Below are 57,671 nucleotides of genomic sequence, written 5' to 3' on the forward strand. Positions count from 1 at the left end.
GTAGAAAGTCTACAGCTTGGTCTAAGTCACCATCAGTTTCTTGAAGTGCTTTTTTACAATCCATCATGCCTGCACCAGTTTTTTCACGTAATTCTTTTACCATTTGTGCTGTAATAGCCATATAAATCCTCCTTAATTTCATCTACTTAATCATCATTATGAGAATAAATAGCTTTGTGAACTACTTGCTTTATGTTTGTATACAATGTTAAAAAAAGGTGATAAAAGGCATCCCCTCTTATCACCTTCACCTTTTACTCTTGCACAGTTTCTGTTTCTTCTTTTTCAGAAGCTTCTTCAGGTGCATCTTCAGTGTCTTGAGTTGTTTCACCTTGTTTAACTTCTAAGATTGCATCTGCCATTTTGGCTGCAATTAGTTTTACGGCACGAATTGCATCATCGTTAGCTGGAATGACATAATCAACTTCATCTGGGTCACAGTTTGTGTCAACCATTGCTACGATCGGAATATTTAATTTATGTGCCTCAGCAACAGCAATGCGTTCTTTACGAGGGTCAACGATGAATAATGCATCAGGTAGTTCATCCATATTTTTAACCCCGCCTAGGAACTTCTCTAAACGTTCTTTTTCTTTAAGAATCATGACAACTTCTTTTTTAGGAAGTACGTCGAAAGTACCGTCTTCTTCCATACGTTCAATATCTTTAAGGCGATTAACGCGTTTTTGAATGGTTTTAAAGTTCGTTAAAGTACCGCCTAACCAACGTTGGTTAACGTAATACATTCCTGAACGGATAGCTTCTTCTTTAACCGTGTCTTGTGCTTGTTTTTTCGTACCAACGAATAACACGCTTCCGCCATCCTCAGCAAGATCTCTAATAAACTTATAAGCTTCATCAACCTTCTTAACAGTTTTTTGTAGGTCGATGATGTAAATGCCGTTACGCTCAGTGAAAATGTATTTTTTCATTTTCGGGTTCCAACGGCGTGTTTGGTGTCCAAAATGAACACCTGCTTCAAGTAGCTGTTTCATTGAAATAACAGACATAACTTAATTCCTCCTATTTTGGTTTTTATCCTCCGCTCGTTTCATAAATGGATCAAAACTTATATTAAATAAGCACCATTGATCAATTTCCACGAACGTGTGTATTCACACCAAAAGTTAATATATCATAACCTTTCTCGACAAGCAAGAACTAATGGTGCATTTTTTGATTAAATTTTACAATCAATTCAACTTCGGTCTTTCCTTTATTTAATTTTTTCGCAATATCTTCAGTTGTATACCCATTTTCATAAAGGTGCATAATTTTGGAATGTAAAGAAGGTTGTTCAACATGGTCTTTGACTTTAACTAATTCGGGCTGGAATAATGATTGCTTATGTGGCTTAGTGTAGTTTTGTGACAATTGAACGGTATCCTGGTTTTCCGTTGCCGAATCCCCTTGAAACTGAAGTGTTTTATGAACTTTAGGGTTCTGATCAATTTCAGAAACCTTTTCGACAAAAGCTTTGTTCTCATCCTTTATTTCTAATAAATATGAGCTAAATAAATCCTCGATTTCCTGAACACGTTGCTCAAAATTCCGTTCACCTTCAGAAGCTTGTTTTATTTTTTGATATAATAAAAAAATTACTACAAACGTGATGCCATGTAATATTAAACTAAACAATAATAAAATACTCTCCATAATTCCCTTCCTTAACGCTATCCAGAATAGTCAATTATTTTACCAAGGTAAGGATGCTTTTCACTTGGTTCATCCTCTGGCTGATTTTTCTTATTAGAAGTAAACGACTCTTGATTAGATCCATGGTCAGAATCTTCATCATGTCTAATTTTATCTTTGTTTTTCGTCTCTAATACCCGTTTCCTTTTTAATTCTGCTTGTTTTATTTGTGACTGAGCTAGTTGTTCTTGAGTTAATTGTCCCCGCTGATTCATCTGATCCTGCAATTGACTAGCATCCTGAGTACGGGGTAAAGCCACCTGTAACTCTACAGCCTTCCAGCTCATGAACAAACATCCTTTCAAATGTTAAATTGCAGAAATTGAAAAATCATTATCCTTAAATACAACTGAGATATACTTTTCCTCTATTGTAAAACGTTTGGAGTATTTACCTGAAACAATTTCGACATTCGGGTAAATTATACCATTAGCCGTCAATTTAATAAAATCTAAATTGTTTTCTTCAGAAATATAAGATTGTTCGTTATTGTATTCACTTTCCAAATCTGTTAAGTTTAATTTCAATTTTTCTAAGGAGTATTTCTGCTTCTCTAACATCTTTTCCTCTTTAGGCGATAATCCTTTCTGTTTTTGTATCATTCTTAGCTGATCACCGAGTTTCTCAAGCTTAGTTATTTGTTCTTTAAAACCTTCTATCTCTTGCTCCATTTGTTGACGTTTTTCTATTTCTTGTTTATTTTCGCCAAGATAGATTCTCGTTTTCGTATTCATTCGATTGCCAACATCACGACAAATCACCTTCTGGCCAGCCGACACAGATCCTCCCACGATGTTACCTCGTTGACAATGAACTGTTTCTCTAGCTGTCACAGTGCTATGAAAAATTGACTGATCAACGATAATATTTCTACCTGCATTTAAATTACCTTGATTAACATTTTTAATATGTATATCTAGCCCTGCTTGGATAGAACCTTCCCCTAATCCTACCAATGCTTCTCGAACAAAAACAGAACCACCCGCCTCTAATGAAGCAGCTTCAACTAAACCATATACGGTTATATCCCCTCTGGCCTTTACTGAAAAGCCCTCCGGCACATCACCTTTAATTAAAATTGAACCATTAAAATCAACGTTACCTGTGTGTAAATCTAATGATTGAGACACTTCATATAATGGTAAGACGCGAATGTCTTTCTGAGTAACCGAAACTTTGCCATCGTCAGTCGCATAAAACGATTGATCACTCTCTTTGAACGTCGTATTTTCCCCTGCTTTTATATGGACGGGTTTCCCTGGTTGTGGGGCTAATGCTTCGCCGAATATATTTTTTCCCGGTACCCCTTCTGTTGGATTGATGGCGGTTGCTAATCGGTTCCCTGTTTCAACCTTAGGTATTTTCATAATCTCTTTAAAATCAACCGAATGTTGACCATTTATCATCATTTTTACATCAAGGTCAACATGAAATTCCATATAACCGTCCTGCCCTTTAACAGGCTCTAAACCTTCTGCAATAACGACTGGAAAAAGATTTTCTTGAAATTGGTTAATCATGTCTCCAATTTCTACTTCTTTAATGCCAAACACAATATGCTGGTCATGGATAAAATCAATAATGGTTTCTTTATTTAATAATGCTAGATCTAATTCATTCATATAATCATTTTCCAAATCAAGCGTGGCAAGCATTTTACTGCTTGAAACATTGATAGTAAAAACTCTACTTAAATCCACGGTATCCACTCCTGCTCCCAAATTTTATGTTATACCGAGTTTACATAACTAATTTATCGATAACTGTTTTCGTAATTTGACAATGGATTGACTATGTATTTGAGAAATTCTCGATGTCGACAGGCTTAATACTTCGCCAATTTCGGTAAACGTTAATTCTTCCTTGTAAAATAAACTGATGACGAGCTGTTCCTTTTCATTCAACTCTGTAATCTTTTCAGTTAATTCCTCTATGTTTTCCTTCTTCTCCAACGTTTCATGCGGAGAATGACCTTCTTGATCTGGGATTGTATTTCTTAAATTCTCTCTCTGTTCATCATCCGATTCTGTCGTTTTATCTTCTATCGATAGTAAGTTAGCAAAAAGCGTATCTTTTAAAATATGTGCCACTTCATCCTTACTCATATTTACCTGTTTTGCTACTTCTTCTATTGTTGGGGTTCGGTACAAGGCTTGTTCTAACTCCTCATAGGTTTGCTCGATTAACTTCGATTTATCTCTAACAGATCGCGGAAGCCAGTCTTCTTTTCTGAGGCCGTCTATAATGGCACCACGAATACGGAAGGATGCATATGTATCAAACTTTAGATCTCGACTCGTATCAAACTTTTCTAACGCGTCAACTAACCCCATAAAAGCCAGGCTTTTGACATCTTGTTTGTCAACATTTTTAGGTAAATGCGCAAACATTCGGTTAACCTGATAATCAACAATAGGCATATAATGTTCAACTAACAGGTTACCCGCTTCTTGATCTTTCTTCTTTTGCCATTTTTCCCAAAGTGAATCTACAGATAAGGAAGTTTGTTTCATACTAAGTACCCCCGCGATAACATTCTTGTTGAACCTTACAGATTAAATATAAGTGACGCCTTCATAAACAGTACGAATTTTTAACAGATTGGTATCCGTATCAAATTCGATTGAGCGGCCTTTATGACCACCAACATCTTTAGACAAAATCGGTATAGATTCGTGCGTTAATATCTTTTCAATAGCGACGATATTTTTGTGACCGATGCGCATATTTTCATTTTTTGATGCAAGGTTGAACATTTGTGCTCCACCCGCCATCTTAGCTTTTAGGTTACATTTAATGCTACCTTTTTCCTCCATCAACTTAATTAACGCATTTATTCCCGTGTCTGCAAATTTACCAGGTTTAGTTACCTCAGTACGTGATAAGGACGAATCTGGTAGCATAACATGAACTAACCCTGCTAATACCTGCTGTTCATCATACAATACAAGTCCTACACACGAGCCTAAGCCTGAGGTCGATATCTTTTGCGGCTGCCTTACTACATTTAGATCTGCAATACCAACTTTTACTTTATCCATTACATGTTCCATGTTTTATTGAACTCCTAATAATTCAAATATTCTATGAAACGCACCTGGATCAGGTAATAAAAAGAAATGCCCTTTAATCTCGTCATCAAGCTGATCTGAGCTAAGTACGGTTTCAATTAGAATTACTTGATCTGATACAGTTGATGTTTCGATTAAGCCTTGTGATATCAAGGCTCCAACCATGTCGATTGCGGCATTAGGAACTAATTGATATAAGTTGGCACTAATAAAGTCGGATAATGCTCGTAAGTATGAACCTGTTAAGATATTACCAAGCTCTAAAAACGCTGATATCGCGATATCATTATCATCTGATAATAATGATTGGTTAGGGTCTTGTGTTAACATTTGGACAAATTGATCCGCGTTTTCTGGTGAGATTAAGAAAAAAACATTGCCCGAAAATTCACCTTCAAATTCTACTAAAAGCGCAGCTTGAACTTCTTCTGCTCCGCCCGCTAAATTCATAGCGTCGTCAAATGAGACAATGTTAACGACCGGTACATTCATATGAATCGGCGTGTTCAACAGATTCGATAAAGCAGTCGTTGCATTTCCAGCCCCAATATTACCGATTTCTTTCAGCAAATCTAAATGTATTTGGCTAAATTTTGATAATTCGGTCATCGTTAGTCCCTTTCTTAGATTTTAATCAACAGTAGATAAAGACTCTTTTTCATCCATTGATAAAACTTTTTCTAAATTTAGTAAGATTAATAAACGATTGTTGTCCTTAGCCACACCTCGAATATAATCAACCTCGACAGATCCAATGACTTCAGGAGGAGGTTCAATCGAATCTTCAGGTAAATCAACGACATCCTTGGCACTATCTACAATTAATCCAACATCCTTACCATCAAAATGTACGATAATAATACGTGTCTGATCTGTGAATTCAGCAGCATCCATCTGAAAACGTTCCCTTAAATCTATAATGGGTGTCACAACACCACGTAGATTAATAACACCTTTTATAAAGCTTTGCGTATTAGGTACTCGTGTGATTTGTTGGACCCTTTCGATGGAACCGACTGTATCAACTGGAACTCCATAATACTCATCTTTTAACTGAAATACGATCATTTTCGATTGATTTGACGTAGTTTCTAACATGAAAATCCCCCTATTTAATTAAAGCGTTTGTATCAACTATTAAGGCAACTTCTCCATCTCCTAAAATGGTAGCACCAGATATAGCAAAAACATCCTTTAAGTATTGTCCTAAATTTTTAAGCACGATCTCTTTTTGTCCGATAAAGGAATCAACAACTAACCCAGCCATCTGATCACCTTTTCGTACAATGACGACTGAATAGTAATCATCCGCATTATCCTGATCTTGTTCGACCGCAAACACTTCTTTCAAATGGACTAATGGCACGATGTTTCCTCTGAAATCGATAACTTCTCGTCCACGAGCTTTGTAGATTTCTTTTTTATGAATAACAGCTGTTTCAATAATGGATGATAGCGGTACTGCAAATGTTTCATCCTTCAATACGACTAATAAAACTGAAATAATCGATAAGGTTAATGGTAGTTTAATAGAAAAGGTTGTGCCTTCTCCATACTCCGAATCTATTTCAATTGTTCCACCGAGTGATTCAATCGTGTTTTTAACGACATCAAGTCCAACACCTCGTCCTGAAATATCCGATATTTGATCTGCTGTTGAAAATCCGCTTGCCATAATTAGTTCAAATATTTGACGATCATTTAAGTTGGAAGCTTGTTCATTAGTTATGATGTCATTCTTTAACGCCTTTTGTAAGACCTTATCTTGGTTAATACCTCCACCATCATCTTTAATTTCTACAAAGACATGGTTTCCACTGTGATAAGCCTTTAAAATTAATCGACCTGTTTCAGATTTTCCTGAGGCAGCTCTTTTTTCAGGTGTTTCAATCCCATGGTCCACCGCATTACGTATTAAGTGAACTAATGGATCACCGATTTCATCAATAACCGTTCGATCGAGTTCTGTTTCGGCACCCTCAATTTGAAAATCAATCTTCTTACCTAAATCCCGAGCTAAATTCCTTACCATGCGTGGGAAACGGTTAAACACCTGTTCAATCGGTACCATTCGCATCGTTAAAATGACATTTTGTAAATCGCTTGAAATACGAGTCATCCGTTCAACTGTTTCACGAAAGTCTTGATGTTCAATTTCTCGTGAGATTTGTTCGAGACGCCCACGATCAATAATCATTTCTTCAAATAGATTCATCAACGTATCTAAGCGTTCAATATTAACTCGTATTGTCTTATTTGAAACAGCTTTTTGTCGTTTCGGACTATCTGTTTCCTCCGACTCTTTCTCAGGTTTAGCTTCAGTTGTTGCTGAAACCTCTTCTTCAGTTGTACCTTCTTCTTCAGAACGGATACGACTAGAGTCAAAAGCTTTAATTTGAACATCTTTCACTTCTGATACCTTATAGATTTTTGCCTTAATTGCCTCATCATCTTGCTCTGATACAACAATGATGTCAAAGGTTTCATCAAATTGTTCATCCTCTAATTGTTCAACGGTTGGAATGGATTTTATGACTTCACCTGATTGTTCAAGGACTTCAAATACCATATACACTCTAGCTGCCTTTAGTAAACAATCTTCCGCTAGGGAGACACTGATGTGATAGACATGTTGACCTTGAGATAGTGCTTCTTCTAAAACAGTCTGCTCGAATTCATCCAATGAAATATCGCTTGATAATTGGGTTGCTGTTTCACTTTTAGGTGATTCGTTTTCTCCAACCGCTTCACCCGATTCAATAGCCTTTAGCTGACCAACAATGGCTTGGACATCTTTTTTTCCATCGCCACCGTTAGAAATATCAGAAATCATATCCTCCAATGCCTCAACAGAATCAAAGAGGACATCTAAGATTGACGTCGACACATTAATTTGTTCATTTCGAATAGCATCAAGTACGTTTTCAAGTTTATGTGTTAAATCGGCTAAATCCTCAAACCCCATTGTTGCTGACATACCTTTTAAGGTATGAGCTGCTCTAAAGATATCATTCACAATAGATAAATCATCAGCATTTTTCTCTAAATCAAGTAGTCGGTCATTTACAACCTGTAAGTTTTCCGTACTTTCATCGATAAATACTTCTAAATATTGATTCGTATCCATCAGTGTATTCCCCCTTAGTCATTTTACTAATCTAGTTAAAGCAATTGCCATTTGATCAATTGGTAAAATAGAGTCTGCTCCAACCTTTTCAACGATTGATCGAGGCATGCCATAAATAACAGCCGTTTTTTCAGATTCAGCCATGAGGTAATTCGAATCCGTTTTTTCTTTCAGTTCCTTTGCTCCTATTGTTCCATCGTTCCCCATACCCGTTAAAACTAACCCAATGTGATTAAATCCTGATATATTGGCTAGCGATTGAAATAGTTCATTAACAGATGGGCAGTGACTGCTTATCGTTTTCGTTTGATCTAATACAGTTACTAATGATGAGTTTTTATTTTCTACTCTCAGATGGTAGCCACCTGGCGCTACATAAGCAAACCCCTCTTTTAACAATTCTCCGCTCGTTGCTTCCTTTACCGTTATATTCGATATACGGTTTAAACGATCAGCTAGAGACTTTGTGAATCTTGGTGGCATGTGTTGTACGATTAAAATCGGTGCTGGAAAGTTTTTTGGAATGTCTTGTAAAAGGGTTTGTAAAGCTTTGGGTCCCCCTGTTGATACGCCGATTGACACGATGAATTGTTGATATTTAAAGTTCGGTGTTGTTTGTTTGAGTTCTACTTTTTCATCAAGCTGATATTTATAAATATTGGCTTGTGAAGCTGCTTTAATTTTTTGGACAAGCTCTTGCTGTACATTTTCTATATCTAATGAAATAGGCCCTGATGGTTTAGACAAGAAATCTACTGCACCGAATTCAATAGACTGAATCGTGCTATTCGCACCTTCAACGGTTAGGCTTGATAACATAATTACGGGAACTGGAATATCACGCATGATTTGTTTTAATGCTGTAAGCCCGTCCATCACCGGCATTTCGACATCTAGTGTCACAACATCCGGGTTAAACTGTTTAATCTTCTTGATCGCAACTTCACCATTACGTGCTGTATCTACCACTTCCAGGCCGTCAGCTTCGTTAATCATATCGGATATCATTTTTCTCATGAATGCTGAATCATCGACGACGAGTACCCGTATGTTGTTCATGTTCTATTCTACCTTTCTTTTAAAAAGTGACTTTAATTTACTAACAAACATCATGTCATTTGAATTAGTTGAATCAATTAATTCATTTTTTTCCTTCAAATAATCAAGAACTAGTTTGGCCATCATTTTACTGACTCTAGATCGGCTGTTAATAAGATAATATGGCATTTGATCCTTAACCGCCTTAATCACAGCAGGATCATCTGGTAAGCTTCCAAGTAATTTTATTTCATAGGATAGAAAATTGTTAACTGCTGCTCGAAGCCGCTCATAAACTAGAAACGCTTCATTTATATTAGAAACGCGATTAACCAATAAAGAAATATTAACCTGCTCGCGGTCAAGAACTATATGTTTAATCGCGGCATAGGCATCTGTTATCGACGTCGGTTCCGTCGTTGTCACGACAAAACATTCATCTGCGGCAGATATAAAAGCCATATGCTCCTCTGACATACCTGCACCCAAATCAAAAATGATATAATCATAGGTCTCTGTAACGGTCCCTAACTGTTCTAAAAAGTATTCAAATCGTTCAATATTTAAGTGAAAGAAATCCGTTAAACCTGTACCGGCCGCAATATAAGATAAATTAGTAGGTCCATGTTCGATGATATCCTCGATATTTAATCTTTCTTCTAGCAAAGATGTCAACGTATGCTTAGGATACATTCCTAGTAAAATATCAATATTGCCCATGCCAATGTCTAAGTCAAAAATTAATACCTTTTTCCCTTGCTTACTTAGACAAATGGCGAAATTTAGTGCGAAGCTTGACTTTCCTACACCACCCTTCCCACTAAAAACAGCTATCGTATGAGCCTGCTGTTTTTCCCCATGTTCTCGATTTACTTTTTTCCTTAACTCATAAGCTTGATCCTTTACCATTCCTTTTCACCTACTATCAAGTCAGCGATTAACTCAGGTGTCGCTTCTTGAATGTCGTCTGGTACACTTTGTCCAAAAGTAATATAAGATATTTTAAATTTGTATTTCTTCCATAAATTATAAATCGTACCGAACTGTGATGTCTCATCCGCCTTAGTAAAAATAACGCGATCGATGTTTAGCTTGGAAAACCTTTGAAAAATTTGATCTAAGTCTTTCTGTTTCGAAGTTAAAGATAAAACACAATAAATTTCCTCATTTTCGCCAAAGGTCACAAAGTCTTGAATTCGGTTTATATATTCGTCTTTAAGATAATTTCGTCCAGCAGAGTCGATAAAAACGATATCGTAATCTTTAAATTTCTCTTTTGCTTTTTCAAAATCTTGTAGATTATAAGCAACCTCAACTGGTACATTTAAAATCTTGGCATAGGTTTTCAATTGATCAATGGCAGCTATTCGATATGTATCTAACGTTATAAAAGCAATACGCTTACCACTAGCAATTGAAGACGATGCCGCAAGCTTAGCAATTGTTGTCGTTTTACCGACCCCTGTAGCTCCCAATAAGTATATCCATCTTGCTTTGCTGTCATGTTTTGAAAAAGCATTATCATCTTTTAGTTTTGTTAAAAAGTAATGTTTAACGTAAGTCATAAGCGATTGCGGATCATCATTATGTTTTGAATAATATTGCTCTAATAAAATCGGTACGACCTCGTTAATGACAGAATGGTTTAATTCTTGATTCTCTAGTTGACTATGTATGTTTTGTATCGGCAAAGGCAGCATAGTTTTTTTGGTTTCTTGTTGATTTAATTGCGTTTTTAATGCTTTAATTTCTTTTAAGATGTCATCATTGGATTCTCTAGCATTGTTAACCGGTTGTCGAACCTCAAACGTTTCTTTAATCGGCCTTTTAATCCTGTTAGTTTGCGGTTCAATGCCAGGATTAGGATCCACCGCTGCAAAGACCTCAATATACTTTTTTCGAAACAACCCTAAGAAACCTCTTGTTCGTTGTTCGCGTGAGTTTAAAATAACAGCGGATTGCCCTAAATCTTGACGAACCACCTTCATGGCTTCAGGCATTGTTGGTGCTGTATATTTTTTCACCTTCATGATACATTCACCACCCCTGCACTCTCGACATCAGCATCCGGTTCTAATTCATTATATGATAGGACAACAACTTCTGGTAGAAAACGGCTAATTAATTGTTTCACATACATTCGAACAGCTGGTGAGCATAGAACGATTGCGGCAGATTCTTGAACGAATGCACGATTGGTTTCTTGGTTAATAGCTTCAATCATCGCCTGCTGTTGTTCTGGGTCAAGGTTTAAAAAATTGCCGTGTTCTGTTTGTTGAATGTTATCAACGATTAATTTTTCTAGATGTGGTGACAACGTTACAACCTTCATGATGCGATCGTCGTTCATATACTGTTTGGTAATCTGAACCGATAAGGATTGTCGACTATATTCAGCTAATAAGTCTGTGTCATTGGTGAGTTTTCCGTAATCAGCCAATGTTTCAAAGATAGTAGGTAAATTACGGATAGCCACTTGTTCATCCAACAATTTACCAAGTATTTTTTGAATATCCCCAATCGATAATGGTTCTGGGGTTACTTCTTCAACCAGTATTGGATGACTCTCTTTTAGGTGATCGATTAATTGTTTTGTTTCTTCCCGGCCTAATAATTGGCTGGCATGCTTTTTAATCACTTCGGTAATGTGCGTCGAGACGACTGACGGTGGATCAACCACCGTGTAGCCCGATAATTCGGCTTCATCCTTCACCTCTTCATTAATCCACTTAGCAGGTAAGCCGAACGCGGGTTCAAGCGTATCGATCCCATCGATTGTATCGTCCTCAATATCTGGACTCATCGCTAAATAATGATTTAAGTACAATTCACCCTTAGCTACTTCATTTCCTTTAATTTTTAATTGGTATTCATTCGGATTGAGTTGAATATTATCTCGAATTCTGACAACTGGAATTACCATACCCAGCTCTAGTGCGAGCTGACGTCTAATCATGACAATTCGATCTAATAAATCTCCGCCTTGGTTTGTATCAGCAATTGGAATCAAAGCATAACCAAACTCAAACTCAATCGGATCAGTATTTAATAGTTGAACCACACTTTCTGGTGATGACATTTCTTGAGAGGTTTCTTCTTCGTCATCAACAAAATCATCTACTTCTTCCTGACGCTGCTGAGCTGAATCTAAATAAAAGCCACCAATACCTAATGCGGCAGCAATCGACGTGGTAAGGCCAAAATTAATTGGTGTTAGTCCGAGTAAAAAGATAGCTCCAGCTGCTACATATAATAATTTAGGATATCTAAATAATTGCGCCGTGACATCATAAGATAAATTACCCTCCGCTGCAACACGTGTTACGATTATGCCGGTCGCTGTCGCAATTAATAAAGCAGGGATTTGTGAAACTAATCCATCCCCTACGGTCAAACGCATAAAGACATCGACCGTTTGAGTAAACGAATAGCCAAATTGCGTCATCCCGATTATAAAACCAAATATTATGTTAACAAGAACAATGACGATACCAGCAATCGCATCCCCTTTTACGAACTTACTAGCACCATCCATCGCACCATAAAAATCAGCTTCATTCTCTATCTTTTCACGTCGTTCTTTCGCCTGTTGTTCTGTAATTAAGCCTGCGTTTAAGTCAGCATCAATACTCATCTGTTTACCTGGCATCGCATCTAATGTAAAACGAGCCGCCACTTCTGATACACGTTCAGCACCTTTAGTGATCACGATAAATTGAATGACAACTAAAATCAAAAAGATAACGAAACCGACAAACGTACTACCACCCGTTACAAAGTTACCAAATGTATCGATAACCCCACCGGCTTCGGCATTTGATAAAATTGATCTTGTCGTTGAAACGTTTAATCCTAATCGAAATAACGTTAATAATAATAGTAATGATGGAAAAATAGCAAAATCTAAAGGTTCTTTCGTATTCATCGCAACCAGGATTACAATTAAGGCTAATGAAATGTTCATTAGAATAAGAAAGCTTAATAAACCACCTGGTAGCGGAATAACTAACATGATAACTATTAGTATGACACCTATTAATACAGATAAGTCTCTCGCTGACATAACATTACCTCGCTTCACTACTACGCTTTACGCTGCACACTGTAGACATAAGCTAAAACCTCTGCTACAGCCTGGAAAAATTCCTCTGGGATTTCATCACCCAATTCAACAGCTTGATATAAACCCCGTGCCAAAGACCGATTTTCCAAGGTTATCACATCATGGGCTTTGGCAATTTCCTTGATCTTAAAAGCGATATAATCAACACCCTTTGCCACAACAAATGGTGTATCCGACTTGGCCTCTTCATATTTAATCGCAACCGCAAAATGAGTTGGGTTCGTGATGACAACGTCCGCCTCAGGAACCTCACTCATCATTCGTTGCTGCGCCATTTGCCTTTGTTGTTCTTTTATTCTCGACTTAATTAATGGATCCCCTTCAATGTTTTTATGTTCATCTTTTACATCCTGCTTAGACATACGAATGTTTTTTTCGTAATCATAACGTTGGTATAAATAATCAGGAATAGCTAAAAACATTAAAACTAATGATGAGGCAATCCCCATCCATACCGTTAACTGACCAAAGAATGCAATAGATTCATTGACACTTTTCATCGAGAGAAGCATCATATCATCTTTATTAATCCAAATAATTGTAAAACAAACGGCACCTATAGCTAAGATTTTAAGCATCGACTTTAAAAACTCTACTAAAGCCCGAGCTGAAAAAATTCGTTTAAAACCTTTAATCGGGTCGACCTTTTTTAAATCAAATTTAATCGCCTCAGTCGAAAATAAAAATCCAATTTGTATGTAATTAGCTAAAAAAGCTGCCACAATAGCGACTGCCATAATTGGGAGTACGAGTTTAACAGCCTCAACAGTCATTTGGAACATGATGGATTCAATATTAGAAGCTGTTAATTCCCAATGAATAAATTCTGTAAAGCTATATGTATACATGCCCGTTAGAATCTCACCCATAAAAGATCCAAAAACGATCAAAAACATGAAGACTATAAAAAGCATAACCGACGTATTGACGTCTTGACTTTTTGCTACTTGGCCCTTTTTTCTAGAGTCTTGACGTTTCTTTGGAGTCGCTTTTTCAGTTTTTTCTTGATTAAAAAATTGTAAATCTAAACGCAATGGCTTCATTATTTATGACCCACCCAAAATCCGCATTAGATCTCTCATAGCAACTAGCATATAGTCAAACAAATTCGTGATTAAAACGTAAAAGAAACTAAAAAAGATTAATAAAACCGCAAAACTAACTAGTATTTTTAATGGTAAGCCAACGACAAATACGTTAACCTGTGGGACAGTTCTTGCGATCATACCCAGGGCAATATCGACTAAAAACAGCATCCCAACGATTGGAATCGACATTTGAAAGGCAATCGCGAACATTTGCCCAAATGTCTTCATAATAAATTCCGGGAACGATTCACTTGAAATATTAATGAGTTCATTAATCTCGATAAATTGATAGCTATAATAAATCCCATCTAATAACAAATGATGAGCATCTGTAGCCACTAACAATAACAAGGTAAAAATATAAAAATACTGACCAATGATCGGGCTTTGTACACCGGTTTGTGGGTCTACGATATTGGCAATTGCAAACCCCATTTGGAAATCAATAAAGCCACCCGCAATCTGAACAGCTGAAAGAATAATATAAGCCAATAACCCAATGAATAGGCCAACTGTAATTTCTTTTAGTAGCAAAATGACAAAAAATCCATCGAATATGAGCACCGGTATATCAACAACGAAATACATAACCCATGTTAAAAGAATGACAAACGCAACTCGGTGGTTCATCGGAATCGATCGATATGAAAAAAACGGAACCATCATAAAAAATCCAGATAATCTAGCAAATATTAATAGGATTCCGGGTAATCTAGTTAAATCTAAAGCTTCAATCATGTTAACCCACTACTCGACTTATGTTGTTAAAAATACTAATCGTAAACTCAATCATTCGTTGCAGCATCCAAGGCCCAAAAAAGACGATTCCAACAAATACAGCTATAATTTTTGGTATAAAGGCTAAGGTTTGTTCTTGAATCTGTGTCGTCGCTTGAAAAATACTAACTAACAGACCGACAGCCAGTGCTAGTAATAGGAGTGGACCTACCACGATTAAAATCGTATAAACCCCTTGTTCTGCTAAAGCTATAACTGTATCTGCACTCATCATTTACCTACTTTCTATGAAAAGCTTTCTAATAATGAATGGGTAATTAAATACCAACCGTCTACGATGACGAATAACAAAATTTTAAATGGTAACGAAATCATAACAGGCGGTAACATCATCATACCCATCGACATTAATACACTCGCAACAGCCATATCAATTACTAGAAAAGGTATAAATATCATAAATCCCATTTGAAAGGCTGTTTTTAATTCACTAATCGCAAAGGCTGGAATTAGAGAAGTTAATGGTATATCATTTACACTTTCAGGACGCTCAGCCCCTGAATAATCTAAAAATAGTGCCAAATCCTTTTGCCTCGTATGCTTCGACATAAACTCTTTAAAAGGTAAGGCCGCACGTTCATAAGCTTCGTCCAATGAAATTTCTTCATTGAACATCGGCTCTAATGCTTCATCGTAAACTTCCCCGAATGTCGGTGCCATAATAAAAAATGTTAAGAACAAGGCTAAAGCAATTAAAACTTGGTTCGGTGGCATTTGCTGTGTCGCCAAAGATGTTCGTACAAATCCTAGTACAATGACTATTCTTGTAAAACTCGTTAACAAGATTAATAGACTAGGCGCTAACGTCAGAACGGTTAATAAGAGTAATAATTGTACAGCTGTTGATATGTTTTCAGGATCATTATTGGAAAAAAGAGAGACAAAATCAGCCATCGTGATCCTCATTTCTATTTTGATAACGTTTTAACATTCTTTCTCGCGTGTTTTTCATCGATTGTAATTCAGATTGAAACTGACGTTTTGTTTCCTGCTCTTGATACGGATTCTTATGACGGTTTTGAAAGTTTTTTAATATTTTTTGAAAAGACATCGAATCCTGTTTGTTAACATCATAAGTCGATGTAATATCCTCAATCGTACTAGGATCATCGATTTCAGTTATTAATTGAACATCTTCGCCTACCCCGATTAAATAGTACTGATTACCGACACGAATTATTTGAACTGATTTATTAGAACCAAGCCCTAAACCACCAATATTCTCTAAAGAGCGACTCTGTTGATAGATTCGACTTCGTTTTTGTATAAACTTTAGTAAGAAGTAAATTAAAGCTAATACAAATATGAGCGCAACAATCATTTTGAGAAAATCTAAAAATAATGAACGATCTTCTTGTACAATTGGAGCGGATTCATTATCATCGGTGTTTCCTTCACTAGCAGGCTCCTCTTCTCCTACTCCTTCAGTTTCATCAGAAGGGTTTTCTCTAGAGCCTTCATCTGACACCGGCTCTTCTTGATTATCTTGTTGATTAAACCACTCATCAACATTGTCGCCATTATCCGTCATCGCATTGGAAGTTAACATCCAACTGGAGTGACATAACGTGATGACAAGCATAAGTATGATTGCTTTAAGTAACTTTTTCATGCGAACCTACCCTAACTGCGTTTATTCTAGTACCTTTTTAATAGCTTCAAGGACACGATCGGCCTGAAATGGCTTGACAATAAAGTCTTTTGCACCGGCTTGAATGGCATCGATAACCATAGCTTGTTGACCCATAGCCGAGCACATGACCACTTTTGCCTCAGGGTCATCGCTAACGATTTCCTTTAAGGCGGTAATGCCATCCTTTTCAGGCATCGTGATATCGAGTGTGACCAGGTCTGGGTTTAGCTCATTATATTTTTCTAGAGCTTGTACGCCATCTTCTGCTTCTCCTACAATCTCAAATCCATTCTTTTCCAAAATATCTTTAATCATCATGCGCATAAATGCAGCATCATCTACAACTAAAATTTTCTCTCCCATTATGATCCCCCTCTATTATCTTAATTTTTTTAATCGATCGCTCTGGTTTAAAATATCTGTCACTCTAACACCAAAGTTTTCATCAATGACGACTACTTCACCTTTAGCGATTAACTGATTATTGATCAGAATATCAACCGGCTCCCCAGCTAATTTATCAAGCTCTAAAATCGAACCTGTATTTAGTTCTAAAATCTCTTTAATCGACTTTCTCGTTCTTCCAAGTTCTACTGAAATATTTAATGGAATATCCATCAATAATTCCAGGTTTCGATGCTCTTTTGATGTCACATGAGAAGCATCTCTTGGAAACTCAGAAAATTGAGCGGATTCAACTGAATCTAAGGTATCTTGTTGTTCTTTATGACTACCCAATGCTTGAGCCTCACTTTGCTGTAATTGTGGTTCAACTGCTTCTTGTTGTTTAGCAGGTGCAGGTTCACTCGCTTCACCCTGATCGTCAACAGAATCTGCAAATTCTTGAGAATCTGCTGTAAGAATTTGTTTAACATAGTCTTTTGTAAAGTCAATTGGCATTAATTGCATAATGCTAGAATCAATTAAGTCTCCAACCTTTAGCTGGAAAGAAGCCTTAACAAAATGATCCTCGTTTGGAATGTAATCCATTCCCTCACCTGTTTTAACATCAAAAACTAATGTTTTAGGAGGTGAGATATCGACTTTTTTGTTAAAAACAGATGACATACTAGTGGCTGCAGAGCCCATCATTTGGTTCATCGCTTCCTGGACAGCACTTAACTGTATTTCTCCCAATTCTTCGTTAGGATTGGTTCCATCCCCACCTAACATAAGATCAGCAATAATCGCTGCATCATGGTTTTTAATAATAAATAGATTAAATCCTTCGAACCCATCCGTGTAATCAACGATCACGGCTACATGCGGCGTTGGGAATTCATCTGTTAGGTTATGGTTACCAACCATACCAACAGTCGGTGTTGTAATTTCTACCTTCTGATTCAATAACGTTGATAAGGTCGTGGCTGAACTTCCAAACGAAATATTCCCTAATTCACCGATGGCATCCACTTCCATTGTCGAAAAGTGATCTTCCAATGGGGGACTGTCTGTTTGTACGGATTGATTCGATGCACTTGATTCAGATTCTGCTGAATCATCGCCCTGTCCTCCACTTAATAAGGCATCTATTTCTTCTTGGGACAGCATATCGTCTTTATTGCTCATCATCTTCCCCCCTAAATTCATCGATTATTTGAACCGCTAAGCTTTGCTTACGCTTACCCGGCTGCACATAAAACTTCGGTTCCTCATTGGCCATTAATAATAATGGATCATCAATTTTTTGATTTAAAGCAATGACATCGTTATGAGCGAGATTTAAAAACTCTTCTATTGAAATAGTAGACTGGCCGAGTAATACTTTGGCATCCAGTTCCACATGTTTAATATTTTTCGATAACCGATCATAATGCTCTGGTTTTATCTCTTTAATCTGATTTTGCATCCAATAATGCATAGACAACTTAGAAATAATCGGTTCTAAAACGATATGTGGGATACAAATATTAATCATCCCTGTTGATTCACCAACCGTTGTATTCATCGTAATTACAACTACAGTTTCGTTTGGTGAAACTAGCTGAACAAATTGTGGGTTAACCTCTAAATCCTCAAGGGCTGTATCAATTTCAACCATTGATTCCCAAGCTTCTTCTAAAGATTGCATCAAGCTCTCAAACGTACGACTCATAATACGAGATTCAATTTCCGTTAAATTTTCAATCTTATTCATTCCGTTCCCTTTTCCGCCCAACGTCCGGTCGAGGATGGAATAACCGATATTAGGATTAACTTCAAATAATAGCCTTCCTTCTAACGGAGATACGGAAAAGATATTAAGAATCGTTCGTTTCGGAACCGAGCGAATAAATTCTTCATAAGGAATTTGTTCAACCGAAACTAAGGATATATTGACAAATGTCCTTAGCTGCGCCGATAAGGCCGATGTCATTAAACGAGCAAAGTTTTCATGTATTCTTGTTAAGCCTCTAATTTGGTCTTTAGAAAACCTCAAGGCCCTTTTAAAATCATAAACCTTTACTTTTTGTTCAGTTTCTTCTTGTTTTAATTCATCTGCATCCATTTCACCACTTGAAATGGCGGAGAGCAGTGCGTCTATTTCCCCTTGGGATAAAACATCTTCTGACAAATCAATCACCCCCATACCGGAGAGTTAGTCTTGATCAAGGCTGTAATACTTTTTCAACGATCACAACATCAGTAACAAGACCATCTTCTAATATTTGATTGAGTTTTAGTTTAAGAGATTCTTCAACATTTTCTAATCCTGAACGAAAATCATTTGTTTCTTTAACCGTTAATGTTTTTATTATCGCGTTTTTGAGTTGAAAACTTTCGCCTTTTTGTAAATATTCCATAGCATCTTCTTCGTCCGTAATGATTCGGAATCTTATTTTGACAAATGTGCCATCCGATAAATCGGTGGTTATCTCTTCTGTTTCGAATGAGTTTTCAACTTTTTCATCAATTGATGGTTCTGCAGCCTCAACATTAGACGAATCAAGATATAAGAGAGCGATAATGGCTACAACACCAACTAGAGTTAAGGTGATCAATGAAGTCATCATGATTTTAACTGGTCTACTCATCATCCATCACTTCTTTCCTTACTAGGTTTACTAAACCTATTTTTTGATAAAACGCATTGACTAAATCGATAACCTCCGGAACTGATTCTTTAACAAAGTGTTTTTTCCCATTTGTTAACGTGATTGTTGTATCCGGTAAAGATTCTATCTTTTCAATGTATAAGGCATTGATGACAAACTGTTGATTATTTAATCGAGTTACATAAATCATAATGGGACAGGGGCTGCCATATCAGCCCCTATACCTCCCTTACTTATCGTTTTAAGTTGACGAGTTCTTGAAGGATTTCATCTGATGTTGTAATAACTCTTGTATTCGCTTGGAATCCACGTTGAGCTGTGATCATTTCTGTGAATTCCTCCGCTAAGTCAACGTTGGACATTTCTAATGCACCTGCGAAAACACCGCCAACACCTTCAGTACCTGGTGCGTATAAGTCAGCATACTCATCAAAGTTGCCATCTCCATCTGTCACAACACCTGCATTGTTTGTCATTTTATATAGATTGCTACCTACTTTTTCTAAACCTCCTGGATTTGAAAAATTAGCGAGCATTACTTGACCAGCAACTTTAGCCTGTCCATCGGCATCAACATAGTTGACTGCACCATCACCACTGATGCTAAAGCTTTGAGCATCTTCGGGGATTTTGATCCGGCCTGTTTCATCAGCTAACTCACTTAATTCTTCTGCTTGTCCAGTACTACTATCTATTTCTTCATCATAATCACCTACTAAATATTGTCCATTTGGATTAACAATATAACCATCATCATCTAAATAAAAGTTCCCAGCACGTGTAAAGCTAACATTATCATCTTCAAGGTCTATAGAATCAGTAGTTCCACCACTCGTTTTCTCAGCAACGACAAACATGCCATCACCTTCTATCGCAAGATCTAACGGACGATTCGTTGTTTGACGGTTCCCTTGCGTATGAATATTATCAATACTTCCCGTTGATACACCTAAACCAACCTGCATGGGGTTACGACCCCCTAAAATAGTTTCTCCATCATCTTGAACCGGTGCAGTCGCTGCTTGCATAGTTTGGCTCATTAAATCCGAAAACGTTAATCGACCCTTTTTATATCCGAACGTATTAACATTGGCAATATTATTTGATACAACATCTAATTTCGTTTGGAATCCTCCCATTCCAGAGATTCCGGTATACATTGAACGTAGCATTTAAACATTTCTCCTCTCATTTTATAAGTTGTGTACTGCATCCATCGGTCAGCAGTACGAAGGCCTCCAATTTGGTCCAGCCTTAATCTTGTAAAATAATCGTTCCATTCACATTGGTTACTAATTGATCTTCAGCTTCATTTCGGTCCATCGCTGTAATAATCGTATTGTTCTTCGTACTTGCGACTAATACAGCATCGCGTAATACGATCACTGAATCTGTAACACCTTTTTGTTTTGCTTCATTCATTTTACTTGTGATTTGTTGCCATTTTTGCTCATCAATTTGAATACTTCGTTCATTCAAGCGCTGTTGAGCATGCTTACTAACTTTAATGTCTTGACTAGCTTGTTCTAGAAAGCTTTTAAACGACTTTGTCGGTGCTTCATTTTTCGTAACAGGCTTCGGATTTAAGGGTAAAGGCTGATGTATTGGATTAATTTTGTTGTTCATCTGTACCCACCTCAGTTTCCTCAGTTGTTGATGATTCTTCCGTTGCACCCTCTGACGCTTCCGTTACTTGGTAAGCGTTAAGGGCATTAACCAAGTCACCATTTTCCATGCTTAAAAAAATGTTCTGACCCTCTCGTTTTACGGAAACAACTTGCGATTGACTCTCCTCAATCTCTCCTTCTTCATTTTCTAGAACATAACTCACTTCTTTCCCAATCAAATTCGAATATTGTAGGAAGTTCGTGTTATTTTGCTGCTGAAACATCTTTTCAAAATTACTTGAAAGATTAGTCAATTGCTCAAGTTGAGAGAAAGATGCCATCTGATTGACAAATGCTTTATTATCCATTGGTGATAAAGGATCTTGGTTTTGAAGCTGTGTCATGAGAATTTTTAAGAAGGCGTCTTTATTAAGGCTAGATCCTCCCTCTCGTACTTGGTTTTGATTAGATAAGTACAATGAGCTGTCTTCAACCTTCAACCGTTACACCTCCTCTTCAAATAAATAATCTTTAAATGATTTGTCCTGTTGATCATCGGATGAATCAGATGGGTCATGGTCTTGTTCTTGCTGATTTTCTTCTTGTTGTGATTGATCATCATCCATAAATTGCTGCGTGTAATCTGTATTGGCCTGTTCAACCTGTCGCTCAATCACGACCTGGTTTGGAGAAAACATGTGTCTTAATTGGTGAAGGTTTTGTTCTAACATTTCCTTAGCACCTTGGGCCATAACAGAAATCTTAACCGTCATTTGACCATCAATTTGCGTAAATCTAATCATCATTTCACCTAGATTTGATGGCTTTAATTGAATCGAGAGTTGATTTTTCCCACCAACCTTACCAAACCTTGTCGTTTGAATTAGCTCTTGTAGTTGATCAATCATTTGTTGCTGATTAGAGCTTTGAATGACATGTTGACTTGGTCGTGTGTGATGAATCATGAGCTGTTCCTGTCGCGTCATATGAGAATTTAATTGCATCGTCTCTAGCGGTAACACTTTTTGAGATGGTTGGCTTTGATCAGAGACTTGTCTGACAAAAAAATTCAAATTTGATTGGTCCATCGTTTTTTTGGAGCCTTGCAACAATTGTTGAATCGAGTCGACAAGTTTTGTTGCCACTACTTCTGCTTGTTTGCTCATCTGACTCGTGCTCATTTGAATCGACTGTTGGTTATTCGATGACTGTGTCATCTGCTGATTGTTTTTATGAGTTTGTAATCTCGTCAACAGTTCTTGCCATTTTTGTGTCCATTCTTTTGGGATCATCGAATCTTTTAGGTTATTAGCTAAATTTTGTTGGTTTTGTGTCTGTTCATTCAATTGACCTAAAGCACTTAAGATTTTAGCTAGTAATGCTTCACCTTGTTGAATATTCTTCGCATTCGGTTGTATTAGTGATTCTTGATTTTGTGAATACGATTGATCAATGTGTTGCAAAATGAATGCTCCGATGAATTGTAGTAACTGTTCTTGATTATGAAATAAATCATGATTCTTTAATAAATCATCGTTCTTTAATAAATCATGGTTCTTTAATGAATCATCGTTCTTTATTGAATCTTGTTGATGTAATAAATCATGATTGTCCAAAACATTCTGCACAATTTCATCTAATGCTTCGGTAAATTGTTCTCCGGTTAGATTAGATAACTGACTTAATTGCTGGATCAATTGGTTGGAAAACTCATCAGGCAATTGTTCAACTTCACCATTTTCCAGATCCGATAATAATTTAGCTAAGTCCTTACCCAGTAACTCCTTTAACTGTGCCAAAATGTCCGTACTTTGCTCTGTCTGCACCAAATGTTTCTCACCATTGATTGATAATTGGCTAAACAACTGTTGAAAAGCGTTTGATTGGTTTGTTGACGCTTGGCTTTTATTTTGAGTCATCGGCATCCCATTCATCAATAAGGCAGTCAAAACGGTCGCGTTCACTTATCTCACCTCCTTTCAAGTATTAATAAAAAAATATATTAATTGGAATTACTAAATAAATCATTTGAGAATAACGCAGCATCCTCTGCTTCCATTGAGCTAAGGATTTCACCACGAACTTCATTAGGCATTGCCACTAACACTTTTATCGCTAATGAATGGTCCATTTCTATTAAGATATTAGCCGCTTGTGTTGCTTCCATTTCGGCAAATGAACTAGATAATTTCGAAACAGCTTCTTCTTCCTTAATGCGATTATCTTCTTGTTCTGCTAGCAGGTCTTCGAATTCTGAAATTTGTTGTTGTAACTCCTCTATGTTTTGATCCTTTTCAGAAATTTGCGCTTCTAGATTTTCAATTTTTGCTTCTTGGTCCTTGACAAGTGCTTCATACTTGGCAATGTTTTGTTCCTCTTCTTCCTCTTCTGGGTCATCGACTACACCTGATAAAAAAGGAACTTGACTGCCAAATTCTTGTACCTTTTGGAATGGGTTAACGCCTGCAATCGTTGAGATAACTAAAGCTAGCGTAGTCGCAAATAAAATTGGAATAATGACGACAAAGAAAAACCATTGAAATTTATTTGTTTGTTTTGTTTCTTGATTAATACTAGCCATTTAATCACCCATTTGCTCTTATGTATTGCTGGACCGATATGTCATCTAAAAATTGATTTTCGGCTTTTTTAGTTATTTGTTTTTGTTTAGAATGTCTTTTTTCAATCAATTTCTCTAGCTTTTTAACTTCTTGATGAGCGTTCGTCATTAGTTGTTGTTTATTTTCCATATTTAATCTTGCCTGATGGACTTTAACCTGTATGGCATTCTCTTGATATTTTAATCGTTCTAAATGTTGATGATAGCTTGAAAGACTGATTACCTTAATTCGTTGGTTGACCATGTTCCCTAATTTAGTTTCAAGCTCTTCCTTATGCTTTAATAATTCGTAAAGCTGCTGACCAACTTGTTCGAAATGCTCAATCGAACGGTTATACTGCGATTGCGCCTTGTTAAAATCATTTTCTTTTATGTCATATAATTTTTCTAATGAATAAACTGTGTTCATGACTGATCACCAACTAATTCTATTAATTGTTGAATAGACTCCTCAGCACTAATCGATTCATCCATTGATTGATAGAGATATTCCATAATTCTGGGGTGATAATAAATAGCCTCATCAATGCTAGCTGAAGAGCCCTTTTTATAAGCCCCGATTTGGATTAACTCCTTATTCTCTTCATAGACGGAGAGCATATTTCTCAGCCAGTAATTCGCCTGGAGATGCTCTTGAGAAATAATCTTTTGCATCAAGCGGCTGACTGATTTAAGAATATTGATAGCTGGGTACTGACCTTTTTCAGCTAGGGATCGGTCTAAGACTAAGTGACCATCTAGCAGACCCCGTACAGCATCAGCAATCGGTTCATCCATGTCATCACCATCAACTAAAACGGTATAAAAGGCTGTAATGCTACCGTTGTGATCGTTACCTGTTCGCTCTAAAAGCTGTGGTAACATTGCAAAAACACTCGGCGTATAACCTTTTGTAGTTGGCGGTTCACCACTCGCTAAGCCAATTTCCCTTTGTGCCATCGCAATTCGGGTTAATGAGTCCATCATTAAATTAACGTGATAGCCTTTCTCACGAAAATACTCGCTAATCGCTGTCGCTGTATAAGCCCCTTTTATCCTCTGTAATGCAGGTTGATCAGACGTTGCAGCAATCACGATTGATTTTTTAAGCCCTTCTTCACCTAATTCGTGTTCAATAAATTCACGAACCTCGCGGCCGCGCTCACCTAATAGAGCGAACACGTTTATATCCGCATCACTATTTCGAGCTAACATGCCGAGTAAGGTACTTTTTCCCACACCGCTACCAGCAAATATTCCTATCCGTTGACCTCTACCAACCGTCATGGAGCTATCAATTGCTTTGACACCTGTTGATAGTGTTTTATGAATGGGTGGCCGGTCTAATGGATTAGGAGGTTGGCGGTCTGTTTCATAAAAGGTTAATCCATGCGGCAGTTTTTCCCCATTTAACGGCTCGCCTAATCCATCTAGTACACGGCCAATTAATGAATCTCCTACTTTGACGGTCAATGATCGGTTGGACGATTCAACTAAGCAACCAGGACCAATTTGATTCGTCTTTTCATAAGGCATTAATAACACGTGTTCACTTTGGAATCCGACGACTTCCGCTTTGATTTGACGGGAATGTTTCGTGTCATGGATGAAACAAACATCACCAATATTAACCTCAGGGCCTTTCGATTCAACTAAGAGGCCAACGCTACGATAGACCTTTCCGTAACGTTTTTGAAGATCTAAATTTTTAATCTGATTAATGATCTTCTTCGCTTCCAAATGGTTTCTCTCCCTTAATTAAATCGGTAAGATGTTGCTTTAATTGTTCGAGCTGTGAATCAAGACTCGAATCAATCATGCCAAAAGGTGATTCAATTCGGCATCCAAATTTCGTAATTTCTTTGTTCGGATAAATCGTCAATATACTTTTATCAGGAAAAAGCTGTTCAAGCTCTTGGCGATACTGATGAACTTGAGAATAATCTTCAGGGTTTATATTTAAAACCACCTCGGGTTGATCAACTACTTCTTCTAAACTGTGTTTGACAATGTTTAAAAATTTCGTTGAGTCATCAGTTAGCTGCTGCTGTATTATTTTTTCAGCGGAAGCTAAAGCAATTTGAAGAATATCGAATTCGGCATCCTTTAACTTTTGCTGATACTGATCTTTGATCGCTCCTGTTAACTGTTGCATTTCATTTAATACAACGTCGTATTGTTGTTCAGCCTCTTCTTTACCTTGTTGAAAGCCTTCCTGATAACCTTGAGCTTTTGATTGTTCTAAAGTCTCTTTAGATTGTTGCTCTAAAGCTTCGTATTCTTTTTCTATTTTGTTATTTGCCTCTTGGATAAGTCGCTCGGCTTCTGCCTTCGCTTGTTCTAATTCGTCTTTGGCTTGATTAAACAGCTCTTCAGATTCCCGTTGTAACGTTTCTACCTTATCCTCTTGCGTGTGTTCTGGCTGTGTTGGTTGGACAGATTTGACAGGTTTAACTTGAATAACCTTTCCAGAGTTCACTTGATTCTCGGTCAGACGATAGACATTAGACAATGATGTCATCACCTCCACCACGAGCGATGACAATCTCGCCCATCTCCTCTAGCTTACGAATCGTTGCAACAATACGCGTCTGTGACTCTTCAACATCTTTAAGTCTGACAGGTCCCATAAATTCAATCTCATCCTTAATCGTTTCACCCATACGAGTGGACATGTTTTGATAAAGCACATCTTGAACCTCTTCACTCGCAACTTTTAAGGCTAAAATTAAGTCCTCGTTCTCAACGTCACGAATAACACGTTGAATGGCACGATTATCAAGGGTGACAATATCCTCAAATACAAACATCCGTTTCTTAATCTCTTCAGCTAATTCTGGATCCTTCGTTTCTAAATCATCTAAAATCGTTCGCTCAGTTGATCGATCAACACCGTTTAAGATCTGAACGATTGATTCAACACCACCGGTTTCGGTGTAATCATGTGTAACAGTAGTTGACAGTTTCTTTTCAAGTAATTCCTCGACTTCACTGACAACATCAGGTGAGGCCGAGTCCATAACAGCGATTCGTCTTGCGATATCCGATTGTGTTTCCTCGGGCAGTTCAGAAAGAATTTGTGCTGCTTGCTCTGAATCCAAATAGGATAAAATTAAAGCAATCGTTTGCGGATGTTCATTTTGGATAAAATTATAAATTTGTGTTGGATCTGATTGTCTAGCAAAGTCAAATGGTCTAACTTGTAATGATGATGTAAGACGACCAATGATCTGGTTAGCTTGACTTTCGCCTAGAGCTTTTTCTAAAACAGTTTTGGCGTAGTTAATACCACCTTGTGAGATATAATCCTGTGCTAACGCAATTTGATGAAATTGATCCAATATCTCTTCTTTTTGACCACCGTCGACTTTTTTTACTGATGAAATTTCTAATGTTAATTGTTCAATTTCCTCTTCAGTTAAATGCTTATAAACTTGCGCAGAGACATCCGGACCAAGAGAAATTAATAGAACCGCTGCTTTCTGTTTTCCTGTAAGCTCTTTTCTTTTAGTCGCCATTAAGAATGCCTCCTAATCTTCCGAAATCCAAGTGCGTAATAATTTCGCAAATTCTTCCGGTTTTTCTTTTGCCATTTTCTCTAATTGTTTTTTCCTTGCATCTGATTCTGTTAGATTTTCTTCAATTGGCGGTACTTCTTCTGAAACATCCTGACTTGTTTCTTCAAATTCAACCCATTCTTCTTCATCATTTCTTCGACGCATCATTAAATATATTAATAGAATAATAGATAATATTAAGATTCCACCAACAACATAAACCCACGTCGGAATAGTCGCTTCCGTTTGTTGAGCACTTGGTCCATCAGAGAATGGCTGAAACGCAATTGAAACCTTTTGCGCCGGGTCAAAATCTTGTTCATTGGAAACATCAGATGAAATAGATGTTTCGATCATAGATGATAGAATTTGTTCAACATCACCCTGTACAGATTGCTGTTCTGCAGCTGATAAGGTAACGACTTCACCATTTTCTTCAATCGTGTTATCAACCGCCACTTGAATTCCGAGGTCACGAATTTCGTAGGGACTTTCCACGATTTCTCGACGGACTCGATTAAATTCGTTATTAATCGTTTCACGAACTTGTTCGTAATCTGAAAGTTGATCTGTGTCACCTTCAGCTAAATATTCAGGTATATCTGTAACATCAGCTGGAATATTCGAACCATCAATTCCAGCATACGTTTCGGTTACTCGTTCAACACTCACCGGCAGGCCTTCCATGTTTTCTAAATCAACGGGTTCGACTAATTCTTCTACTCGGTTTTCACTTGTAAAGTCAATGTCCGTTGTAACCGATACAACGACCTTACCTTGTCCCATCATCGTTCCTAATAGCCGCTGAACCTGACGCTGTAAGTCACGTTCAATATCCTCTTTAATTTTTTGTTGCTCTGCATATGTATTACCAGTTCCAATCGAATTGGAATCATCTAAGTCGAAGTACTCAAAGTTTTGGTTCATGATCACAATATTTTCCGTCGGTAAATTAGGTACAGCTTTAGAAACTAAATGATATAGACCGCGGACTTGATTTTGCGTAATATCATAGCCATACTGTGTGTTTAAAACAATCGAGGCTGATGATGCCTCTGGCTGATCCCCGACAAAAACCGTTTCTGTTGGACGGTTGATTAAAACCTTGGCACTTTGTATACCATCAATCGTACTGATCAAACTACCAAGTTCACTTTGCATGGCATCTAACTCGATGATTTGTCTCTCTTCATCTGTCATGCCCCAAGACACATTTTCACTAAAAAAGGAATAATCGATATTCCCACTATTAGGGATTCCTTGGGCAGCCAATTCCACGATCAATTGGTCGGACTTTGACTCAGGTACCATTATCGTTGTACCACCGTCTGCAATCTCATATTGAACACCGCGATCGTCCAGTTCACTCGTTAACTGACCAGCTTCTTGATGAGTCAAATTACTATATAACGGGACCATATTACTGGCCGTTAGCATAACCGTTAATAATACAAGTAATAAAATGGCACCGATAAAACCACCAATGATTCCAAATTTTTGTGACTTTGAGCGGCCGCCCCAAAATTCTACGATTTTATTTCGATAAGATTGTACTGTTTCATTCATCGTAGTCCTCCGATTCTAACTTCACTCATATTGTTTCATTTTAATGTTTGTTATAGTTGCATGCGCATGACTTGTTTGTAAGCTTCAATTGCTTTACTCTGAATCTGATTTGCTGTTTGTAATTGGATACTTGCTTTTTGGGCTGTAATCATCACATCATGAAGGTTATCAACCTCGCCATTAATTAAGGCGTTTGTTTTTTGATCTGACGCATTTTTAGCCTCATTCACTTGATTAATTGCATCTTTTAAAAATGTTGAAAATTGTTGCTGTCTATCACTGGGTGATAATTGATTCGTCATATTTTGATCAACAGCTTTTATATCTGTCTTTAGAAATAATGGATTAATCGGTTCCATTATTTAACCCTCCTATCGTCCAATTTCCAAAGCCTTCATTAACATGCTTTTTGATGCATTTAATGCCGTTACATTGGCTTCATAAGTACGTGTGGTACTCATTAGATTAACCATTTCTTTAAGTGGGTCCACATTTGGCATAGCGACATAGCCATTTTCGTCCGCATCTGGGTGATTGGGATTAAAAACTTGTTTAAAAGGTGCTGGGTCCGCCTCTACAGATTGGACTCTAACACCTGTACCTGGTGAATCGGTTCGGTTCATCGCTTTCTGTAAAAAGGAATTAAAATTTGCCTCTCTTGGTTCTTGTGTGACGACTTTCCTACGATATGGTTCCCATTCACCATCTTCATTTAATGTCGCACGTGTTGTATCTGCATTCGCTAAATTTGAAGAAATAACATCCATTTTAAATCGGTTAGCTGTTAATGCACTTCCACTTGTATTCATACCGTCAAAAATACTCACGACTAATTACCCCCTCTTAAAATCGTTTTTATAGAATTGAACTTACCATTTACACGATCAATTAATGCTTGGTAATAGATTTGATTTTCAGCAAGCTCGGTCATCTCTTTATCGATATCGACACTGTTTCCATTATGGTTATATGTAACATTCTCTCTAGACGTAATCTCTATTCCTTGATTAGAGGTTGAAAAAGGTATGTGTTTGCTATGTGTCCGTTTAGCTTCAATCCTTGATTGAGCTTGACCTAGCTGCTCTTTAAACGTAACATCTTTAGCCTTATAGTTAGGTGTATCAATATTAGCTAGATTATGAGCAATGGTTTTGTTTTTAAGCGATGCGTATTTTAAACCCTGTTCAAGATTGTTCATGGTGGAGCCAAATAATTTCATGATTACCTCACCTCAATTCTTTGTTATATATAAAATATCTAAAAATTCTGTAATATTCAACATATTTTACAAAGATATTACAAGTTTATGTGTATATTATTACATAATTTATCCTTTAATGATAGACTTCGAGCGAATTTTTCGTGAATTTTGTCGAAATATTTAAATTCCTAGTATTAAATACCAATTGAATATTTGTATATATCAAAGAATGAGACCTAATTTAATAAAAAAAAAGACTAGTTAATAAAACTAGCCTTTTGTCTCCTATTTACAATCACACCTATTGTATTTCAGTGTTTACTACTCGGTAAATTGTATATAAATTTAATTGTATGAAGGTTGTCCTATTTAATGCTGTGCTTTTCTAACTCCAATAAAAATTTGTCGTTCAACACTTTAATGTATGTTCCTTTCATACCTAGTGATCGTGATTCAATCACACCAGCACTTTCAAGCTTTCTTAATGCATTGACAATCACTGAACGGGTAATACCTACGCGGTCAGCAATTTTACTAGCGACTAGTAGCCCTTCATGACCATCTAATTCTTCAAAGATATGTTCAATAGCTTCTAATTCACTGTAAGAAAGTGAGTTAATCGCCATTTGAACAACAGCTTTGCTGCGGGCTTCCTCTTCAATTTCTTCTGATTTCTGATGTAGGATTTCCATGCCGACAACTGTTGCAGCATATTCTGCTAGTAATAGGTCATCTTCTTCAAATTGTTCTTCCAATCGGCTTAATATGAGTGTTCCTAAACGCTCACCACCACCAACGATTGGAACCAATGTCGTTAAACCGTTTTTGAATAGATCTCTGTTTTCCACTGGAAATGCTGTGTAATCACTGTTAATGTCAACATTTGCTGTCGTTTCGTTGATATTAAACAATTGCTGAGTATACTCATCAGGAAAACGACGTTCCTCTAGCATTTGTTTCATACGTTCGTTTTCGATTTCTTGGTTAATCGCATAGCCTAGCAATTTCCCTTTACGACTCAAAACGAAAACGTTGGCAGTAATAACATCACGCATAGTCGCTGACATATCGTTAAAGTTAACTGCATTTCCTCCTGTTTTTTGTAACATGGCATTAATGACTCTTGTTTTTTCTAATAAATTCATTTTAAAATCCTCCTAATATTATATTAAGTTTTTATAAGATAAATTGAGACAAGTCTCTATTTTTCACAATATTAGATAGTTTGTCATCAACATACTGCTCTGTAATTTCAACCACTTTCATGTTGATATCTGGAGCTTCAAATGATAGGTCTTCTAACAATCTTTCCATAATGGTATGAAGACGTCTGGCTCCGATATTGTCTGTATCCTGGTTCACTTCAAATGCAATTTCAGCAATACGTTTAATCGCATCATCTTTGAAAATTAATTCTATTCCTTCAGCCTCCAATAAAGCTGAATATTGTTTAATAATTGCATTTGAAGGTTCGGTTAAGATATTGATAAAATCCTCAATCATTAATTTATCTAACTCAACCCGAATTGGAAATCTCCCTTGCAACTCTGGGATTAAATCGGATGGTTTAGCCATATGAAAAGCACCAGCCGTTATAAATAACATATAGTCCGTTTTCACGGCACCATATTTCGTCATCACCGTTGAACCTTCTACAATCGGGAGAATATCACGTTGAACACCTTCGCGTGAAACATTGGCTTGCCTTTCATCTTTACCACATACTTTATCAATTTCATCGATAAAGATAATCCCAGATTGTTCGGCTTGATCAATCGCAATTTGATTAATTTCATCAAGGTCTATCAGCTTTTCGGCTTCAATTTGAGTTAATACTTCACGTGCTTCACTCACGGGCAGACGACGTTTTTTCTTCTTTTTAGGCATTAACTGATTAAATGCATCTTGCATGTTCATACCCATTTGTTCTATACCCGAACCTTGAAGCATGTCAAACATTGACGATTGTTGTTCTTCAACTTCAATCGTCACCATTCGATCCTCTAGTTCACCCATTTCTAATTGATGACTAATTCGTTGACGCTCATTCATAACCTCCGATTCTTCTTGATCATCCTGAGTTGGTTGTGCTTGATTCGGATTATTAAATAACATTTCAAATGGGTTTTTCATTTGGCTATTTTTCTTTTTAGATGGGACAAGCAATTGAACTAACCGATTATTGGCCATTCTTCTTGCTTCATCTTGTATTTCCAGCATTTTTTCCTCTTTGACCATTCGGACGCTTGTATCAACCAAATCGCGGACCATTGATTCCACATCACGCCCAACATAACCAACTTCAGTAAACTTGGTCGCTTCGACTTTTACAAAAGGTGCACCAACAAGTTTAGCTAAACGTCGTGCTAGTTCCGTTTTCCCAACCCCTGTTGGTCCAATCATTAAGATGTTTTTCGGAACAATTTCTTCTCGAATTTCCTGTGGCATTTGCATTCGACGGTATCTATTTCGAAGTGCTACAGCTAAAGCTCTTTTAGCATCGTTTTGGCCGATCACATATTGGTCAAGCTTTTCCACTAACTGGCGTGGAGTGGCTTTAGTGCTCATTCGCATTATTCTCCTTTTTCATCTAAAGTTTCTACGATAATTTGATCATTGGTGTAAACACAAATCTCACTAGCAATTTCCAGGGAAGCTTTTGCAATCTGTTTCGCTGATTGGTCTTCACTATACCTTTTCAATGCTCTTCCAGCACTTAAGGCATAGTTCCCACCCGAACCGATGGCCAGAATTTGATCATCTGGTTCGATTACTTCCCCTGTTCCAGAAACTAATAACATCGTTTCCTGGTTCATCACAATCAGCATCGCTTCAAGTTTACGTAAGACTTTATCGCTGCGCCATTCTTTGGCCAATTCAACAGCAGCTCGAGTTAAGTTACCACTATATTTTTCTAAATAAGATTCAAATTTCTCAAATAGTGTAAAGGCGTCTGCAACTGAACCAGCAAAGCCAGCTAACACTTTTCCATTAAAAAGCTTGCGGACCTTTCTAGCTTTATGCTTCATGACGACAGCATTGCCTAGCGTCACCTGTCCATCACCACTCATGGCAGCTTTACCACGATGAAGGACTGCGAAAATAGTTGTTGCATGAAATTGTTGTTCCAAAATAAATCTCTCCCACTCTTAAGATCTTGGATGAGCATTCTTATAAATCCTTTGAAGATGGTCCTTCGTTACATGAGTATAAACCTGTGTTGAAGACAGACTTTCGTGTCCGAGCATCTCTTGTACAGATCTTAAATCAGCACCTGCATTTAATAAATGGGTTGCAAATGTGTGTCTAAGCTTATGGGGATGTATGGTTGATGTTAGAGATGCTTTTTTAATCATTTGATTTAGAACGTACCTAACCCCTCGATCCGTTAACACCTTACCTCGACTGTTTAAAAATACAAATTCTGAATCTGCATCGCTTTTTTGAATTAATTCTTCGCGACCATCTTGCAAATATTCCTGTAACGCATGACTTGCAAAAGATCCAAACGGTATGTATCTTTCCTTATTTCCTTTCCCAGTCACTAGAATTGTATTAATGGAAAAATCAATATCCAATTGTTGGAGTTTCACTAATTCGCTGACACGAATTCCAGTTGAATACAACAATTCGAGTATGGCCTGATTACGTTGTCCCAGTGGGGTTGTGACATCTTCCGCTTCGAATAAGCGCTCAAGTTCTTCCTCATAAAAAAATTCCGGGATATTCTTTTGCATTTTTGGTCTAGATACAAACTGTACAGGATTTTGCTCTACAATCGATTCTCTTTCCAAGTATGTATAATAGGAACGTAAGCTCGATAGTTTTCTGGAAACTGACCGTCTCGACAGCTTCGAATCATACAGTTCCGTTAAATATAAACGAACAACGGAATGCGTTACATCAGAAAGGTCATCAATGAGTTCCTTCCTTAAAAAGCTATGAAACTGTCTTAAATCCTGAATATAATGTTTAATCGTTAAAGGAGAAGCATTTTTTTCGATTTTTAAAAAGTCCTCAAATGCCTCTATTGTTGTTGAGTTGGTCAAATTATAGCTCCACCTTTCAAAACGACTTAAATTTTATCAAACTTTTCAAAGTATTTCAATAATTATCACAGACTTGTCAAAAAATAAGACATTTAATTCATTTTAAAAGGCATCACCAATCGAACATTTTAAAGCAACCCAAATTGTGTGTCAATTTAAAAAACTCAACTACACACATCTTTCACAATATAGATGCAAAATATTCAATTTATTGATAAATTATTTGTGAAAATTAAAAAAAGAATAGCGAAATTAATTCGCTATTCTCTAACTTTCACCTATTGTTGTACGTCCTCTTTGTAATCACATTCTGTACAAACAATTTGTGTACCTTTTTTCTTTTTCTTTTCAACTAACAAGGACTGACACTTCGGACAAGGTCGGTCAATTGGTTTATCCCAGGATACAAAATCGCACTCTGGGAAACGATCGCATCCATAGAAGGTGCGATTCTTCTTACTCTTACGTTCTACAACGTCACCCTCTTTACACTTCGGACACGTAACACCAATTTTCTTAAGAATCGGCTTTGTATTACGACAGTCAGGGAAGTTTGAGCAGGCTAGAAACTTTCCGTAACGACCCATTTTATAAACCATTTCATGACCACACTTTTCACAGTCAATGCCAGCTGGTTCATCTCTTACTTCGATCTTCTCTATTTCTTCTTCCGCCTTTTTCAGGCGTTTTTCAAAGTCATGATAGAAATCCCCAATGATGTCACGCCACGGCTTAGAGCCTTCCTCAACATCGTCTAAATCATTTTCCATTTTAGCTGTAAATTGAACATCAATGATTTTTGGAAAATATTCTTTTAACATGTCAATCACAATCGTTCCTAATTCAGTCGGAACAAAACGACGATTATCTAATGTGACGTAACCACGACGTTGAATCGTATCCAACGTTGGTGCATACGTTGATGGACGTCCGATTCCCTTCTCTTCTAACGTTTTTACTAAACGCGCTTCCGTATAACGTGGTGGCGGCTGTGTAAAATGTTGATCAGGTTTAATCTGTTCCGCCTCTACCGTGTCGCCTTCATTAAGTGGTGGTAAGACCTTGTTATCATCTTTTTTTGAATCGTCAGTACCTTCAACATACAACTTCATAAAACCTTTAAATTTAATTTGAGAACCTGATGCACGAAATTCTGCATCATTGTTCATAAGGTGAGCTGTCACGGTGTCCATTACAGCAGGTGCCATTTGGCTAGCCATAAAGCGTTCCCAAATTAGTTTATATAATCGATATTGATCACGCGATAATTTATCTTTTATGGCAGAAGGTTCTCGCTTTGGAGAAGTTGGACGAATCGCCTCGTGGGCATCCTGAGCACCTTCACTGTTTTTAGCTTTGCGCTTTGGACCTAAAAATTTCTGACCATAATTCTCATTGATAAATGCACTCGCTTCATCTTTAGCCGTATTGGAAATGCGAGTCGAGTCTGTACGCATATAAGTAATCAAACCAGAAGTCCCTTCTCTGCCGCCTAGATTAATCCCTTCATATAATTGTTGGGCGACCATCATCGTCTTCTTGGCTCGGAAATTCAATTTTCTAAACGCTTCTTGCTGTAACGATGATGTTGTAAAAGGTAGAGCTGGGTTTCGTTTTCTTTCCTTTTTGTTAACTTTACCGACCGTAAATTTCTTCCCATCCATTCCATTTAAAATCTGATCCACATCATCTTTAGACTTAAGTGGTGTTTTCTTACCATTTATACCATAGAACTTAGCTTCAAAGTCTTTTTTACCTTTTTGAAAGTAACCTGTAATCGACCAGTATTCTTCTGGCTTGAAATTATTGATTTCATTTTCTCGATCAATAATCAATTTAACTGCAACCGATTGGACACGACCAGCACTCAATCCTTTTTTGATTTTCTTCCATAATAGTGGACTGATATTATAACCGACTAATCGGTCAAGAACACGCCTTGCTTGTTGAGCATTTACTAAATTCATATCCACTGTTCTCGGATGCTTAAAGGATGATTTTACTGCATCTTTTGTAATCTCATTAAATACGACACGACATTCTTCGTCCTGTTCTATGTTTAAAGAATGTGCTAGGTGCCACGCAATCGCTTCACCTTCACGGTCGGGGTCGGCTGCTAGATAAACTCTTTTAGCTTTTTTTGCGGCTTTTTTCAAATCATTTAAAACCGGGCCTTTACCCCGTATGGTGATATATCTTGGTTCAAAATTATTGTCGACATCAACACCTGTTTGACTCTTGGGTAAATCAATCACATGCCCCATTGATGCCTTTACACTATATTTTTTACCTAAGTAGCGTTCTATTGTTTTAGCTTTAGCTGGTGATTCAACGATAACTAAATAATCAGACATGAACGAATCCTCCTACGAGGTATTTTGCTTAAATTAAATCTGTTTCATTATTAAATAATTTTATGTGGTTTGTCAAACCTCAATTATCGACAAATTGCTTTTTTAGTTAGAATTTGTATCGAGCCAATCCTCAATCTCTTCAGGTTTTATCAAGGGTATAGCACCTTCCTGAATTAATTTTAAACATCCTTGTGCCTGATCTAGAAAAATGGAATCAGGTATTGCAAATACATCTTTCCCTTGTTCAAGGGCTTGATCGGCTGTAATAATCGTCCCACTTCGCTCTGACGCTTCAATAATTAAAGTGGCTAATGAAATACCACTAATTATACGATTTCGTTCAGGAAAATGCCACTTTTGTGGACGTGTATCGGGATGATATTCTGACAAAATTAAACCATGTTCAATAATTTGTTGGAATAATACTCGGTGTTTAGCAGGATATAAATGATTAAAGCCAAATCCTAAAATAGCAATCGTCTGCCCTCCATGATCTAGTGCAAATTGGTGCCCCATCGCATCAATACCATATGCCAAACCACTAACAATGGTAACTTGTCGGTTAACTAGCGGTTTTAAAAATCTATCAACCTTTTTACGTGCAAATTGTGACGGTTTTCTTGTTCCAATGACCGAAAGTTTAGGAGTCTTTAACAATTTTTTATTACCTTGCCAATACAATAATAAAGGTGGATCAGGTATGTTTCGTAAAGCATCTGGAAATTCGTCATCAAAAATGGTTAGGGGTTTGTACTGGTTAAATAATTGGTAATTTTTATTCTTTAGCTCAAAGTGGTTTAAGTATGCATGAAGTGACTTGGCTTTATCTTTATGGAAGTTGAAAATCTTTTGAAGATCGTTTGGGGAATGATCTTCTATTTGATTAAGGTAGAAATCCTTCTGAAGATAGTTTTGAAGTTTTCTTCGTGTCATGCCATGAAATTGCATGAGGTGAAAAAGTTTAAAAGAAGCATCTGAATTCAATAAAACATCTCTCCCTTATTATTCTTAAATAAAACCCGGATTCAGAAAACAATCTAAATCCGGGTGTGTACATTAATGAGTTTTACATTTGTCATATAGATCGTTTTCTTTTAATACATCAATCATGGTTTCGCCCATAACAGCAGGTGTTTCAGCTACTTTGATTCCAGATTCTCTCATTATACGCTGTTTCTCATCAGCAGTACCTTTACCACCTGAGATAATCGCACCTGCGTGACCCATACGTTTTCCTGGAGGAGCTGTTGCACCACCAATGAAGCCGACAACAGGTTTAGTCATATTAGCTTTAACCCATTCTGCCGCTTCTTCTTCTGCCGTACCACCAATCTCACCGATCATCATAACCGCATGAGTATCTGGGTCTTCGTTAAATGCTTTTAATGTGTCAATGAAGTCTGTACCATTAACTGGGTCACCACCGATACCTACTGCAGTGGATTGACCAAAACCTTCTTCTGAAAGCTGATGTACAGCCTCGTAAGTTAGAGTACCAGAGCGCGACACTACGCCGATGTGGCCTTTTTTATGAATATATCCAGGCATAATACCAATTTTACTTTCTTCAGGTGTAATAACGCCTGGGCAGTTAGGTCCAACTAAGCGAGTTTTCTTACCTTGCATATATCGTTTAACTTTAACCATGTCAATGACAGGAATATGCTCCGTAATACAAATAACGAGGTCCATTTCAGCGTCAACTGCTTCAATAATCGCATCTGCTGCGAATGGAGCTGGTACATAGATAACAGACGCATTAGCACCTGTTGCATCTACCGCGTCTTGAACTGTGTTATACACTGGTACACCTTCAACTTCTGTACCGCCTTTTTTCGGAGTGACACCAGCTACAATGTTGGTTCCATATTCAAGCATTTGTTTCGTATGGAATTTTGCAGTACCGCCAGTGATACCTTGAACTAATACTTTTGTATCTTTATCAACAAAAACGCTCATTTTCGCCCGTCCTTTCTTATTTAACTAGTGATACGATCTTCTCAGCACCATCTGCCATTGATTCAGCAGATGTGATGTTTAGACCTGATTCATCTAAGATTTTCTTACCTTGTTCTACATTTGTGCCTTCGAGACGAACAACTAAAGGTATTTCTAAGCCGACTTGTTTCGTTGCTTCAACGACACCTTCAGCAATGACATCACATTTCATAATTCCACCAAAAATATTAACTAAAATGCCTTTTACATGATCATCGGATAAAATGATCTTAAACGCTTCGGTAACTTTTTCAGTTGTTGCACCGCCACCAACGTCTAAGAAGTTAGCAGGCTCGCCACCGTAATATTTAATAATATCCATCGTTGACATCGCTAAACCTGCGCCGTTAACCATACAACCGATATTTCCATCTAGAGCTATGTAGCTCAAGTCATATTTAGATGCTTCTATCTCTTTTTCGTCTTCTTCATCTAAATCACGATACTCTAGAAGGTCTTTCTGACGGAATAACGCATTATCATCGAAGTTTAATTTAGCATCTAAAGCTAATACTTCACCGTCACCTGTTGTTACAAGTGGATTGATTTCAGCGATTGAACAATCTTTTTCGACAAAAACATTATAAAGGCTCATCATGAATTTAACTGCCTTACCTAAAAGTTCATCAGGTATATTAATATTAAAAGCTAGACGTCTAGCTTGGTATGGCATTAATCCTGTTACGGGATCAATAACCTCTTTAAAGATCTTTTCAGGGGTTTCAGCGGCAACCTCTTCAATTTCAGTTCCACCTTCTTCAGAACCCATCATAACAACGCGTGATGTCGCGCGATCTAATACAACACCAATATAATATTCCTTCTGGATGTCACATCCTTCTTCGATAAGAAGGCGTTTAACTTCTTTACCTTCAGGACCAGTTTGGTGTGTGACTAACTGTTTACCTAAAATCTCATCAGCATATTCACGGACATCATCTAGATTCTTAGCAATTTTGACACCGCCAGCCTTACCGCGCCCACCAGCGTGGATTTGAGCTTTAACAACGGATACATCTGAACCTAATTCTTCAGCAGCGTTGACCGCTTCATCAACAGAGAAAGCGACCTTACTGTTAGGAACAGCAACGTTGTACTTGCGGAAAATTTCTTTCGCTTGGTACTCATGAATGTTCATGTTACATCCTCCCATCAATCTGTAACTACATTTAAAATGATATTTGGCTTATAATAAAACCACACTGTTTTTATTATACATAAAAATTGTTATATACAAAAGAAACTGATCATTTTAGGTCGAATTTATTCATATTTTTTGTCTGTTTGATAAATAAATGCAAAAACTTCTGCAACAGCTTGGTAAAGATCCTCGGGTATCTTCTCATTTATATTAATCTCGTCCATCAGTTGCATAAGTGTCTCGTCCTCATAAATAGGTACATCTGCTTGATCGGCTATTTCTAAAATTTCTTCAGCAATTAAGCCCTTCCCCTTAGCCACAACCTTTGGCGCCTCGTCATCTTGACTATTATAACCTAATGCGATAACTTCTTTGCGTTGTTTTTCAAACCTTTTCATATGCGAAAGTCAACTCCCTGCCGCCATTCATAACTTGTTGGATTAGATTCCGTCTGCGTTTGAGTAGCCTGGTTATGAATGGGTTTAAACTGAACCTGTACTGATGTATAGTCCTGATTCGTTAAATTGTCACTTAAAGTTGATACGAAGGGTGACGCCAATTTTTTTAGCTGATCAGGAAAAGCATGAAACACCGTCAAATCAACATGCCCATTTTGAACATGCATATCAATAATCGTTTCCTTTAAATGTGGTAATTCTAAATAAAATAACACGCGACACTGTTTCGGATGTACCGACCCATCCTCTTGTTTCTTGCCTTCAAACTCCATAAATAAATCCTGGTTTAGCCCTAATAAATCCTTAGGAAATTGAACCGTAAATGATATCCAATCTCTGTTAGGTGAATCGACCTGTGATAAATGCATGGCATGAATCATTTGATTCAGTTGTTGTAACGATTCATTTAGACCAGGAGAATTCATCTGACTTTGTACGGAATGTATTAAAGACTGTAGTGTTGGATAGTCTCGGTTCACACCCGAATCAACCTGTGTCATTTGAATAAAGTGTTTCATCTGCTCAACACTAAAATGTTGCTGATTAGTTGAATGTTGTCCGATCATGGTTTGCCAAAAGGATAATCCTCGCTGCTCGCTCGTCGTTAGTTGACTGCTTAAAATTGAATTTAATTGGTTGAGTAACTGCTGCCCTTCTGTTGTTTGCAAAAATTGTTGGGCTTGATTCCAGCTTTGATTCGTCAGCAATGATTGTAATTGTTGAAAGGCCGACTTCATTTGATTCGGTAGCCCTTCCCCAATTCGTGACCAAGTATCTGATTGAATACCATTAATTAATAAGCTTTGTTGATGTTGATTTGGAGCTGAATGAACTAGCGTATTTAAATGTTGCATTAAAACATTTAAGCTTTGAAGCGATCTTTCTTGTAATGGAATTTGCTGTTTTCCTAACTGTGTCATAGCATTCGTCAGATTATCAACTGTCATATTATAAGGTAAAGGTGGTAAAGAAGTTGGACTAGATGATGTTGAGAACTGAATATTATGTTGTGACGCCCAATTGGACCACGTATTAGACCATTCTTGAAAAGTCACATTCTGGAATAGTCCAGCTTTTTGCAATAACTGAAAGGTTGTGCTTGAACCACGTCCGACCTCTTTTAAAACTTGGACAACCAATGTATCTAATAGATTTTGGCTACTAACAGACTTTGAAGATAATAAATCTAACTGTTTATTCAGTTGAATTGATTCTATAGTAGGTCTGGCTTGGTTCAACTGCGATTGGACTTGTCCAATGGTATTTGTAAAAGAAATCGGTTGATTAATGCGTTGATGAATCGCATTAAAAACGTCTTGGTTTAACGGCAGTTGACGTTGAACCATTTCCGATAGAATTTGTTGCCGATTAGGTACATGATTGTTTTTGGCTAACTGAATGAGCGATGGTACCCGTTGCGGTTGTAATGGGAGTTGCGCTTTAAGCATATCAGCTAATAGGGTTTGATTCGCCTGAGTAGACTTTTCTCCTGTCAAGTTAAGCAGCATTAGAGCCGCATCATCAAAGGAATGAACGGCCTGTTGCTGCATCACTTGTAATTGAATGGAAGGGGATGTTCCTTTAACCTGCATTAAGTAATTTTGATTCGCTTGTAATGAGGCATCTAGTTGGGCTACCAATTGATGACCCGATAATTGTATCAACGCTTTATTCCCTGGGAAAAACTTTTTCACTTTCCCAGTAAGCAGTTGTCCATCTCGAAGGGTTAATACATTCGAGAGGCGTTGATCTTGTTTAGTTGTCGGAATCATGCGACTGATTTGTTTCATCCAACATTCACCTGCTTATGTATATTGACGAACGGGTTGAAAGGAACGACGATGATATGGCGTAGGACCATGTTTTCTTAAAGCGTTCAAATGTGCTTTCGTACCATATCCCACATTACGCTCAAATTGATACATCGGATAGACCTCACCAATCTCAGCCATTAATCGATCTCGTGTCACTTTTGCAATCACACTTGCTGCAGCAATCGAAATACTTTTGGCATCACCTTTTACAATTGATTGCTGCTCAATGAGTAAACTGTCAATTTTCATCGCATCAACTAACAAATAGTTTGGCTGTTGTTTTAGCGAATCAACTGCCCGTTTCATAGCGAGCTTGCTAGATTGATAAATATTATAGTAATCGATTTCCTTTGCATCTGCTTGACCAATCCCAATCGCCATGGCTTGTTTATAGATCGTCTCATAAAAATGGTCACGTTGCTCTATAGTGAGCTGCTTAGAATCATTTAAACCTGGTAAATAAAAGTCCTTCGGTAAAATAACGGCTGCTGCAACGACGGGACCAGCTAATGGGCCACGTCCAACCTCATCGACTCCCGCGATTAAATCGATTCCTGTTTCGTATAGTTCTGTTTCGATTTTCGTCATATGAATAAATTGCTCATGTAATTGTAATGCTTTTTCTTGCTTTTGGTTATATTGTTTTAAAAGCTTTTGTACGCCTTTTCGTTCATCCGTTTTAAGCTGTTCTAACCATTTATTGGAGAATTCTTTTTGTTCAAGCTTCTTCTTTATAACCGTAATCGTTTCTTGTTTACTCACGATATTCCCACCTATTTTGTTTATCGGTATTTTTTCAAATTTTTATATTCAATTTTTTGGCTGATCAAATGTAATGCCACCTAATTTACCGCTTCGTAAATCCTGAATAATGACATCGGACGTTTTTTCATAATCTACGACGCCACCAGATTCTAAGCACCCTCTTTTCTTTCCGATAGTATCAAACCAAACCACGATATCCTCATCATCCAATTGCAGACCATATCTATCAACTAAAATAGCCGGATAATGCTCTTTTAAGAAGCGTAATATATAGACGGCTATATCATCTAAAGGAAGTATTTGATCTTTAATCGAACCAATAGCTGCTAGCTTATAGCCAACTTCTTCATCTTCAAATTTAGGCCATAATATACCAGGTGTATCGAGTAATTCAAATTGCCCCTGAATTTTTATCCATTGCTGTTGCTTCGTAACACCAGGCTTATCACCTGTTTGTGCTCGCTTTTTGTTCGCTAAGCGATTAATAAGCGTTGATTTTCCGACGTTCGGGATGCCTAAAATCATCGCTCTTAAAGAACGAGGTTTGATGCCTTTTTCCTTTCGTTTTTCATTAATCGATTGACCCATTTGCTTGGCTTGCTTCACAATCGATTGAATATCATGTTTTTGACTGACATCGACCGCTAATGCAGCATGTCCTTGTTGTCTAAAATAATCTAACCATTGAACAGTTAATGATTGATCAGCTAGATCTTTTTTCATTAAGACAATCAATTTGTTCTTTTGTCCTAAGACCTCGTGAAGCATCGGATTTTGTGAGGATTGAGGTGCCCTCGCATCAACAAGTTCAATTACGAAATCAACTAGCTTAAGTTTCTCTTGCACCTCACGTTTTGCCTTTGCCATATGCCCTGGAAACCATTGAATCGTCATGTTTTCCACCTACTTTTTTATTATGTATAGACTATATAAAAAGGAGCCTGACCCACGGCCAAGCTCCCCTCTTATTTTTTCATTAACGAATTTCTTTAATTCTCGCAGCTTTACCACGTAAATGACGTAAGTAGTAAAGTTTAGCACGGCGTACTTTACCACGACGAGATACTTCAATCTTATCAACTCGTGGAGAATGTACAGGGAATGTACGTTCAATACCTACACCATATGATACCTTACGTACAGTGAAAGTTTCGCTAATGCCGCCACCACGACGTTTGATGACAACACCTTCGAATACCTGAATACGCTCACGGTTACCTTCAACAACTTTAACGTGAACTTTTACCGTATCACCTGCGCTAAATTCAGGTAAATCAGTACGTAATTGATCTTCTGTAACCTGCTTTAGAAGTTCTTGCATCTTATTCACTCCTTCCAACTAATGCTCTTGTATCACGCACAGCGGAACATCGTTTTCAGCTTAACCTACATATAAGCACTCAATTAATATACCATAATCAACCCTCTGTTGCAACATCATGATTAACTTTTATGTCTTCAAGCATTTGTTGTTGTTCATCACTTAACGTTATTTGTTCCAATAAATCTGGTCGTCTGATATAAGTCCGTTTTAAAGATTGATAGGTCCGCCAATCTTCAATCTTTTGATGATTTCCCGATGTTAATACCTCGGGAACCGTCATATCACGAAAATTATGGGGTCGCGTATAATGCGGGTGTTCGAGCAATTGATTGGAGAATGAGTCATGGGCTGCTGAATCTTGATTGCCTAATACATCGGACTGCAAGCGTACAATACTATCGGTCACAACCATAGCACCGAGTTCGCCACCCGTTAAAACATAATCCCCAATTGAGATCTCATCGGTAACGAGATGTTCTCTGATTCGTTCATCATAGCCTTCGTAATGGCCGCAAATCAAAATGAGATGATCCTCCTGAGCCAATTCTTCAGCTTTTCGCTGATTAAACGTTTCACCTTGAGGACACATTAAAATAATACGAGGTTTTGATTCATCTTGTTGTACTAAGTCATCAACAGCATCAAAAATCGGCTGTGGTTTTAAAACCATACCGGCACCACCGCCATACGGATAATCATCCACTTTACGATGTTTATCGATTGTATAATCGCGAAAGTCCACGAGGTTATATTTGAAAGCGCCTACTTCTTGAGCTCGTTTTAAAATAGATGATTCAAAAACACCTGTAAACATATCAGGAAATAACGTCAAAATATCGACCTTCATCAATCTAGCAACCCTTCCATCTCTTCGATTATGACCTGTTTATTCTCAACATCCACCTTTTTAACAACGGAATCGATATACGGAATTAAAGCATCACTTAAGCCTTTACGTTCTACAACCCAAACGTCGTTAGCCCCTGGCTGTAAAATTTCTTTAATCGTTCCAACGAAGTCTCCATCGTCTTTATAAACCTCACAACCGATAATTTCATAGTAGTAAAATTCCCCTTCGTTAAGCTCATGTAGTTCCGATTCAGGGATTTTTAATACCCCACCTTTAAAATGTTCAACATCATCGATGGTCTCAAATGATTCAAATGTTAATAGGTCAAATTGTTTATGTTTTCGGTGAGATTTCACGATCAACTCCTGAGGGTCTATCGCCTGATCATCCGCAAAAAAGTATAACAAATTACCAGGTGCAAACCGTTCATCAAAATCAGTAATCGGAATGACTCTGACTTCACCTTTTACACCATGAGTATTGACAATTTTACCGACATTAAAAAAACGTTGCATCCTATTTCACCCTAATTTATATCTATAATTTTTCCATCTTTTATCGTAATCGAGCGCTCGCCCGAAATCGTTTGCCAATCATCCCCGATGTCGACTTCAACGATTTCATCAACTTCCCCTTCAATGATTTCACTACCATTTGGAATGTCATCTAATTGCTGCAGTTGATATTCGTACCAATCAACCTGTTGTTTTCGTTTATTTTCTTCAATCGCAAATCGCTCTTCTACCTTCGATTGATTGAATCGCTTTTGATAGATCATCTTCTTTTTTTCAAATTGAAGTTGTTCGAGCTCCTTTTTAGTCTGTCCAATTTTTTGCTGAAATTTCGACTTCAGGTTATCTCGACTTTGATCGGTTACGATTTGTTTAACGGTAGTCTTCCGAACTATCTTCATTTCTCTCACCTTAAAAGTCCGTCATAAAAGATTTTAAATGTTAAAAATGGGAAAGGTTACCCCTCTCCCATTCTACATAATATCAACAAATATTTTCTTATTAATATCAGATCCTGCGGCATGAACGACCGTACGAATCGCTTTAGCAATTCGACCGTTCTTACCGATTACTTTGCCAACATCATTCTCATTGACCGTCAGATGATAACGAATTTTTTCATCGGTTTCTTCAACCGAGACGTTAACCTCTTCAGGATAATCAACGAGTGGTTGTACAATTGTTTCTATTAAGGCTTTCATGATATCACTAACCTTTACTATTTAGCTTTTGAATCGTGAAATTTCTTCATGATGCCTTCTTTTGAGAATAGGTTGCGAACTGTATCGCTAGGCTTAGCACCTTTTGTTAACCAGTCTAATGCTTTATCTTCATCAATTGAAACTTCTGGCGTTTCACTTAATGGATTATATGTGCCAATTTGTTCAATAATACGTCCATTACGAGGAGAACGTGAATCAGCAACAACTAAACGGTAAAATGGTTTTCTTTTAGAACCCATTCTTTTCATACGAATTTTTACTGCCATGTTTTACACCTCCATCAAAATTCCTTCTCACAAGATAAAATTCTAACAGAGTTCAAAAGGTGTGTAAAGTATTTTTCCATTACATGAATAGATTTTTTTAATATTCCATAATGTATGACGCTCCGTGCTCTTATTTTCTAATAGCTATCATCAAAGCGCTTCTCCTATCACGGAAAAGCACTTTATCATTATTTTAGAAGTTTTTAATGCCTTGTTTCAGATCAAGAGTATTCCATTACATGAACGGTAAATTTAATCCGCCTTTTTTCTTGCCTTTTTTGCCGCCCATCATTTGCTTCATCATTTTCTTCATTTCATTGAATTGTTTTAGTAAACGGTTTACTTGAGCGACTGAGGTACCGGATCCTTTCGCAATCCGTTTTTTACGACTTGCGTTCATGATATTAGGATCGACTCTTTCTTCCTTAGTCATCGATTGAATAATCGCCTCGACATGGTCAATTTGTTTTTCGTCGAGCTGCATGTTTTTCATGCCTTTCATCTTGTTCGCACCTGGCATCATGTTCATAATCTCATCTAGTGGTCCCATATTACGAACCTGACTCATTTGCTCTAAGAAGTCTTCAAAGGTAAAGGACATATCACGCATTTTTTGTTCCATCTCTTTAGCTTTCTTCTCATCAACCTGTGTCTCTGCTTTTTCAATTAAGCTAAGAACATCTCCCATACCGAGAATACGTGATGCCATACGATCAGGGTGGAACGCTTCTAACTGATCGAGTTTTTCTCCCATACCCGCAAATTTAATCGGCTTACCTGTAACAGCTTTTATCGAGAGGGCTGCACCCCCACGAGTATCACCATCAAGCTTGGTTAAAACAACACCAGAAATATCAAGCTGATCATCGAAGCTTTCAGCTACGTTAACTGCGTCTTGACCTGTCATCGCATCGACAACTAAGAAAATCTCATCTGGGTTAACGGTATCTTTTATTTGTTGTAGTTCATCCATTAACCCCTCATCTACATGCAAACGCCCAGCCGTATCGATAATAACGTAATCACGATGGTCTTCTTTAGCTTGTTCAATCGCCTGTTTAGCAATATCAACAGGATTAGCATCCGTTCCCTGTGAAAAAACAGGCATATCTAGCTGTTTACCAAGCGTTTCTAATTGATTAATCGCAGCTGGACGATAGACGTCTGCAGCTACTAGCATTGGATTTCGATTATAATTTTTTCTTAAATTGTTAGCCAGTTTACCAGTTGTCGTCGTCTTACCTGCCCCCTGTAAACCGACCATCATAATAACCGTTGGTGGCTTGTTCGCAACAGCAATTTTACTTTGTTCGCCACCCATTAAATCGGTTAACTCTTCTTTAACCACTTTAATGACTTGTTGTCCAGGGTTTAATCCTTCTAAAACATCCTGGCCAATGGCTCTTTCTTTGATTCTCTTAATTAAATCTTTTACGACTTTAAAGTTAACATCGGCTTCGAGTAAAGCTAAGCGCACTTCACGCGTCATCTCTTTAACATCTTGTTCGGATACTTTACCCTTACCGGTTATTTTCTTGATCGTACCTTGTAATCGGTCGGCTAATCCTTCAAATGCCATATGACCGGCCTCCTAATCTAGGTTTTCCAGTTGATCTATCAAATGTTTAACTTGATTGAAATCTTTTTGAGCTATGGCGTCCTTCATCTCCTGGATCACGTTGCTTTGCTTTTGATAGCGTCTATATAATCTTAATTTGTCTTCATATTCTTCTAACATAGCCTCTGTACGTTTAATATTATCATAAACTGCTTGTCGACTTACATCATAAGTTTCCGAAATCTCGCCAAGGGAATAATCTTCCAGATAATATAATTCCATATAATTTTTTTGTTTCGGAGTGAGTAGCTCTTGATAGAAATCGAACAGATAATTAATACGTGTGGTTTTTTCTAACACAAGCAGCCCTCCTCAATTATTCATGTGAATCATTTTTGATTAAATCACCAAATAAGCCATATACGAATTGATGCGCGTCAAAAGGTTGCAAATCTTCCACTTGCTCACCTAATCCGACAAATTTAACTGGGATATCTAATTCATGGCGAATCGCTAGTACGATACCGCCTCGTGCTGTCCCATCCAGTTTCGTTAACACAATACCCGAGACATCTGTCGCATCCTTAAACGTTTTCGCCTGGCTTAACGCATTTTGACCTGTTGTCGCATCTAATACAAGTAATGTTTCATGCGGAGCACCATCAATTTCGCGTGAGATGACCTTTTTAACCTTTGCCAATTCATTCATTAAATTAACCTTGTTTTGTAAACGTCCAGCTGTATCACAAATTAAGACATCGACATCACGTGATTTAGCAGCCTGAATCCCATCATAAATGACAGCGGCTGGGTCACTGCCTTCATTGTGTTTTATCACGTCAATACCTGTTCGCTCGCCCCAAACGTCCAATTGATCAATCGCACCTGCGCGAAATGTATCGCCAGCAGCTAGTAAGACCGATTTTCCTTCTTGCTTTAAACGATGGGCAAGCTTTCCAATCGTAGTTGTTTTTCCAACTCCGTTTACCCCGACGGTTAAAATAACAGATAAACCATCCTCATTTAAATTAAGGGTCTCTATCGATTCATCATCGTCATCATAATAGATATCAACAAGCTTCTCGGAAATCACTTCTTTAACCGCTTCAGGCTCTTGAATATTACGTCTTTTCACTTCCATTTCCAATTCTTCAATAAGTGTCATAACTGTTTCGACACCTACATCAGCTGAAATTAAAACTTCCTCTAAGTCTTCAAAAAATTCTTCATCAACTTTACGATAACGTGCAACTAAATCATTCACTTTTGAAGTAAATGAATCACGTGTTTTGGACATACCATCTTTAAATTTATCGGTTACTTGATCGGTTTGGTTACTAATTTTATCTTTTAACTTTTGAAAAAAACCCATAAAACTGACTCTTCCTTTCAATCATCTAGTTAAACACCATTTCTTCTGTCTCTTCCAATTTAACGGAAACGAGCTTAGAGACACCAGACTCTTGCATCGTAATACCGTATAGGACATCAGCATTTTCCATGGTCCCTTTGCGGTGAGTAATCACGATGAATTGGGTATGCTCTGAAAATTCCTTAAGATATTTTCCGAAGCGAATGACATTGGCTTCATCAAGAGCCGCCTCTACCTCATCTAAGACACAAAATGGTACAGGTCTTACCCTTAAAATCGCAAATAGTAGTGCTATGGCAGTCAGGGCACGTTCACCACCAGATAATAGGCTTAAATTTTGGAGTTTTTTCCCTGGTGGCTGCGCGATAATATCGACACCTGTTTCAAGTAAATCGTCGGGATTCGTTAATTTCAATTCAGCTCGTCCTCCACCGAATAATTCCTTAAATACTATAGAAAACTGCTTTTGAATCTGTTCAAAGGTTTCGCTGAATTTGCGAATCATTTCATCGTCCATTTCTTGAATAATCGAATGGAGTGTCGCCTTAGCCTCGAGTAAGTCCTCTTGTTGTTCACTTAAAAACTGATGACGCTCTTGAATTCGTTCATACTCTTCAATCGAACCTAGGTTAACCGTACCGAGTTCATCAATAGAGCGTTTAATTAATTTAACATTTTCACGCGCTTCATCAATTTCTTCGGTTAAACCGTAATCGGCTTTCGCCTTTTCAAAGGTTAACATATATTCTTCACTTAGACGATTCAATCTATTTTCAAGATCGACGTCTAGTCGGTTTGCTTTTACTTCTAGTTGTTGAAGGTGATTACTTTGTTGTTCATACAATCTATTTCTTTCTTTTAATTCCCGTTCTAAGTCCTCGCGTGATTGAGCAAGGTTATTCCGCTTTTCTTTGTTTTGCTCTAATTGATCATTGATGTGCGTTAAAGTCGTTCGAGTATCTGTAATCTCTTGAGAAAGCTCATCAATTGTTTTTGAATTTTGATGTGATTCTTCGAGCTTTTGAAGTTCTTCTTCTAACTGCGTTTTAACGCCACGAGCTTCATTTAAATCTCCTTGAACTTGCTCTAGACGTTCCTTTTGATTTCGAACGTCACTCTCTTGCTCAGCTAAACGAATTTGCATATGGTTTAAACGTTCTTTATGCTTTTCAACGGTTTCTTTAAAATTAGACTGATTAGAGGTTAGATGATCAATTTCATGTTTATGTTTGTCAGCTTGTTCATCCTGACCCTCTAATTTTCGAGTAATCGTCTCAAGCTCTTGTTTTAATTGATTGATTTCTTCATTGTATTGGCTATTTTCCTGATCATAGACAGCTAATTGATCATTGATATTTGAAAAACGAGCCTGTAAAGATTGATAGCCTTCTTTTACCATTTGATATTTTTCATTAAAATCGTCTTTGTCCTGTTGTTTAGATCGAATCGTTTGCTGTAAATCATTACTTTTTTGTTTCTTGTCATTTAATTGTTGTTCAAACTGTTGGCTCTTCTTTTCATAATCAGTTAGCTTAGTCTTGATTTCTTTAAGCTCTTGCTCTCGTGTAAAGAGTGAGGTTTGATTAGAGCGCTTTTTAGCACCACCACTCATCGATCCACCTGGATTAACGATGTCCCCTTCCAAGGTGACAATACGGAAACGATGACGTGAGAGTTTCGCCAATTCATTAGCATCTTTTAACGTTCTAGAAATAATCACGTTTCCTAATAAGTTTTGAACAATGGCGTGATATTGGTTATCGTATTGAACTAAATCAGATGCCACACCAATAAACCCTGAGTGGTCTTTAATCTGTTGGTTAGTATTCGAGTCAATTGAACGTGATTTGATCGTTGTTAAAGGTAAAAATGTCGCTCGTCCATTATTTGTCTGTTTAAGCCACTTAATCGATTGTCTTGCATCCTGGTCAGTGCTTACGACAATGTGCTGAGCCTGTCCGCCTAATGCGGTTTCCATCGCGGTTACATAGTCATTCGGTATATTCACTAATTGAGCTACTGCCCCGTGAATACCGCTAACTTTACCTCTTTCTTTCGCCTGGAGTAATGATTTAACACCATAGAAAAAACCACTGTATGAGTCTTTCATATCCTCAAGCATTTCCTTTTTAGAACGGAGCTGCTCGATGATACGATAGCCTTTCTGTAGCTTTTCTTCATCTTCTCGAATTTTACTAAATAATTGCTCATATTCTGATTGTAGCTTATAAATATCCTCGTCAATAGATTGGATATGATCATCTAATTGAACTTTTTCTTTTGCTTGTAATTCTTGGTCTTTTTCTAACGATTGTCGTTCTTCTATTAATTGTTCAAAACGTTCGTCTAGGCGCTGTTTCCTTAGCTGCGTTTGTTCGATTTGTTTTTCGATTGATGATTTCTCATTACGATTGGCGGCTTGGTCGTTTAACAGATCAATATATTCCGCTTTAAGTGACTCTATTTTTTCTTCGATATCAACGCCTGAGTTTTCAATTTCTTGCTTGATTTGATTAATCGATTCTTTCGTTTCATGACGCGATTCTTCTAATAGCTGTAAGCGTTTGTCGTGATCTTCATAATCCCATTCATATTGATCAATATGATTTTGACTTTCTTTTATATCGTTTGTTAATTTATCTCTACTTTCATCAAAATGCTTTAACCGCTCGACTAAAACATTTTTTTGCCCATCTAACTGTTCGATCTGTTGGGTTAGATTTAATTTTTCTTCTTGTAGTTGATTAACTTTCGTATCTAATGCTTGAACTTGTTGTCCGATTTCTTCAACATTAGATTCGTCTTTTTGTATCGCAGTCTTTTCTTGCATTAATTGCTCTTTTAATTGATCAATTTGCTCTAAAAGACTTTCCCAATCTGTATGTATATGTTCAATTTCGGTCACAATTAAAGAAACTTCTTGTTGTTCAAGTTCCTCTTTCTTTTCTAAATACTCTTTAGCAACAGCGGCCTGTTCCTTTAACGGCTCTAACTGCCCTTCGATTTCATGGATAATATCTTCAACTCTACTTAAGTTATCATCCGTTTCCGCTAATTTTTTTACGGCCTTCGATTTACGCTGTTTATATTTTAATACACCTGCCGCTTCTTCAAAAATAGAGCGTCGTTCTTCTGATTTAGAGCTTAAAATTTCCTCAACCTTACCTTGGCTGATAATCGAAAAAGCTTCTTTACCTAGCCCCGAATCCATGAATAAGTCAATAATATCCTTTAAACGGCATGGTTGTTTATTAATTAGATATTCACTTTCACCAGAACGATAAACACGTCTAGTGACCGCGACCTCTTCATAATCTATTGGCAAGCGTTGATCTTTATTATCCAAAGTTAATGTGACTTCTGCGACATTTAATGCACGCCTCGTCTCACTACCGGCAAAGATAATATCCTCCATCTTGGCACCACGTAATGATTTTGCAGATTGTTCACCGAGTACCCAGCGAATCGCATCCGTAATATTGGATTTTCCACTTCCATTTGGTCCAACAACGGCGGTTACACCGGAAACAAAATCTACAGTTATTCGTTCGGCGAATGATTTAAAGCCGACAGATTCTAGTTTTTTCAATAACATATGTAAACACCTACTTATTTCTTCCGTTCAGAACTTAACATTTGAACTTTTTTATTTTATCATAAAAACAGTGACTGAAGAAGGTTACAATAATAAACATAGGAGTGTTTTGATGAATTTAAACGAAGCGACAGAAGAAAACTTGAAATATATCATCGATGAAATGTCGAAGCAACTACAAGTCCTTAACCCAACGATCCTGGACCCTGAGAAATTCCATTTGGATAACTATCATAACATTAAGCAATTATACGATATGGTTCAAGGTAAAGATCAAATTAGTGTTCCTGAAATCCATGCCATTATAGATGAATTGAAAAAATACCGAATTCAAGATTAAGGTTGAACCCCTTTGCTCTTCTAAACAAAGGGGTTCTTTTAATACTCCTTTAATGCCTTTTGAGCGGCATGCTGCTCAGCCTCTTTTTTAGTCCGTCCCTGTCCTTCACCTTTCTCAATCTCATTGACATACACTTTCGCTACAAATTGTCGGTCGTGAGCTGGGCCAATCTCGTCTACGATCTCGTAATGCACCTGTTGCCCATCCTGCTGCACCATTTCTTGAAGTTTTGTCTTATAATCCATCGCATGTGAAAAAGCACCTGGTTCTATGTTCGGAAACATAAACTGTGATAAAAACTCTATAACGGTATCGAAGCCTTGGTCTAAATAGATTGCCCCGATTAAAGCTTCATAGGCATCGGCTAATAGTGATGGTCGTTCCCTACCACCAGACTTTTCTTCACCTTTACCTAGTAGAAGGTATTCATTCAAACCAATACTTTTTGCAAATTGTTCTAAGGAAGGCTCGCACACAATATTAGCTCGAAATTTCGTTAACTCCCCTTCACTCATGTCAACATATTGTCGGTATAAATGTTGGGAAACGGCAAGCTCTAATACAGCATCACCCAAAAATTCTAATCGCTCATTATCGTCTAGACCTTGATTTCGATGCTCATTTACATACGATGTATGCATAAATGCTTGTTTCAATAAATCATCATGCTTAAATTGGATATTAATATCGTTTTGTAATTGTTTAAAGTCCATATCATCACCTATTCATTAATTAAGAAAGATGAGGATGGCCTAATAAAGCCATCCCCTTTTTATTCATTAGTTACTGGTTGCTGTTTATGTAATTAACAGCATCCCCTACTGTTTGAATTTTTTCTGCATCCTCATCAGAGATTTCCATATCAAACTCATCTTCTAATTCCATAACTAATTCTACAACATCTAATGAATCCGCTTCTAAATCATCTTTGAAAGAAGCTTCTTCTGTTACTTTTGCTTCGTCTACATCTAAACGTTCAACAATAATTTCTTTAATACGGTCAAAAGTTTCTTGTGCCATACCTTTCACCTCCCTTCAAAGACGTATGTTTATATTGAATCATGCCTCTTTTTTTTGAGACAGAAACACATGTGTTTAAAAAATCACATCACCATGCCACCGTCAACATGAATGGTTTGCCCGGTAATATAGTCTGAATCATTAGAAGCTAAAAATCTAACGGCACGAGCGACGTCCTCAACTTCACCTAATCGGTTTAATGGAATTAAATCATACATCCCTTGTTTAGCCTCATCTGATAATTCATCCGTCATATCAGTCGAAATGAATCCTGGCGCTACCGCATTGACATTAATATGACGTGATGCAAGCTCTTTTGCAACTGATTTTGTCATGCCAATAACACCTGCTTTGGCGGCTACATAATTCGTTTGCCCCGGATTTCCGGATACCCCTACAACTGATGTCAAGTTAATAATTTTACCGCCTCGCTGCTTCATCATCGGTCTTGTCACTGCTTTGATACAGTTAAAGACTCCTTTTAAATTCGTATTAATAACATCATCAAATTCGCTTTCTTTCATACGCATTAACAAATTATCTCTTGTAATACCTGCATTGTTGACCAAAATATCAATTGAACCAAATTGTTCAGTCGTCTCTTTCACAAGCTGTTTAACATTATCTACTTCAGATACATTAGCTTGAATAGCAATTGCCTTTTGCCCTAATTCCTCGATTTCTTTAACAACTGCATCTGCTCGACTTTTACTGCCTGCATAGTTGACAACGACATTAGCACCGTTTTGAGCTAATTCTAATGCAATAGCTCGTCCAATACCACGAGAGGCACCTGTTACCAGCGCAACCTTTCCTTCTAACATTCCATTATTCCTCCTTCACCCATTTTATAAAACTATCTATGGCGTCAACTTGATTAAGTGTGAATACCTTGGCTCTACGATGTACTTTTTTCACTAATCCTGATAATACTTTTCCACTACCAACTTCAACAAATGCATCAACATTGGCTTTTAACATATTTTGAATCGTTTGTGTAAACTGTACTGGAGAATAGAGCTGTTCTATGAGTAATTGTTCAATTTGATTGGCATCAGTTACAGCTTGTGCTGTTACATTAGCATAGACTGGAACTTGAGCATCACGAATCCGAATCGTTGATAATTCATTTTTAAAATCATTACTAGCTTGTTTCATTAAATCTGAATGAAATGGGCCACTCACATTAAGCGGAATAACTCGCTTAGCCCCTTGTTCCTTTAACTCTTCTGAGGCCTTTTCAACCCCTTTAACAGTTCCTGAAATAACAATTTGTCCTGGGCAATTGTAATTAGCCACATTCACAGTATCTCCACTCTTAGAGATGTCTTGAGTCACTCTTTCAATCGTTTCAGCGTCAGAACCTAACACCGCTGCCATCGTACCTTGTCCGGTTGGTACCGCCTTCTCCATAGTTTTACCACGTTTATGTACTAATGAAATGGCATCTTCAAACGATAGAGACTGGGCTGCATAAAGGGCACTGTATTCACCTAAACTATGCCCCGCAACCATATCCGGTTTAATCCCATGTTCTTGGAGTAGATTAAATACGGCTACACTGTTTAATAATAAAGCAGGCTGTGCGTTCTCCGTTTTAGTTAACTCATCGTCAGGTCCATTTAACATTAAATCACTTAATTTATAACCTAAAACTTCATCTGCTTGGTGATATAACTGTTTAACCGATTCATATTGGTCATAAAAATCCTGACCCATACCGATACTTTGTGAGCCTTGACCTGGGAATAGGAATGCTAATTTTTTCATTGTTACGCCTCCCGTTCTTGTAACGCTTTAACCTCTTTTTCAATCAAGCTAACAACATCAGCTTCTACTAAATGATATGTTTGTTTAATCGCATTAAAAATGGCTCTTTCATTTGATGAACCGTGCGCTTTAATAACCGGTGCACGGAGTCCAAATAAGCCTGCACCTCCGTATTCTGAATAATCGAGTTGATCTTTTACACCTTTAAGATCTGACTTAACCATGGCTGCGGCTAGTTTAGTTTTCATGTTTTTCATAAAGGATTGTTTGATAATGGAGAATAAAGTTAAAGCCGTACCTTCAATTGATTTTAAAGCAATATTACCTGAAAAGCCGTCCGTTACGACAACATCAGCAACACCTTCTAATAAATCGCGTGCCTCTACATTGCCGACAAAATTTATCGGTGCTTGTTGTAATAACTGAAAAGCCTCTTTAACCGTATCTGACCCTTTTTGATCTTCAGTTCCAACGTTTAATAAACCTACTCTCGGGTTGTTTATATTTCTGACATTTTCAACATAAATTGAACCCATAACAGCGTATTGCAATAGATGATTAGGTTTTGTTTCCACGTTGGCTCCAACATCGAGTAATAAAAAGCCTTTTCCATCCGTTGTTGGGAGCGTCGGACTCAATGCCGGGCGGTCAATCCCTTTAATACGTCCAACCTTAAATAACCCCGTACTCATTAACGCACCTGTATTACCTGCCGAAATACAAGCATCCGCTTCTTCATTCTTGACCGCTTCAGCCATTAAAACCATTGAAGCGTCTTTCTTTTTCCGAACGACACGAGAAGGCTCATCTGTATTCTCAACCTTTTCTGTCGTATGGTGTATATGAATACGCGGGTGCTTATCTAAATAAGAATTGATCTGTTCTCGATTTCCGAATAACGTCAATTCTAAATCATGATAATGATCAACTGCTAAGCTTGCTCCTTTAACAATAGCCTCTGGAGCATGATCTCCACCCATTGCATCAATCGCTATTTTCATATGACTCCACGACTCCTTTTAGTTTTCCGTTGTACGATACATATAAAATTTGCCTTCAAAAACAACCTCGTCATGGACGTAGCTTTTCACTTCGACAATCGTGCGGTTATGATCGTCTCCAACCACAGACGCTTTTGCTACAACTCGCTCGCCTACCTTTACGGGGCGTGTGAATTTAATCTTCACATTAGCGGTTAACGCTAATTCATCATTAATGACAGCAACAGCTAATGAATTGGCTTGAGCGAACAAATGATGTCCTCGGGCAATTTGATTTCTTGAAAAAACGTGCTCTTCTTTTATATCTAAAATTGAAATGGCTAAATTATCTAACTCTAAATTCACAACTTCCCCGATCACCTCATCGATCGGTAAAGCTCGAACTTCTTCGTTCCAATTTTTATGGGCAACGTGTTTAATTCGTTCGCGCAATTCTGGAATTGACAGTTCAAGTCGATCCAAGCGTATCGTTTGAATACTAACACCAAATTTATTTGATAATTCTTCATCGGTTATAAATGGTGTCTCTTCTATCATTTCTTGTAATTTTTCTTGTCTTTGCTTTTTCTTTAATTTCATTGTTAACACCATCCGCTATTATGACTAGGTCCTAATAGTAATATA

General features: G+C 37.4%; 66 protein-coding genes (1 of these 66 running past the window's edge). 1 reads left to right on the plus strand and 65 read right to left on the minus strand.

Annotation, left to right across the window (positions count from 1 at the left end):
- The 59 genes from tsf to smc all read right to left on the minus strand — a co-directional run.
- A protein-coding gene (tsf, locus tag BLP77_RS03030; protein WP_093855642.1) for a translation elongation factor Ts crosses the window boundary here: on the minus strand, nt 1–121 show its beginning. It extends 764 nt beyond the left edge of the window; 121 of the gene's 885 nt are visible here — the first part of the coding sequence; the start codon lies at nt 119–121; its stop codon lies off the left edge, out of view.
- A gap of 133 nt (nt 122–254) precedes the next feature.
- Nucleotides 255–1,010: a 30S ribosomal protein S2 gene (rpsB, locus tag BLP77_RS03035; RefSeq protein WP_093855643.1), complete on the minus strand. Its 756-nt coding sequence runs from the start codon at nt 1,008–1,010 to the stop codon at nt 255–257.
- Nucleotides 1,011–1,161: 151 nt separating this feature from the next.
- A complete protein-coding gene (locus tag BLP77_RS03040) occupies nt 1,162–1,656 on the minus strand; it encodes a DUF6115 domain-containing protein (RefSeq protein ID WP_093855644.1) in 495 nt (164 codons plus the stop codon).
- Nucleotides 1,657–1,673: 17 nt separating this feature from the next.
- Nucleotides 1,674–1,982 carry a hypothetical protein gene (locus BLP77_RS03045; protein WP_093855645.1) on the minus strand — a complete coding sequence of 103 codons (309 nt, stop codon included), beginning with the start codon at nt 1,980–1,982 and terminating at the stop codon, nt 1,674–1,676.
- 21 nt (nt 1,983–2,003) lie between these two features.
- A complete protein-coding gene (locus BLP77_RS03050) occupies nt 2,004–3,395 on the minus strand; it encodes a flagellar assembly protein A (RefSeq protein ID WP_093855646.1) in 1,392 nt (463 codons plus the stop codon).
- 48 nt (nt 3,396–3,443) lie between these two features.
- Nucleotides 3,444–4,208, minus strand: coding sequence for a FliA/WhiG family RNA polymerase sigma factor (locus BLP77_RS03055; protein WP_093855647.1), 765 nt, complete (start codon nt 4,206–4,208; stop codon nt 3,444–3,446).
- A 42-nt stretch (nt 4,209–4,250) separates the two neighbouring features.
- Nucleotides 4,251–4,748: a chemotaxis protein CheD gene (locus tag BLP77_RS03060; protein WP_093855648.1), complete on the minus strand. Its 498-nt coding sequence runs from the start codon at nt 4,746–4,748 to the stop codon at nt 4,251–4,253.
- Nucleotides 4,749–4,751: 3 nt separating this feature from the next.
- Entirely contained in the window at nt 4,752–5,375 is a 624-nt protein-coding gene (locus BLP77_RS03065; protein ID WP_093855649.1) for a chemotaxis protein CheC, read from the minus strand.
- Nucleotides 5,376–5,396: 21 nt separating this feature from the next.
- Entirely contained in the window at nt 5,397–5,864 is a 468-nt protein-coding gene (locus BLP77_RS03070) for a chemotaxis protein CheW (RefSeq protein WP_093855650.1), read from the minus strand.
- Between the two features lie 10 nt (nt 5,865–5,874).
- Nucleotides 5,875–7,893 carry a chemotaxis protein CheA gene (locus BLP77_RS03075; protein WP_093855651.1) on the minus strand — a complete coding sequence of 673 codons (2,019 nt, stop codon included), beginning with the start codon at nt 7,891–7,893 and terminating at the stop codon, nt 5,875–5,877.
- Between the two features lie 18 nt (nt 7,894–7,911).
- Nucleotides 7,912–8,952, minus strand: a complete 1,041-nt coding sequence (locus BLP77_RS03080) for a protein-glutamate methylesterase/protein-glutamine glutaminase (protein WP_093855652.1) — start codon at nt 8,950–8,952, stop codon at nt 7,912–7,914.
- A 3-nt stretch (nt 8,953–8,955) separates the two neighbouring features.
- Nucleotides 8,956–9,840 (minus strand): MinD/ParA family protein, encoded by an 885-nt coding sequence (locus BLP77_RS03085; RefSeq protein ID WP_093855653.1) that lies wholly within the window; start codon nt 9,838–9,840, stop codon nt 8,956–8,958.
- Nucleotides 9,834–10,961: a flagellar biosynthesis GTPase FlhF gene (flhF, locus tag BLP77_RS03090; RefSeq protein WP_093855654.1), complete on the minus strand. Its 1,128-nt coding sequence runs from the start codon at nt 10,959–10,961 to the stop codon at nt 9,834–9,836. Before flhF ends, BLP77_RS03085 begins: the two co-directional genes overlap by 7 nt.
- Nucleotides 10,958–12,994 (minus strand): flagellar biosynthesis protein FlhA, encoded by a 2,037-nt coding sequence (gene flhA / locus BLP77_RS03095; RefSeq protein WP_093855655.1) that lies wholly within the window; start codon nt 12,992–12,994, stop codon nt 10,958–10,960. Before flhA ends, flhF begins: the two co-directional genes overlap by 4 nt.
- Before the next feature lie 20 nt (nt 12,995–13,014).
- Nucleotides 13,015–14,097 carry a flagellar biosynthesis protein FlhB gene (gene flhB, locus BLP77_RS03100; protein WP_093855656.1) on the minus strand — a complete coding sequence of 361 codons (1,083 nt, stop codon included), beginning with the start codon at nt 14,095–14,097 and terminating at the stop codon, nt 13,015–13,017.
- Between the two features lie 3 nt (nt 14,098–14,100).
- Complete coding sequence (fliR, locus tag BLP77_RS03105; RefSeq protein ID WP_093855657.1) at nt 14,101–14,880, minus strand: flagellar biosynthetic protein FliR; 780 nt, start codon at nt 14,878–14,880, stop codon at nt 14,101–14,103.
- Nucleotide 14,881: 1 nt separating this feature from the next.
- Entirely contained in the window at nt 14,882–15,151 is a 270-nt protein-coding gene (fliQ, locus tag BLP77_RS03110) for a flagellar biosynthesis protein FliQ (protein WP_093855982.1), read from the minus strand.
- Between the two features lie 14 nt (nt 15,152–15,165).
- Nucleotides 15,166–15,834 (minus strand): flagellar type III secretion system pore protein FliP, encoded by a 669-nt coding sequence (fliP, locus tag BLP77_RS03115; protein WP_093855658.1) that lies wholly within the window; start codon nt 15,832–15,834, stop codon nt 15,166–15,168.
- A complete protein-coding gene (locus tag BLP77_RS03120; RefSeq protein ID WP_093855659.1) occupies nt 15,827–16,552 on the minus strand; it encodes a flagellar biosynthetic protein FliO in 726 nt (241 codons plus the stop codon). Before BLP77_RS03120 ends, fliP begins: the two co-directional genes overlap by 8 nt.
- 21 nt (nt 16,553–16,573) lie before the next feature.
- Nucleotides 16,574–16,936 (minus strand): response regulator, encoded by a 363-nt coding sequence (locus BLP77_RS03125; protein ID WP_093855660.1) that lies wholly within the window; start codon nt 16,934–16,936, stop codon nt 16,574–16,576.
- A gap of 15 nt (nt 16,937–16,951) precedes the next feature.
- Nucleotides 16,952–18,142 carry a flagellar motor switch phosphatase FliY gene (fliY, locus tag BLP77_RS03130; protein WP_093855661.1) on the minus strand — a complete coding sequence of 397 codons (1,191 nt, stop codon included), beginning with the start codon at nt 18,140–18,142 and terminating at the stop codon, nt 16,952–16,954.
- Nucleotides 18,132–19,127 carry a flagellar motor switch protein FliM gene (gene fliM, locus BLP77_RS03135; protein ID WP_093855662.1) on the minus strand — a complete coding sequence of 332 codons (996 nt, stop codon included), beginning with the start codon at nt 19,125–19,127 and terminating at the stop codon, nt 18,132–18,134. Before fliM ends, fliY begins: the two co-directional genes overlap by 11 nt.
- A gap of 34 nt (nt 19,128–19,161) precedes the next feature.
- Entirely contained in the window at nt 19,162–19,587 is a 426-nt protein-coding gene (locus BLP77_RS03140) for a flagellar basal body-associated FliL family protein (protein WP_093855663.1), read from the minus strand.
- Complete coding sequence (locus BLP77_RS03145) at nt 19,580–19,798, minus strand: flagellar FlbD family protein (protein WP_093855664.1); 219 nt, start codon at nt 19,796–19,798, stop codon at nt 19,580–19,582. The genes BLP77_RS03140 and BLP77_RS03145 overlap by 8 nt, the downstream gene beginning before the upstream one ends.
- A 43-nt stretch (nt 19,799–19,841) precedes the next feature.
- Entirely contained in the window at nt 19,842–20,780 is a 939-nt protein-coding gene (gene flgG, locus BLP77_RS03150) for a flagellar basal body rod protein FlgG (RefSeq protein ID WP_093855665.1), read from the minus strand.
- An 82-nt stretch (nt 20,781–20,862) separates the two neighbouring features.
- Nucleotides 20,863–21,234 carry a TIGR02530 family flagellar biosynthesis protein gene (locus BLP77_RS03155; RefSeq protein ID WP_093855666.1) on the minus strand — a complete coding sequence of 124 codons (372 nt, stop codon included), beginning with the start codon at nt 21,232–21,234 and terminating at the stop codon, nt 20,863–20,865.
- Nucleotides 21,218–21,715 carry a flagellar hook assembly protein FlgD gene (gene flgD / locus BLP77_RS03160; RefSeq protein WP_093855667.1) on the minus strand — a complete coding sequence of 166 codons (498 nt, stop codon included), beginning with the start codon at nt 21,713–21,715 and terminating at the stop codon, nt 21,218–21,220. The genes BLP77_RS03155 and flgD overlap by 17 nt, the downstream gene beginning before the upstream one ends.
- Before the next feature lie 3 nt (nt 21,716–21,718).
- Complete coding sequence (locus BLP77_RS03165; RefSeq protein ID WP_093855668.1) at nt 21,719–23,179, minus strand: flagellar hook-length control protein FliK; 1,461 nt, start codon at nt 23,177–23,179, stop codon at nt 21,719–21,721.
- A gap of 38 nt (nt 23,180–23,217) precedes the next feature.
- Nucleotides 23,218–23,796 (minus strand): MotE family protein, encoded by a 579-nt coding sequence (locus BLP77_RS03170; protein ID WP_093855669.1) that lies wholly within the window; start codon nt 23,794–23,796, stop codon nt 23,218–23,220.
- A gap of 4 nt (nt 23,797–23,800) precedes the next feature.
- Nucleotides 23,801–24,244 carry a flagellar export protein FliJ gene (gene fliJ, locus BLP77_RS03175; protein WP_093855670.1) on the minus strand — a complete coding sequence of 148 codons (444 nt, stop codon included), beginning with the start codon at nt 24,242–24,244 and terminating at the stop codon, nt 23,801–23,803.
- Complete coding sequence (gene fliI / locus BLP77_RS03180) at nt 24,241–25,554, minus strand: flagellar protein export ATPase FliI (protein ID WP_093855671.1); 1,314 nt, start codon at nt 25,552–25,554, stop codon at nt 24,241–24,243. Before fliI ends, fliJ begins: the two co-directional genes overlap by 4 nt.
- Entirely contained in the window at nt 25,532–26,326 is a 795-nt protein-coding gene (gene fliH, locus BLP77_RS03185) for a flagellar assembly protein FliH (protein ID WP_176752945.1), read from the minus strand. Before fliH ends, fliI begins: the two co-directional genes overlap by 23 nt.
- Nucleotides 26,319–27,332 carry a flagellar motor switch protein FliG gene (gene fliG / locus BLP77_RS03190; protein ID WP_093855673.1) on the minus strand — a complete coding sequence of 338 codons (1,014 nt, stop codon included), beginning with the start codon at nt 27,330–27,332 and terminating at the stop codon, nt 26,319–26,321. The genes fliH and fliG overlap by 8 nt, the downstream gene beginning before the upstream one ends.
- Nucleotides 27,333–27,344: 12 nt before the next feature.
- A complete protein-coding gene (gene fliF / locus BLP77_RS03195; protein WP_093855674.1) occupies nt 27,345–28,937 on the minus strand; it encodes a flagellar basal-body MS-ring/collar protein FliF in 1,593 nt (530 codons plus the stop codon).
- Nucleotides 28,938–28,987: 50 nt separating this feature from the next.
- Nucleotides 28,988–29,239, minus strand: coding sequence for a flagellar hook-basal body complex protein FliE (fliE, locus tag BLP77_RS03200; RefSeq protein ID WP_483855328.1), 252 nt, complete (start codon nt 29,237–29,239; stop codon nt 28,988–28,990).
- A 69-nt stretch (nt 29,240–29,308) separates the two neighbouring features.
- Nucleotides 29,309–29,764 (minus strand): flagellar basal body rod protein FlgC, encoded by a 456-nt coding sequence (gene flgC, locus BLP77_RS03205; RefSeq protein ID WP_093855676.1) that lies wholly within the window; start codon nt 29,762–29,764, stop codon nt 29,309–29,311.
- A 2-nt stretch (nt 29,765–29,766) separates the two neighbouring features.
- A complete protein-coding gene (flgB, locus tag BLP77_RS03210; RefSeq protein WP_093855677.1) occupies nt 29,767–30,156 on the minus strand; it encodes a flagellar basal body rod protein FlgB in 390 nt (129 codons plus the stop codon).
- A 347-nt stretch (nt 30,157–30,503) separates the two neighbouring features.
- Nucleotides 30,504–31,283 (minus strand): GTP-sensing pleiotropic transcriptional regulator CodY, encoded by a 780-nt coding sequence (codY, locus tag BLP77_RS03215; protein WP_093855678.1) that lies wholly within the window; start codon nt 31,281–31,283, stop codon nt 30,504–30,506.
- Nucleotides 31,284–31,314: 31 nt separating this feature from the next.
- A complete protein-coding gene (gene hslU / locus BLP77_RS03220; protein WP_093855679.1) occupies nt 31,315–32,706 on the minus strand; it encodes an ATP-dependent protease ATPase subunit HslU in 1,392 nt (463 codons plus the stop codon).
- 5 nt (nt 32,707–32,711) lie between these two features.
- Nucleotides 32,712–33,269, minus strand: coding sequence for an ATP-dependent protease subunit HslV (gene hslV / locus BLP77_RS03225; protein WP_093855680.1), 558 nt, complete (start codon nt 33,267–33,269; stop codon nt 32,712–32,714).
- Nucleotides 33,270–33,287: 18 nt separating this feature from the next.
- Complete coding sequence (gene xerC, locus BLP77_RS03230) at nt 33,288–34,187, minus strand: tyrosine recombinase XerC (RefSeq protein WP_093855681.1); 900 nt, start codon at nt 34,185–34,187, stop codon at nt 33,288–33,290.
- A 278-nt stretch (nt 34,188–34,465) separates the two neighbouring features.
- Nucleotides 34,466–36,541 carry a type I DNA topoisomerase gene (gene topA / locus BLP77_RS03235; protein ID WP_093855682.1) on the minus strand — a complete coding sequence of 692 codons (2,076 nt, stop codon included), beginning with the start codon at nt 36,539–36,541 and terminating at the stop codon, nt 34,466–34,468.
- 102 nt (nt 36,542–36,643) lie between these two features.
- The gene (gene dprA / locus BLP77_RS03240) at nt 36,644–37,525 is read right to left on the minus strand and encodes a DNA-processing protein DprA (protein ID WP_093855683.1); all 882 of its coding nucleotides are present in this window, start codon (nt 37,523–37,525) and stop codon (nt 36,644–36,646) included.
- 72 nt (nt 37,526–37,597) lie between these two features.
- Nucleotides 37,598–38,500, minus strand: coding sequence for a succinate--CoA ligase subunit alpha (gene sucD / locus BLP77_RS03245; RefSeq protein WP_093855684.1), 903 nt, complete (start codon nt 38,498–38,500; stop codon nt 37,598–37,600).
- 16 nt (nt 38,501–38,516) lie between these two features.
- Entirely contained in the window at nt 38,517–39,677 is a 1,161-nt protein-coding gene (gene sucC / locus BLP77_RS03250; RefSeq protein ID WP_093855685.1) for an ADP-forming succinate--CoA ligase subunit beta, read from the minus strand.
- 125 nt (nt 39,678–39,802) lie between these two features.
- Nucleotides 39,803–40,078, minus strand: coding sequence for an EscU/YscU/HrcU family type III secretion system export apparatus switch protein (locus tag BLP77_RS03255; RefSeq protein WP_093855686.1), 276 nt, complete (start codon nt 40,076–40,078; stop codon nt 39,803–39,805).
- Nucleotides 40,075–41,928, minus strand: a complete 1,854-nt coding sequence (locus tag BLP77_RS03260) for a hypothetical protein (protein ID WP_093855687.1) — start codon at nt 41,926–41,928, stop codon at nt 40,075–40,077. Before BLP77_RS03260 ends, BLP77_RS03255 begins: the two co-directional genes overlap by 4 nt.
- 15 nt (nt 41,929–41,943) lie before the next feature.
- Nucleotides 41,944–42,717: a ribonuclease HII gene (locus BLP77_RS03265; RefSeq protein ID WP_218118846.1), complete on the minus strand. Its 774-nt coding sequence runs from the start codon at nt 42,715–42,717 to the stop codon at nt 41,944–41,946.
- A 45-nt stretch (nt 42,718–42,762) separates the two neighbouring features.
- A complete protein-coding gene (gene ylqF / locus BLP77_RS03270; protein WP_093855689.1) occupies nt 42,763–43,611 on the minus strand; it encodes a ribosome biogenesis GTPase YlqF in 849 nt (282 codons plus the stop codon).
- A gap of 82 nt (nt 43,612–43,693) precedes the next feature.
- Complete coding sequence (gene rplS, locus BLP77_RS03275) at nt 43,694–44,038, minus strand: 50S ribosomal protein L19 (protein ID WP_093855690.1); 345 nt, start codon at nt 44,036–44,038, stop codon at nt 43,694–43,696.
- Between the two features lie 97 nt (nt 44,039–44,135).
- Nucleotides 44,136–44,888 carry a tRNA (guanosine(37)-N1)-methyltransferase TrmD gene (gene trmD / locus BLP77_RS03280; RefSeq protein ID WP_093855691.1) on the minus strand — a complete coding sequence of 251 codons (753 nt, stop codon included), beginning with the start codon at nt 44,886–44,888 and terminating at the stop codon, nt 44,136–44,138.
- Nucleotides 44,888–45,406 (minus strand): ribosome maturation factor RimM, encoded by a 519-nt coding sequence (rimM, locus tag BLP77_RS03285; protein WP_093855692.1) that lies wholly within the window; start codon nt 45,404–45,406, stop codon nt 44,888–44,890. Before rimM ends, trmD begins: the two co-directional genes overlap by 1 nt.
- Before the next feature lie 11 nt (nt 45,407–45,417).
- Entirely contained in the window at nt 45,418–45,804 is a 387-nt protein-coding gene (locus BLP77_RS03290; protein ID WP_093855693.1) for a YlqD family protein, read from the minus strand.
- Between the two features lie 72 nt (nt 45,805–45,876).
- On the minus strand, nt 45,877–46,104 hold the full coding sequence (locus tag BLP77_RS03295; protein WP_093855694.1) for a KH domain-containing protein: 228 nt from the start codon (nt 46,102–46,104) through the stop codon (nt 45,877–45,879).
- Nucleotides 46,105–46,121: 17 nt separating this feature from the next.
- Nucleotides 46,122–46,391 carry a 30S ribosomal protein S16 gene (rpsP, locus tag BLP77_RS03300; protein ID WP_093855695.1) on the minus strand — a complete coding sequence of 90 codons (270 nt, stop codon included), beginning with the start codon at nt 46,389–46,391 and terminating at the stop codon, nt 46,122–46,124.
- 235 nt (nt 46,392–46,626) lie between these two features.
- Entirely contained in the window at nt 46,627–47,970 is a 1,344-nt protein-coding gene (gene ffh, locus BLP77_RS03305; RefSeq protein WP_093855696.1) for a signal recognition particle protein, read from the minus strand.
- Nucleotides 47,971–47,982: 12 nt separating this feature from the next.
- Nucleotides 47,983–48,309, minus strand: coding sequence for a putative DNA-binding protein (locus BLP77_RS03310; RefSeq protein WP_093855697.1), 327 nt, complete (start codon nt 48,307–48,309; stop codon nt 47,983–47,985).
- Nucleotides 48,310–48,325: 16 nt separating this feature from the next.
- Nucleotides 48,326–49,321 carry a signal recognition particle-docking protein FtsY gene (ftsY, locus tag BLP77_RS03315; RefSeq protein WP_093855698.1) on the minus strand — a complete coding sequence of 332 codons (996 nt, stop codon included), beginning with the start codon at nt 49,319–49,321 and terminating at the stop codon, nt 48,326–48,328.
- Nucleotides 49,322–49,346: 25 nt separating this feature from the next.
- Nucleotides 49,347–52,916 (minus strand): chromosome segregation protein SMC, encoded by a 3,570-nt coding sequence (gene smc, locus BLP77_RS03320; protein WP_093855699.1) that lies wholly within the window; start codon nt 52,914–52,916, stop codon nt 49,347–49,349.
- A 112-nt stretch (nt 52,917–53,028) separates the two neighbouring features.
- On the opposite strand from smc, the gene BLP77_RS03325 reads away from it, so the two are divergent.
- Complete coding sequence (locus BLP77_RS03325) at nt 53,029–53,256, plus strand: DUF1128 domain-containing protein (RefSeq protein WP_093855700.1); 228 nt, start codon at nt 53,029–53,031, stop codon at nt 53,254–53,256.
- A 38-nt stretch (nt 53,257–53,294) separates the two neighbouring features.
- On the opposite strand, the gene rnc is transcribed toward BLP77_RS03325, so the two are convergent.
- From rnc to fapR, 6 genes are all read right to left on the minus strand, one after another.
- A complete protein-coding gene (gene rnc / locus BLP77_RS03330; protein ID WP_093855701.1) occupies nt 53,295–53,969 on the minus strand; it encodes a ribonuclease III in 675 nt (224 codons plus the stop codon).
- A 70-nt stretch (nt 53,970–54,039) separates the two neighbouring features.
- Nucleotides 54,040–54,276, minus strand: a complete 237-nt coding sequence (acpP, locus tag BLP77_RS03335; protein WP_093855702.1) for an acyl carrier protein — start codon at nt 54,274–54,276, stop codon at nt 54,040–54,042.
- A gap of 83 nt (nt 54,277–54,359) precedes the next feature.
- Nucleotides 54,360–55,100, minus strand: a complete 741-nt coding sequence (gene fabG, locus BLP77_RS03340; protein WP_093855703.1) for a 3-oxoacyl-[acyl-carrier-protein] reductase — start codon at nt 55,098–55,100, stop codon at nt 54,360–54,362.
- A 4-nt stretch (nt 55,101–55,104) separates the two neighbouring features.
- Nucleotides 55,105–56,046 (minus strand): ACP S-malonyltransferase, encoded by a 942-nt coding sequence (gene fabD / locus BLP77_RS03345; RefSeq protein ID WP_093855704.1) that lies wholly within the window; start codon nt 56,044–56,046, stop codon nt 55,105–55,107.
- A 2-nt stretch (nt 56,047–56,048) separates the two neighbouring features.
- On the minus strand, nt 56,049–57,047 hold the full coding sequence (gene plsX, locus BLP77_RS03350) for a phosphate acyltransferase PlsX (RefSeq protein ID WP_093855705.1): 999 nt from the start codon (nt 57,045–57,047) through the stop codon (nt 56,049–56,051).
- 18 nt (nt 57,048–57,065) lie between these two features.
- The gene (fapR, locus tag BLP77_RS03355) at nt 57,066–57,626 is read right to left on the minus strand and encodes a transcription factor FapR (protein WP_093855706.1); all 561 of its coding nucleotides are present in this window, start codon (nt 57,624–57,626) and stop codon (nt 57,066–57,068) included.
- Nucleotides 57,627–57,671: the final 45 nt, after the last annotated feature.

Source organism: Tenuibacillus multivorans (genome assembly GCF_900103915.1).
Taxonomy (GTDB): domain Bacteria; phylum Bacillota; class Bacilli; order Bacillales; family Alkalibacillaceae; genus Tenuibacillus; species Tenuibacillus multivorans.

Coding starts and splice junctions, on each gene's coding strand:
- rpsB (WP_093855643.1), bottom strand. CDS start 1,010: ATGTCTGTTATTTCAATGAAACAGCTACTTGAAGCAGGTGTTCATTTT.
- BLP77_RS03040 (WP_093855644.1), bottom strand. CDS start 1,656: ATGGAGAGTATTTTATTATTGTTTAGTTTAATATTACATGGCATCACG.
- BLP77_RS03045 (WP_093855645.1), bottom strand. CDS start 1,982: ATGAGCTGGAAGGCTGTAGAGTTACAGGTGGCTTTACCCCGTACTCAG.
- BLP77_RS03055 (WP_093855647.1), bottom strand. CDS start 4,208: ATGAAACAAACTTCCTTATCTGTAGATTCACTTTGGGAAAAATGGCAA.
- BLP77_RS03060 (WP_093855648.1), bottom strand. CDS start 4,748: ATGGAACATGTAATGGATAAAGTAAAAGTTGGTATTGCAGATCTAAAT.
- BLP77_RS03065 (WP_093855649.1), bottom strand. CDS start 5,375: ATGACCGAATTATCAAAATTTAGCCAAATACATTTAGATTTGCTGAAA.
- BLP77_RS03070 (WP_093855650.1), bottom strand. CDS start 5,864: ATGTTAGAAACTACGTCAAATCAATCGAAAATGATCGTATTTCAGTTA.
- BLP77_RS03075 (WP_093855651.1), bottom strand. CDS start 7,893: ATGGATACGAATCAATATTTAGAAGTATTTATCGATGAAAGTACGGAA.
- BLP77_RS03080 (WP_093855652.1), bottom strand. CDS start 8,952: ATGAACAACATACGGGTACTCGTCGTCGATGATTCAGCATTCATGAGA.
- BLP77_RS03085 (WP_093855653.1), bottom strand. CDS start 9,840: ATGGTAAAGGATCAAGCTTATGAGTTAAGGAAAAAAGTAAATCGAGAA.
- flhF (WP_093855654.1), bottom strand. CDS start 10,961: ATGAAGGTGAAAAAATATACAGCACCAACAATGCCTGAAGCCATGAAG.
- flhA (WP_093855655.1), bottom strand. CDS start 12,994: ATGTCAGCGAGAGACTTATCTGTATTAATAGGTGTCATACTAATAGTT.
- flhB (WP_093855656.1), bottom strand. CDS start 14,097: ATGAAGCCATTGCGTTTAGATTTACAATTTTTTAATCAAGAAAAAACT.
- fliR (WP_093855657.1), bottom strand. CDS start 14,880: ATGATTGAAGCTTTAGATTTAACTAGATTACCCGGAATCCTATTAATA.
- fliQ (WP_093855982.1), bottom strand. CDS start 15,151: ATGAGTGCAGATACAGTTATAGCTTTAGCAGAACAAGGGGTTTATACG.
- fliP (WP_093855658.1), bottom strand. CDS start 15,834: ATGGCTGATTTTGTCTCTCTTTTTTCCAATAATGATCCTGAAAACATA.
- BLP77_RS03120 (WP_093855659.1), bottom strand. CDS start 16,552: ATGAAAAAGTTACTTAAAGCAATCATACTTATGCTTGTCATCACGTTA.
- BLP77_RS03125 (WP_093855660.1), bottom strand. CDS start 16,936: ATGGGAGAGAAAATTTTAGTTGTAGATGATGCTGCATTTATGCGCATG.
- fliY (WP_093855661.1), bottom strand. CDS start 18,142: ATGAGCAATAAAGACGATATGCTGTCCCAAGAAGAAATAGATGCCTTA.
- BLP77_RS03140 (WP_093855663.1), bottom strand. CDS start 19,587: ATGAGTAGACCAGTTAAAATCATGATGACTTCATTGATCACCTTAACT.
- BLP77_RS03145 (WP_093855664.1), bottom strand. CDS start 19,798: ATGATTTATGTAACTCGATTAAATAATCAACAGTTTGTCATCAATGCC.
- flgG (WP_093855665.1), bottom strand. CDS start 20,780: ATGCTACGTTCAATGTATACCGGAATCTCTGGAATGGGAGGATTCCAA.
- BLP77_RS03155 (WP_093855666.1), bottom strand. CDS start 21,234: ATGAACAACAAAATTAATCCAATACATCAGCCTTTACCCTTAAATCCG.
- BLP77_RS03170 (WP_093855669.1), bottom strand. CDS start 23,796: ATGGCTAGTATTAATCAAGAAACAAAACAAACAAATAAATTTCAATGG.
- fliJ (WP_093855670.1), bottom strand. CDS start 24,244: ATGAACACAGTTTATTCATTAGAAAAATTATATGACATAAAAGAAAAT.
- fliG (WP_093855673.1), bottom strand. CDS start 27,332: ATGGCGACTAAAAGAAAAGAGCTTACAGGAAAACAGAAAGCAGCGGTT.
- fliF (WP_093855674.1), bottom strand. CDS start 28,937: ATGAATGAAACAGTACAATCTTATCGAAATAAAATCGTAGAATTTTGG.
- fliE (WP_483855328.1), bottom strand. CDS start 29,239: ATGACGAATCAATTATCACCCAGTGATAGACAGCAACAATTTTCAACA.
- flgB (WP_093855677.1), bottom strand. CDS start 30,156: ATGAAATTATTTGGCTCCACCATGAACAATCTTGAACAGGGTTTAAAA.
- codY (WP_093855678.1), bottom strand. CDS start 31,283: ATGAATTTATTAGAAAAAACAAGAGTCATTAATGCCATGTTACAAAAA.
- hslU (WP_093855679.1), bottom strand. CDS start 32,706: ATGAGCACTAAAGCCACTCCACGCCAGTTAGTGGAAAAGCTTGACCAA.
- topA (WP_093855682.1), bottom strand. CDS start 36,541: ATGTCTGATTATTTAGTTATCGTTGAATCACCAGCTAAAGCTAAAACA.
- sucD (WP_093855684.1), bottom strand. CDS start 38,500: ATGAGCGTTTTTGTTGATAAAGATACAAAAGTATTAGTTCAAGGTATC.
- sucC (WP_093855685.1), bottom strand. CDS start 39,677: ATGAACATTCATGAGTACCAAGCGAAAGAAATTTTCCGCAAGTACAAC.
- BLP77_RS03255 (WP_093855686.1), bottom strand. CDS start 40,078: ATGAAAAGGTTTGAAAAACAACGCAAAGAAGTTATCGCATTAGGTTAT.
- BLP77_RS03260 (WP_093855687.1), bottom strand. CDS start 41,928: ATGAAACAAATCAGTCGCATGATTCCGACAACTAAACAAGATCAACGC.
- ylqF (WP_093855689.1), bottom strand. CDS start 43,611: ATGACGATTCAATGGTTTCCAGGGCATATGGCAAAGGCAAAACGTGAG.
- rplS (WP_093855690.1), bottom strand. CDS start 44,038: ATGCAAGAACTTCTAAAGCAGGTTACAGAAGATCAATTACGTACTGAT.
- trmD (WP_093855691.1), bottom strand. CDS start 44,888: ATGAAGGTCGATATTTTGACGTTATTTCCTGATATGTTTACAGGTGTT.
- rimM (WP_093855692.1), bottom strand. CDS start 45,406: ATGCAACGTTTTTTTAATGTCGGTAAAATTGTCAATACTCATGGTGTA.
- BLP77_RS03290 (WP_093855693.1), bottom strand. CDS start 45,804: ATGAAGATAGTTCGGAAGACTACCGTTAAACAAATCGTAACCGATCAA.
- BLP77_RS03295 (WP_093855694.1), bottom strand. CDS start 46,104: ATGAAAGCCTTAATAGAAACAATTGTACAACCACTCGTTGATTATCCT.
- rpsP (WP_093855695.1), bottom strand. CDS start 46,391: ATGGCAGTAAAAATTCGTATGAAAAGAATGGGTTCTAAAAGAAAACCA.
- ffh (WP_093855696.1), bottom strand. CDS start 47,970: ATGGCATTTGAAGGATTAGCCGACCGATTACAAGGTACGATCAAGAAA.
- ftsY (WP_093855698.1), bottom strand. CDS start 49,321: ATGGGTTTTTTTCAAAAGTTAAAAGATAAAATTAGTAACCAAACCGAT.
- smc (WP_093855699.1), bottom strand. CDS start 52,916: ATGTTATTGAAAAAACTAGAATCTGTCGGCTTTAAATCATTCGCCGAA.
- BLP77_RS03325 (WP_093855700.1), top strand. CDS start 53,029: ATGAATTTAAACGAAGCGACAGAAGAAAACTTGAAATATATCATCGAT.
- rnc (WP_093855701.1), bottom strand. CDS start 53,969: ATGGACTTTAAACAATTACAAAACGATATTAATATCCAATTTAAGCAT.
- acpP (WP_093855702.1), bottom strand. CDS start 54,276: ATGGCACAAGAAACTTTTGACCGTATTAAAGAAATTATTGTTGAACGT.
- fabG (WP_093855703.1), bottom strand. CDS start 55,100: ATGTTAGAAGGAAAGGTTGCGCTGGTAACAGGTGCCTCTCGTGGTATT.
- fabD (WP_093855704.1), bottom strand. CDS start 56,046: ATGAAAAAATTAGCATTCCTATTCCCAGGTCAAGGCTCACAAAGTATC.
- plsX (WP_093855705.1), bottom strand. CDS start 57,047: ATGAAAATAGCGATTGATGCAATGGGTGGAGATCATGCTCCAGAGGCT.
- fapR (WP_093855706.1), bottom strand. CDS start 57,626: ATGAAATTAAAGAAAAAGCAAAGACAAGAAAAATTACAAGAAATGATA.